The organism is Nonomuraea sp. NPDC005983, assembly GCF_040614375.1.
Taxonomy (GTDB): Bacteria; Actinomycetota; Actinomycetes; order Streptosporangiales; family Streptosporangiaceae; genus Nonomuraea.
In genome coordinates, this window is sequence record NZ_JBEXUP010000027.1 from 1 (window position 1) to 55,171 (window position 55,171).

Sequence of the window (55,171 nt, forward strand, 5' to 3'; positions counted from 1 at the left end):
GTCCGGGCGGGCGTGCGGCCTCTCCGGGCCGGTCCCGCCCGGCCACCCCGCCGCACCATCGAACGGATGCAACAGAAAGTTGCCCTGAGGGCTCCCGGGACGCAGGCGACATCATCCCGGGCGTGGTCAGCTGTCTGGATCAGGATTCGCTTCTAGGACCACCAAATTTCCGGAGGTGTTCTGCTCAATAAGGCGGTCGAAGAGAGTCGCGTTGGACGCATCGAGTTGTTCGTTGAATCCTTCAGAAGTCGCAACTTCATAGTTAATCAGCGGCTCAACCGTTATCCATGTACCGTCCCACTTGTTCGACTCCAAGCGTGTACGCCACTGGTCCGCTGGGTCTTTGGCCTCCCACCCGTGCGTTCGTAGGAGGCCCAGGGCCTTGTCAAGGGCATCACGGAAGCCTGAGCCGCCGACGTCGACCACCATGACGTCTGCGATCTCGGTGTGGCCGTCCCAATACCATTCAGTCGTGGTTGCCGCCAGCACCCTTCCTGTACTCCGCAGGTCACCGACGACTTCGGGAGCAACCCGCGATTCGCTGGGAAAGAACTCGGAACGGCATCCGGTGACAAGTGGGGTGACGAGCGCGAATGCCAGCGCCACGTAGACGAGGCTAGTTCTCATCGGGAACATGTCCTTCTACTCCAACCAGTAGCGGAGCGACTCACCTCGTGCCTCGGAGATTATCGACGACTCTAGCTTGTATGGCGTTGTTATGGCCCAGAGGCAGCAGCAAGGCTAAAGCAGGCCTCCGGCGGGAGCGCTCCGGAATCGAGGTGATCGCCACAAGTGACTTGCCGTTGACTGGCTCTGACGCTTATGGCTCCGCGGAGTTCTTCAGAGCATGGGCCGCGCAGCCTGGCTTTCGGCTCGTGAAGTAACCGGCGGCTACCCAGTTGGCCCACACAAACGAGGCCGTGACGACGCTGACTTCGATGCTCCCCAGAGGTGGCCGCGGCGGTCGGCTGCCGCACCGACCACAAACGCTTCGACCGGGGTTGCCGCGCCGCCGCACAGATGCAGCCCTCCCGATCGCCATTGCATGGCCGGTCACCGCACGTGGTTGGGGGCGATCGAAGGGCCAGGGCTTCGTTCCTCAGCCCTGGCCCACCGGGCAACGTGGTTGCGGACTGCTCCAAGCCAGGGCATGTCCCTGAGCTGCGGGCGAGTCGCTAGATGCAAGTGTTAGTGCTCTTCCCCGCGCATGAGGAGTCCGTAGAGATCCCAGCCCTGTGGGGTGGGTGATCCAGGTGGGCAGTCCGCGATATGGAGGGTGGCTCTGTCATACAGGCTGTGGGTCTGGAAAGAGCAATTGTCAAATCCTGTGTATCGATGAGTGTGGTCGGACTTCCCAGGTCGGCCGTTGGAGCTGATCGTTGTACACGATGATGTCGGCGTGGTCGGTTGGGCGGGCTGTGGCGAAGTAGAGCTGTTGGGAGGGGATATAGCGGTTGCGCCAGGACCGTTCGATTTCGGCGGTGTCGGCGGTGGATCCGGCCAGCGCTGTGCTTCGGTCCCGGGCGCGATCTACCGTCTGCTCGAATGGGACGGAAACGAAGATACGCAGGTCCCACCGGTCGATGAGTTCTGGGCGCAGGAGGAAGACGCCGTCGAAGAGCAGTACCGCGTCTGCGGGGGCGGTCGTGGCCGGCGGGGACGATGGGGTGTCGGTGTCTCTGTCGTAGACCGCGTGTTGGAACCTTCGGTCTCCGCCTGGGCCCAGCGGATCGAGCAGGACCCGGCACAGCGCGGCGTGGTCGTGGGCGTCGAAGTAGCAGCCTTCGGCCGAGTACTGACCGCGTCGGAGCGCTGTGCACGGGGGAAGAGGAAGTCGTCGATGGTCGCGCGGATGACGTCGCGGTCCTGCGCGCGCAGGACGACGGCGAGTTCGTCGGCCAGCGTGGTCTTGCCGGCGGCGGGCGGCCCGTCGATGGCGACCCGCAGCGGGTGCGCGGCCGTGACGGACCTGATCGCCTCGGCCAGCCGACTGATGAGCTCGCCGCGGGTGCCTTGGTCCATTGCCGCCTCTCTCACGTTACCTCTGTTTAGCACCGCACGTCAGGCTGCGGTCGCCGGCTCGCGTTCGACGAGGACGCCTCGTTCGAAGCGGGCTCTACGAAGTCGGGGACGGAACCGCCTGGGGGAGTCGGCCATCCAGCTTGTAACCATGCTTGATCGAACCCTCCCGCGTCCCATGGCGCACGGGCAAGGGACGTCATCGTGTCGATGAGAGCAGGCGTCAGGGGGTGCCACGCGAGTGCCATGGGCCTACAGTCTCGTCCTTCGAGCCGTAGCCCGCCACAGTCGGCCACTGACGTGCCCGTTGCGTGCCCGATGGGGCGGGGAACAGGGGGACAACGGGCAGTAGCGGGACGCGCCATCGGTCCGTTGAGCTGGGATTTCGCAGGCCATGCAAGATCCGAGTGCGTCTTTGCGAGCAGATGATCCATTGGCTGCGAAAGCGTGACGGCCGGCGCACTCCCATAGGGCTCACCGGTAGAGGGCAGACTGGGCGTCCTCTCGCAAATTCTGCGCCACACGTTTGGCGGCCTTGTCGAGTTCTGCCTCGATCTGCTCCATGTTCGGAGTGGGCACCCGGGGCTCCGGGTGCTGCAGTGCCAGTACGCGTTGCATGCGTAGGTGTGTCGGCGGGTGGGTCGTGTCCACTCGTGCCTTCTCGACGCGGGCGGCATCGCGGCGTTGTTCCAGTTCGGCATCGGAGACGGCATTCGCGCGGGACCGGATAGTCGTCCACAGGTTCTCAGTTCCGACGGCCACAGCGCTGGATTTGAGGACGCTGCTGACGGAGGGGGCTCGGGTGGTCAAGACGTCCAGGAGTGAGGCTGCGGCTGCGGAGCCGGCTACCTGGGCTTGCATCTCGTCGGCACGGTATTCGGCGTGCTGGGAGGAGTGATTCAGCAGGAGTTCCAGCAGGAAGGTCAAAGCACGGACAGGGACACCCAGGACGGCAAGGAGGCATTCGCCGATAAAGGCGGACACGCCATCACCGGGCCGCCACCCGAAACTGGTGAGCATGCGGAGTTGGTAGAGCGAGTGCAGGGCACTGCCGACGACGAGACCGTGTCTTGCGTCGCCGTTGCTGGAGTGGGCCATCTCGTGTGCCAGGAGGGCGACGCGTTCCTGTGGGCTGAGGATCAGCCAGAGCGGGTAGCCGATCTCCACCAGATGGCTGCGTCGCCAGCCGTAGGTACGGAAAGAGGCGTTGACTTCGCCGCTGATGGCGATCAGATCTGCCCGTGGCGCCCCTAACTCCACGGCGATGCGGTCGATGAGAGCGTACAGATGGGGAGCGTCGGAGCGGGTGAGGGGCATGGCGGAGGCAGGGAAGGGGACGGGTCGGGGACGGAGCAGCCAGGCAACATGTAGGGCCACAAGGCCGTACAGGATGCCGACTACGGTCAGTCGCGTAACCAGGTATATGCCGATGATGAGGAAAGCTGGCGCCAGAAGGTGAATCACGAAAGCGAGGACGTAGCCGATGGTGCGCGTCACGCGGCTGGTTGCTCGGAGCGGCTGGGCGGGGGCCGATTGAGGGGGCAAGCAAAAACCCGAAGCCTGCGGAGGCTCCGGAGACACAGTCGGTAATTCGTCGGGTAGATCGACGGGCATGGCGAACAAGGTGCCAGAACCCCAGAATGGCGGCAAGACACTACAACGAGGGCCGGTACGTCCCACGGGGTTCGAATTGAAGGAGTCGGGTTCTGAGGGACGGAGCGCCAGCAGACAGCGCGTCGCGGGGACCCGCGGACAGGGCCGCACGCCTCTGACCAGAGGCGGAGCACGTCAGTGGATTATGAGCCGAAATCTTCCAAACTGGTGGTGTGCGTTCCGGCTAAGCAGACACTGCACCGTCGAGAATCAACACTCTGGTGGATCTTCGCCGACTGCGTGGAGCGCATCGATGTACCCGCCACCGACGTCGAACCGCGTGATGTCCGTCGTCTTGTTCGCTGAGCACATGAGTGCCCAGTCCGCTGCCGGTCCGATCTCCTGGAGACGTAGTCGCTTCTTGCGAGTGATCCCGCGAGCACGACCGATGTAGCAGATATGTGGGTCGATCCTCTCGATGTAGACAGCCATGAGAGGAAACGCCTTGGTCAACGTTGTGATCAGGCCCGTGGTGGAATCCAGGTCGATCCCTGCCAGAGGCTGGGAGTGCTCCCCGCGCAAGATAAGGGCGCGATGGGTCATGGTCGAGCCCTTCCAGCTTGAGCGCGTGGCGTGCTCGATGTCGCGGAGGCGTATAGCCGAGTAGCCGTCGAGATGAAGTTGGTCAGAGATGGTGTGCAGCAGTGCCCACTTGCGGCCAATGCCCACCACGTAGGCATCAAGTCGATCCGCACAGTCGATCTCACGGCGGACCCTCACGGGTTCACCGGAACGCCTTGCCCTCTTCAGGTCCGTGAGAATCGTCCCCTTAGACCGTGACTCATTTGGTCATGCGGCGGTAGCAAATAAGGGCAGCGGCGATGGCAACGAAGGACGCGAAGTGGTCAGCGCGGCGTTCGTAGCGCCGGTGAAGGCGTCGGCAGCCGGCCAGCCAGGAGACGGTCCGCTCGACCACCCAGCGGTGGCGGCCGACGCCATCGTGACCGCCACCGACGATGACGGCAGCTGGCGGCTGCTCATGGTCGAACGGTCGGACGGCCACGGGTGGGCCGTCCCCGGCGGCTATGTGGAGCCCGGTGAGGACCCCGCACACGCCGCGGTCCGCGAACTGGAAGAGGAGACCGGCCTGACTCTGGGCGGCGTGTCCTGGCGGGTGCTGCCCGCACGGTATGTGCCCGACCCCCGCGCCTCGGATGAGGCGTGGATGGTTACCGTGCCCTCGACCGTCCACCTCGACCCGCTCCCACACGGCGGCCTGCCTGCCGTGGCAGGGGCCGATGACGCCAAACGGGCCGCGTGGGTCCGGGCGGACACCTACACCGACCTGGCCGCCCACCTCGCGGCGGTCTACCGCGGGCGGGTGTTCGCCGCGCACCGGGCCGTGCTCACCGAGCTACTCGGCTGATCGTTGCAGGTCCCGCCCGACCCGTGCGGGCGGGGTGCCCGGAGCAGCCAGGAGCTTCACCATTTCCCCGGCACCGCCACGCCTCACGAACTCCAGTAACTGAGGAGGTTGGAAAACCCTCAATAGCCGACGCGGATTCGGCGCTGGAGCGACCCGGGTAAGCACACTTGCGGGACTAGTCGCCGGGTTCGCTCTGCGCGGCGGCGGGCGGAAGGACGACGCAGCGGCTTCGTCCGCGGCGACGTCGCGGAGTTCCTCGCGGGCGCCCGGCGCCGCGCACAACGCAGCGGCGCACAAAGAACCGCGGGGACCGGCCGTGACGGCCGAATCCCCGCGGGCGGGACGAAAGGGCGGTTACCGGCTCACTCGGGTTTCGGTGCCCGCCAGCACGTTGCCCGGGTCGGTGGCGACCAGGACGAACGACGCCCCGGAGGGGTCGGCGTACACGTTGAAGTTCGCCGAGCTGTCGCCCAGGTGGAACGACGCCTTCCCGCTGCAGTCGCTCTTGATGTTGTAGGAGAGCGTGATCGGGGTGTGGTCGTTCACCAGGGCGTCCTTCACCACGAAGGTGGCGATGCCGGTGCCGCCGCCCTTGCCGTCGAAGTAGTCGAGGCCGCCGGTGGAGATCGGGATGCTCTCGCCGCTCGGGGGCACCGACGTGCCGTTGGCGCCGAAGATGTAGTGCCCCTTCAGCGTGGCGTTGCTGCACTGGATCGTCGACTCGCTGGGCGCGGCGGCATCGGCGTTGGTGGGGCCGACGAACGTGAGGATACCCGCGGTGGCCAGGGCGCTGGCCGAGGCAAGGACGGCGATGCTCTTGCGCGGGCCGATCCTGGAGATGAGTGATCGGGACATGGGGCGCTCCACTTCTGGATGTTCGGGGGCGTGAAAGGCTCAGGCGCGCTGGAAATACTGACATCGTTCGCAAACCGATGCTTCTCCTTCTTTGCGGTCATGGTGGTTTGTTTCCGGCCGTAATAGCCGCCACCCGGGGAAGGCGGCAGGAAGCCCGCTGAGGAGAAGGAGGGGACATATGCTTTGTGACGCTGGCGCCGGGCGGAAGAGCAAGACCAGCACGGACAACGGCAAGGACAGCGACGGTACGCCTACGGGCACGACCGTGACGAACATCGTCACGGTTAAGGCCAAGGTCGGCTGCCAGGCCGACGTCATCAACGGCGACCTGACCATCCGGATGTGACATGGACATCACCTACACACACCCGGACGTGCTGACCAAAGGCATTGAGGATGGCTGGGCTGACCCCATCGCCGACCCGGCCCTGATCGACTAAGACCGTGACTCGTTTGGTGGTCACTCGTTGGACATGGCGTGGATGCATTCCTTCAGCGGCTGGTTCCTGACGAGTTGTGGGAGCTGTTTCAGCGCGTGGTTCCGTTGGCGCCCACCCGACCGCAAGGCGGTGGACGGCGGCGCGCAGATGACCGGATGATCCTGGCCGCGATTGTGTACGTGGCCACCACCGGGTGCGCCTGGCGACAACTCCCGCCGGTCTTCGGCGCCTCCTGGCAGACGGTGAACCGTCGTTTCGCCGAGTGGAGCGCCACCCGGGTATGGGCCAAGCTGTATCGGATCATTTTGGACGAGCTGGGCGCGCGCGGAGAATTGGACTGGTCGCGATGCGCGATTGACTCGGTCAGCGTGCGTGCCATGAAAGGGGGGAGCTGACAGGTCCGAATCCTGTCGATCGCGGCAAGGCCGGGTCGAAAATCCACCTCATCACCGAGCGGACCGGTCTGCCGATATCTGTCGCAATCAGCGCGGCCAACACCCATGACAGTCAGGGATTGGAGCCGCTGGTGCGCGGTATCCCGCCGATCCGCTCTCGCCGCGGACCGAGACGTCGCCGACCGGCGAAGCTTCATGGTGACAAGGGCTACGACTACCCGCACTTGCGAATCTTCCTGCGCGGCCGTGGAATCATCCCTCGCATTGCCCGCCGGGGGGTTGAGTCCAGCCGGCGTCTGGGACGCCACCGCTGGGTGGTCGAGCGGACCGTCTCCTGGCTGGCCGGCTGCCGACGCCTTCACCGGCGCTACGAACGCCGCGCTGACCACTTCGCGTCCTTCGTTGCCATCGCCGCTGCCCTTATTTGCTACCGCCGCATGACCAAATGAGTCACGGTCTTAGAGCGTGTTTGAGAAGATCGTTTATGGCGGGTTTCAGTCGCAGATATAGCGCGGTTGGCGTTGGGCGGGTCCTCCTCGGGTGAGGCGGCGAGCCATGCCGGCGATGGCGGCCCAGCGGATGATGGCCTCGGAGACGGCGGGGTCGCGTTCGTAGTCGCGGGCCAGGCGGCGGCAGGCGGTCAGCCAGGCCAGCGTCCGCTCCACCACCCACCTTCGCGAGATGACGTTGAAGCCGCGCTGGTCAGCGGGCTTGCGCACGATCTCCAGCGTGGTGCGCAGGGTGTCTCGTGCCCAGTCCACCAGCCGTCCGGCGAAGCCTTGGTCGGCGAAGACGTGCCGGATCGGAGTGGTCAGGTACGCCGACAGCAGGGCGGTCTTGGCGCCGTCGCGGTCCTGCCAGCTCGCCGCCAGTACCGCGACCGTGACGAGGAGGCCGGTCGTGTCGGTGATGATGAACCTCTTACGACCGTTGACCTTCTTACCTGCGTCGTAGCCGCGGCTGTCGCGGGCCACGGTGTCGGCGCCCTTGACGCTTTGGGAGTCGATGATGCCTGCCGACGGCTCATCGTCGCGTCCGGCCTGGCGGCGGGCTTTGACGCGCAGCTCGCTCAGCAGCGCCTCGGTAACACCGGCTTGTTCCCACTGCTGGAAGTACCAGTACACCGTCTGCCAGGGCGGCAGGTCGGTGGGCAGATAGCGCCAGGGGCAGCCGGAGCGCACCACGTACAGGATCGCGTTGACGATCTCCCGGCGCGGGTGCTTCTCCGGGCGTCCGCCGGTGTTCGGCTCGGGGAGTAAGGGCTCGATCAGCTCCCACTGTGTGTCGGTCAGGTCCGAGGGGTAGCGATCTGGGGGCATCCGGCCACCCTGATGGCATCTGTTCCAGCCGTCACGCCGCCACGCCGAACATGAACGATCTTCTCAAACACGCACTTAGCCATGCTTCTGGATCGTCCCACTTCGTGCGTCTGACGCTCATCTGATTTTCGAGTGATCCTGGATGATCACGCGGTCACCGAACTCCCCGCAGCTGGAGGCGGCTCACAGCGGATGAGCCTGATTCGCCCCAATATTCGGTGTTGTGCGTCACGGTAGGACGCTAGGTTCGTGCCGTGACCAAGCTCAACCAGATCCTCGCCGTTGAGAAGGGCGTAAAGGCCGACGTTCAGCGCAAGGTGACCGACGTCTACCACACGGTGCAGAAGACGCCTCTGCTGTCGGGCATCTCGCGCACCTACCAGCCGATCGACGACGAGGGCGAGCAGCTGCCGCCGGAGTCGACCAGGGTGCAGGTGAAGGTCGAGGACGCCGTGAAGGACGCGGCGGACGCCCTGACGCGACTGTTCGACGTGACCGCCACCAAGGACGTCGCGAACTGCTCGGCCAAGGCCGACGTCGTCGTAGAAGGGCGGGTTCTCCTGGAAGACGTCCCGGTCACGTACCTGCTGTTCCTGGAAAAGCAACTCGTCGACCTGCGCACGTTGATCTCGAAGCTGCCCACGCTGGACCCGTCCGAGACGTGGACGCTGGACGAGAACACCGACACGTGGCGCACCGAGCCGGTCAAGACCACCCGCACCAAGAAGGTGCCACGCAACCACGTGCTCGCGGAGGCAACCGAGCATCACCCGGCGCAGGTGCAGGTGTTCACCGAAGACGTGGTGGTGGGCTACTGGACGAAGGTCGCCTTCTCCGGCGCTGTCCCGCAGCGGCGCGTCAACGAGCTACTGGATCGGCTGACCAAGCTTCAGGATGCGGTGAAGTACGCCCGCGAGGAGGCCAACAGCGTCGAGGTCGCTGACCGGCGGATCGGCGACGCCCTGTTCGGCTACCTGCTCGGGTAGCCTGCGAAGACCCCCGCCCCATGCGGGCGGGTGCGCAAGGAGCGCAAGCTGAAGATGAAGCTCAGCCTGAACAACGGTGACAGCGGAGGTTCGATCCCTTCCCCCGGCACTGCGGGCCGGGGTAGCCCAGATGGTAGAGGCAGCCGATCAGTCTCAGATTCTCGCTCCAGATTCAGCATTGCCGTTGGATACCAGATCGATCGGGTGAAGGCAGTGATTGTCGAGATGCGGGTTCGACTCCCGCTGGGTGCTCCACGTGCGCCCATGGCTTAATGGCAGAGCGCGACATCGTAACGCCTGACCTTCGCTCTTAAACGCCGCTGGTGCCACGACATGACGGCTCACAGACCCCCGGGATTTAGGGCATTTCCCGGGGGTCGCTCCATGCGCGGCCGCCACGACCGCCTGGCGCTGGCCGAGCATGGTGACAGTTCGCGGTGACGCGCGCCGGTACGGTCACTCTGGGGCGGTGTATTCACCGCGGGCGACGCAGACGACTCGTCTCTGCTTGACGAAGATCCAGGGTTGCGCATCCGCACCCGCAATGACGGACGATGACTGCCGAGGACACCTGAGTCCAAGCTCCTCCGCAAGTTGTCCGTAGCGACAAGCTCTTACCGGGCGCCGCCGAGGAGTAGGAGCTGCCACCAGTGACGTGACTTCGCGCGGCGCCAAGGGCCGGCGAAGGTGTGCTCTGGCGTGTCCAGCTGCACGACCTTGTGGATCAGGTAGAGCCCGCCATGCTCGATCAGTTCGTAGTACACCGCCGTGCACGCGCAGGTGTGCTCGTGGACACGGTGCCGCTCAGGCGCGAGCGAGGTCCAGGTGAGGGCCTTGTGGTCGGGGCGAACGCGAGCCGGATGTGGTGACAGTCCCGGGCACTCCCATTCGATCGGAGCGGTGAGGTCCAGGCCAGGCTGAACGGCTCGGAGTTCATGCATCGAATATAGACCTCTCTATACCTCTGCAGATGTATCTAGGTGTTTTTGCAGGTCAGAGGGCATCTATGTTGTGCAGCGTGCCGGAGGAGAGCGACTACCCAGAGATCGACAGCGAGGGACCCGAACTCGTCTATATGGTCGTGGCGAACCACATCGCGGCCAGGATCGAACGTGGCGAGCTCAAGCCTGGGCAGCGGATCCCATCCGAGTTGGATCTCGCGGAGCAGTACGGCGTGGCGAGGATGACGGTTCGTCGTGCGCTGAAAGAGCTACGCGAGCGCGGCCTGATCCGCAGCGTCCATGGGAAGGGCACCTACGTTCAGCAGCCCAACCCTCCCGCTGGTAGCACCGAGGGATGAGCTGTGCTGTACAGCAACCAGTACAGCAACGCCGACTCACCCAACCACACGGGGACCGTCTGAGACTGCTGCTCAAGCAGGCGTGGACCTGATCGACCAGGCGTCTGCCCCGTTCTCGTAATGAAGTGGTCTGAGATTCAAGCGGGAAGGTGTGTTGGGCTCCTCGTTCTACTTCGCGCGCACCGTCACCTCTGCTCGCGGTGCACGGAAGGTCAGACGCATCGTGAAGGTATCCAATGTGAACAGGTCGCTGCCGTCCCAGTCGAAGCAGCTGACCTGGCCGGGCGGAGCATCGGGCTGGGTGGACACGCAGTCGTGTCCCTCCCGGTCCTCGCACCACTCGACGAGGCGGACATCCTCGAACCGGAAGACCACGACCGGCGTGCCGGCCAGCTCGGGTGGAGTCCACTGCGGGTCGTAGACGAACTCCAGCTCCAGCACCGGCGGCCGGCTGGGCTGATAGGTCAGGTGCCTAAAGTCGGTGTCGTGGAGGTAGACGTGGGCGCCCTCCGCGGTCAAGAACTCGTACAGCCCTGTCCTGAGGGTGACACCACGATCTTCGTCCTCGGCCACGCCGGCGAACCTGGTCACTGACATGAGGACATGGTCCTACAGACTGGAACGTCCTCGGCAGGCTACGGCGGAGCGGTGACAGCAGCGTCCCCGCACTCGGGCTCACCTTGACTACCGTCCACCCCCCTCTGACCACGGCGTCCGGCATCCGACGAGGACGATCGCTCCGCTTGAAAAGCGGAAGGTCGGCAGTCGTCCCGACATCAGTATCGACCAGTGAGAACGCCCCGAAGGGATTATGGCTTCGGGGCGTGTTCGTTGTGTTCGGCAACCCTGGATTGGGCTTAGGAGTTCATTTCATAGCGGTACCAATGGCGTGGGTCTCCGTCCTCGTGTAGCCACAGTGTCTCGTCTCTGCCGATCTTCCCTCGGGCCCAGCCGGTCGGATGTCGGTCGTGTGGCAGCAGCAGGTTCAGCCGGTCTGACTCGGTGACGGCCCCGCTCTGTCGGCGGCCCCTGCGGATCTCCCAGCGGAACCCGCCGCCCGCTCGGTGTTGATCGAGGAAGGCAATCTCAGCACCTGAGATGGCCAGACCGTGGCAGCGTGTGATGGGGTTCGGGGTGATGCTGCGGACGCCGTGACTATCGATCTCGATCAGCGGAAAGTCGGTGTAGGGGCAGGCGTGGACCACGTCGCGTCCGACGTTCAACGCGTAGCAGTCGCACCAGAAGACGTCTGGAGTGTGGAACGGCGCCATCCAAGGTTGACCACCGTCGCTGCCCCAGCGCGCCAGGCCGATCGCGAAGCCGTAGGAGCGGGTGCCGTCCGGGTTGGGGAACCAATAGTTCGACTCGTCGAAGTAACTGATCCAGATGGCGCCCCGGGCGTCCGTCATGAGTTGCTCGATGCCGTCACCGGCGTAGAAGGCAGACTGGATCTGGCCGCCTCCATCGATCACCCGGACGTTATGGGTGAGGTGTAGTTCGTCCTCTGGAACCGGCTCCTGGTAGCGCTCGATTTCGATGCCTACAGGCTCACAGCGGGCAGCGGCCAGCACGATGCCGTCGCCTAAGGTATCGATGTCGGTGAACCATTGGTCGAGATCTGTCAGCCGGATCTCGCGGGTCTCCGCGCCGTCGCAGACGACGGCGGTTGCGTCGTAGCGCGGGGGCGGCCGTAGCCAGAAGCGGTCAGGGGTGGGGACGAAGCCCTGGGCTGGGTCGGCGACCAGGGCGGCGAGCCGGCCGCGGTGGTCGATGGTCGAGGCCAGAACCTCATGTCGGGCGTAGCTGTCGGGGAGCGTCGCGTGGAGCGCGAGCCGGTGGTCAGCGACCATGGACCTTTCTCGTTGTCATTCCTTGATGATCGCATACAAGGCGGTGTTGAGTCGTCGTACGGTCGCCGGACTCTGCTCTCACAACTCCTGCTGACAGTAAGCTTCCTCCGCTGGGTCGCTTCTGATCGCTCCGAAGCGCGTCTCCGCTGGTCCTAGCCCGTACCTGATCTTGCTAACGCGAATGCTAACAACGTCCGTGTACGCGGGTGGACATCCTTGGAAGTCGATCAAGCTAGGGGAGTCGTCGAGCAGGCGTCCGTGACGGCGGTGGACACCCGTGGATAGTCTCGAAGTCCCTTGTAAACAGAAGGTCAGGGGTTCGATTCCCCTCGTCGGCTCGCAGCTCAAAGGCCCCTTCCGGTACTTGGAAGGGGCCTTTTTGATCTCTATACAGCAGTGCGGTACAGCAACCGCCGTTGATTGTGTCGGTGGTCTCCCAGCGCTGGCGATCTCTCGTCAAGGTGATCATCACCTACCGCGATGGACGGAACGCACCCGGCGTCACGCTTGAGCCTGAAGACGCCCAAGCACTCGCCGCCATGCTGGCGTTTCTGGCGCCCTCTCAGCAGACGGCTGGCCTCGGTATGGCCCTGCAGAGCGCGGCCGCAATCCTGTTCCAGCAGCGGGGGCGGGCGTCTGTGGGTCCGTTGGTTGGTGGCTTCAGCCCCTGGGCTCCTGAGCGCTGACCGACTTTAGACGGCCAGAACAGTGGAAGGCCCGGAAACACCATCAAGTGTTTCCGGGCTGGCACCTTACGGGTTGCGAGCTACTCGCCGGGCGGGCTGGATCGGGCGCTTGCGGAAATTTGCGCGGTCATGACGGTGGTGTGCGGTGCGTCTTTTATGCCTTACCAGAAATAACGTCTGATCAGGTTGAGGTGTGCTGAAGAATGATTTCTGCGACCCGGCGCGGTAACCCGGGTGACAGGAACGCATGTCCCATGCCCGCGATCGGCTCCAGTTGCGCGCCCGGGATCTGCGCGGCCACCGCCTCGCCGTGCTTCAGCGGGCGCAGCGGGTCCTCCGTACCGTGGACGACCAGCGTCGGGGCCTTGACCGAGGAGAGCGGGGCCAGCCGGTCGGGCTTCATCACGCGCCCGGCCAGGTCGTGGTTGGCCGCGGCCGCGAGGTTGCGCGAGGCGTCGTGTGACCCCTCGACCAGCCGCCGCGCCGCCTCCTCGTCGAAGGGCAGGACCTCACCGTTCAGTACCCGCCAGGTCTCCAGGCCGGCGGCGATGTTCTCCTCGCGGGTGGTGCGCGGCATGGTCGCCGAGCGCATGAGGTGCTCCAGGAAGCGGGGCGCGGGCGGGGGCAGGTCGTCAGGGTCCGGCTCCTGGCCTGCCAGGGCTCGCGCCCAGGCGGGGCCGGCGTCGGCGCCCATGGGTCCCGTCATGATCAGGGTGAGCGTCGCCACCCGTTCTGGCCGGTGCACGGCCAGCCACTGCGCCACCGCGCCGCCCAGGGAGGCGCCTGCCACGTGGGCGGTGGTGATGCCGTACGCGTCGAGCACGGCGATGGCGTCGCTGGCCAGGTCGGCCAGTGCGTACGGATGCGCGGTGAAATCGACGCAGTCCGAGCGGCCGGTGTCGCGGTGGTCGAAGCGGATCACCGTGCATCCACCGGACACGAGCGTTTCCACGAGGTCGTCCGGCCAGCCGAGGCCCGGGGTGGAGGTGCCCATGACGAGGAGCACCGCGGGATCGCCGGCATCACCGAATCGTTCGGTCCACAACCGCAAATTCCCAGAGGTTATGAATTTCGCTTCACTGGCAGCCATGGTCACCAATATAGCGAAACCTGGCATTTATGCGTCGAAATGTGAAATTTCACTTTTCATAGTATAATAGCTTTATCGCGAGCGAGCGAGTGGGCGTGGCGGATTCAGCGGTCGATTCCGAAATATCACGATTCGTAATGACCGCCAGCCGCTCCGCCAGGTCCGCCAGCGCCCGAGAGGCCGCCAGCTCATCCCCGATCCCCGATCCCCGATCTGGGACCGGCCGCCCGCGCGGCTGCTGGCGATGAAGATCCCCGACTGGGACGCCGAGGTGAAGGCGGCCTGGGTACGCGCCTCGGCTGGCCATGCCAGTGCGAGAGTCACGGCGGATGGCCGCGTACAGCTCGATCTTCGACATGCGAGGCACGACGGCTCCCTTACGGGCTTTAGCGCCTGGACACTCTCACCGCAACCAATCAAGCGCTGTCATTTCTCATCAACACACCCCAGCGCTCAGGGCCCCCGCTGTCACGGCTGACCTACAAACGCTGTCGCAACTCGCCTACAGAACCACCACCGCGACCGGCCGGCCCGGGGTGTGCATGGCGACCTCCGGGCCCGGTGCGACGAACCTGGTGGCGCCGCTGTGCGATGCCGCGATGGATTCGGTGCCCGTGGTGGCGGTGACCGGCCAGGTCATTCGCCCCCTGCTGGGCACCGACGCCTTCCAGGAGGCCGACATCTGCGGCATCACCAAGCACAACTGGCTGGTGCGCGCGGCCGTGGACATCCCGCGTGCGATCGCGGAAGCCTTCCACGTCGCCACCACCGGCCGCCCCGGCCCGGTCCTGATCGACATTCCCAAGGATGTCCTGCAGGAACATGCGCCGTACGTGCGCCCGGAGCGGATCGACCTGCCAGGAGTGCCCCAGACGCCGCGCCCGCGTCAGGCAGGCACCGGCTAATGTTCTCGCGGCGGACTGGCGTGGTGGTGAACCGGCCCTCGGTGTGGCCTGACCGATGATTTTTCCGCGCCGTGCTGGTCTGTACGCCGAGTGCCGACTCACAGGAGGCTGACGCCATGCGGAAACTGACCTTCGGCATGAACCTGAGCCTGGACGGCTACATCGCCGCACCCGGCGACGACCTCGGCTGGAGCGTGCCGAGCGACGAGCTGTTCCAGTGGTGGTCCGACCGGGTGGGGGTGACCGGCCTGGCGCTGTACGGGCGCAAATTGTGGGAGACGATGAGCTCCTACTGGCCGACCGCCGACCAGCAGCCTGGCGCCACACCGGCGGAGATCGAGTACGCCCGCCGCTGGCGGGACATGCCGAAGGTGGTGTTCTCCTCGACGACCAGCACGGTCGATTGGAACACCCGCCTGGTCACCGGCGACGCGGTCACCGAGATCACCCGGCTCAAGGCCGAGGACGGTGGCCCCATGGACATCGGCGGCGCCACACTTGCCGCAGCGGCCATGCGGGCCGGGCTGATCGACGAGTACGTGCTGGTCACCGCACCGGTCTTGCTGGGCAGCGGCACGCCGTTCTTTACGGCCCTGGACAACTGGGTGAACCTGACCCTGATGGAGACCCGGACGTTCCCCGGCGGCGTACTCCTGACCAGGTACGAGACCAGGCGCTGAGTACCCAACCTCGGATCGGCCCGTGCTTCGGGCCACCCAAGGATCTCGTGGCACTGTGTTCCGAGGCGATCGTGATGGCAGTTGATGCCGGCGAAGGCCATCAGGGCGGCCTGCCCCAGGTCGGCGGGTCCGGCGCCGGCGCGGTTGGCGACGTCTTCGGCGCGGCCGGCGTGGCCTTCGGCGGCGCCGACCAGGGCGTGGGCCAGGCTGGCGACCAGCAGCTCGCGCGAGTCGGCGTCGGCTTCGTTGATCTGGACCATCATGCCGAAGCGGGCCAGGGCGTGGTTAAACCCGGCGCTGCGACGGGACACCGCCAGCTCGTAGCCGCGTGCCTCCGCCTTAACTCGACGGGAAGGCCGGCATCCTTGTCACGGCCGTCTGCGGGCTCAGCTCCGCACTTCACGAGAACTCGCGCCAGGAGGCGATCCCGCGGGCCGCGGGATCGCCTCCTGGCGTCTGAGCGGGTGCGGGCGCTATACCTCTTCGGCCACCCCCAGGTACATCACATTCGGGTGGGCGGGGTTGAAGGCGATGGAGGTGACCCGGTCGTAGGAGTTGTGGTTGATGGTGACGCGGTTCTTACGGGATTCGTACTTGTAGATGTCCGTGCCGATCGACGACCATCCGGTCCCGAAGTCGAAGTAGAGGACGTCCGCGTCCTTCGGGTGCGGGGCGAGCAGCGGTCCGTTGGGAATCGTGACCGCCCGGTTCTGGTCCACGACGGGGGTGAAGTTCCTGCCTCCGTCGTCCGAGCGGTAGATGTGTCGGCCGCCGGACGGCACGCCGGCATTCAGCTCCGCCAGGTTGAGCCCCATCGCCCAGACGACGTTCCCAGCGGCCGGGGAGATCGCGGCGCTGAACACGTTGACCTTGTCGCCGGGCTTGGTCATCCCTTCGGCCGAGGCCCAGGTGCGGCCGCCGTCGAAGGTGACGCGGGCACCGGTGTCCGAGGCGCCCAGCACCACGTGGTCCAGGTCGTGCGGGTCGAACACCGCGGTGTAGGACATGCGGGTGTTGCTCGGTGACCAGGCCGGCACCCCGACGGGCTGCCACGTGCGCCCGCCGTCCTGCGACTCGTACAGCTGGCCTTCGAGGTCGGACGTCCGCAGGCGGTCGCCGTTACTCCGGTCCACGCCGAGCCCGATCAGGTCGCCGGCCGGCGCGGTGAGGGGCGTGATGCCCTCGGGTGTGGTGAGCGCGAGGTTGCCGTCGCGGTCCCAGGCGTAGGCCCGGCTGCCCCGGGCCGCGACCAGCTCGATGTGCGAGCCGCTCACCTCGCCGGTCACGGTCCAGGTGCAGCCCGCGTCGTTCGAGGCCAACAGCTGCTTGTTGGACATGGCCAGCAACTGGTTCGGACTGTCGAGCGCGACGAGACCCGTGGTGTAGACGATCGGCCGCGCCGGCTTGGTGGTGGGCGCGATCTGCTTGCCGTCGTTCCACGCGTACGTCACAGAACCATCGCCGGCGACCGTCTGGCAGGTCGGCTGGCTCCATCCGAATCCGTCGAAGCCGTCGCCGGAGGGTTGGTCCCTCGCTATGGCGGGCGTGGCGGCCGACAGGACCGTCAGCGCGGTCGCGAGTCCGATGGTGAATGCCTTCTTCAACACTGCCTCCCCGACAGGTATGTCTTACGAGTCCGTTCCTATCGGTGAGTTCGATGCTCAGGCTAGGTCTTGATGGTGGCTGATTTACGCCATTGCAGGCATCTGACACACTGATCGATCATGAACGCGGACGACAACGCGCTCGCGGCGGTCGGGGTGGATGCCGAGGACGAGCAGATCTACCGCGAGCTGCTGCGCCGGCCGCGCGCCACGCTGCCCGAGCTGGCCGCGCACACCGGCCGCACCACGGTGGCCCTGCGCCGGGCGTGCTCGCGGCTCGAGTCGCTCGGCCTGGTCAGCCGCATGGCGGGGCGCCCGGTCCGGTACGTGCCGACCAGGCCCGACGTGGCGGTGGCCGCACTCATCTCCCGCCGCGAGGAGGGGCTGGCCCAGGCCAGGCTGGCCGCGCTCGCGCTGCTGGCTGAGACGCCGCGAACGGAGAACCTGGCCCCGGAGGAACTGGTCGAGGTCGTGCAGGGGCAGGCGGCCGTGGTGCAGCGGTTCACGCAGTTGCAGCAGACCGCGACCGAGGAGCTCCTGGTGCTCGACCGGCCACCGTACGCGCAGGACCCCTCCCAGCAGAACGCCCCCGAGATGGAGCGTCTCGCGCACGGCCTTCTGGTGCGCGGTATCTACGACGCCTCGGCCCTGGAGATCCCCGGCAAGCTGCGCCTCGCCCAGGAGTCGGCAGCGGCCGGAGAGCAGGCCAGGGTCAGCCCCGAGGTGCCCATGAAGCTGGCCATCGCCGACCGGAGGACCGCCATCCTGCCGCTGAGCGCCGACGCGTCCGCCCACTCGGACAGCGCGGTCATCGTGCACTCTTCGTCGCTGCTCGACGCGCTGGTCACCCTGTTTGAGGTCCTGTGGCGGTCGGCGCTGCCGCTGCCGATCTTCGACGCGCCCTCCCGCCCGGCGGACATGCCGGATCCCGAGCTGTTCGCGCTGCTCGCGGCCGGGCTCAAGGACGAGGCGGTCGCGCGCCAGCTGGGAGTGAGCCTGCGCACCGTGCACCGGCGGGTCAGCGAGCTGATGGACCGGCTCGGCGCCCGCACCCGCTTCCAGGCCGGCCTGCTTGCGGCGCGCCGCGGCTGGTGGGACGCGGATTCCTGACCGCCGTGGCGTGACCGGGCCGCCCGGCGTGCGCCGTGCTCCGTGGCGGAGAGAGAGCCGTTCGGGTGAGGGCCGGATACGTCGGATGCGCGTGAGTTCGATCGCTCCACAGAGGCTTTAAGCATTGATCGTTCCCCATGCGTTCCCGTTGGGGTGTGTTGACAATAGAAACCACTGGTCAGCGCGTTTTCGCGGCGGGTCTGTAAAACTGTCGGCTCAGCCTACGCAAGTTCGAACCTTGCACCTGCCACCAGCAGAAAGAGGCCCGTTACCAGCGGAAACGCGGTGACGGGCCTCTCGCGTTGATCGCCCGTGAGTTCCCGTGATTCCTCCTGGTTTCCCGTGGCATCTGGCATGGATCTGGCACGCGATCATTGGCAGTAACCTGCCTGAAGCCGAAGCGGCCCATAAGATGATCAGCCCCTGCAGACCTTCACACTTACGAGAAGGGCCTTGATGACTGGTTCGATCAAGCGTGTGCCGTTCGACGTGGAAAGCTACAGCCGTCGTTCCCGGACGGGACCGTGCTTCATCTGCGCGATCGTCAGCAGAGCTCCCGACCAGCCGGAGGAGATCGTCTACGACGACGGCGAGCACATCGCGTTTCTTGCACGCTTTGCCTCACTGCCGGGTTATGTCCTCGTGGCACCCAAAGCCCACATTGAACATGTCGTCCGAGACCTTACTGAGGACCAGTTCGTTGCGGTGATGCGGGTTGTGCGCCGAGTCGCTCTGGCATTGGAGGCAAGTGTGCCCTGCGAGCGAACGTATCTGTTGTCCCTGGGCAGCCAGCAGGGAAACGCCCACCTGCACTGGCACATCGCGGCCCTGCCACCTGGTGTGCCGTACGAACAGCAGCAATACCACGCCCTCATGGCAGAAAATGGGATCATCGAGCACACGTCTGAGGAGGCCGCAGCCCTGGCCGCCAAAATGCGGAATGCCTTGGACACATAGCTTGAGCGGCCTTCGTGGTCCGAAAGAGGCGTCCACTCGAGTGGTCTTTCAGGCCGCCTTAAGTAGATCATCCTGTCCATGCACAATGCGCCACGCGTTCCCCTGCTCCCGCTAGCTGCCGAGTCCGGGATTGTCAGGCGGGTTCTGTCAATGTCGGCGGGCGCAGGTCATGTCGTGCTCGCGGCCCGGCCGCACATCCGACACCCATAACGGCCAGCCGTCCGGGGCAGAGATGACCTGGACATTCCCGCCATGATGCTTATGCTTGCCCGACCACCAGCGATCGGCGCCATGGGGACCGGGAGTGCTGACCCGGTCAGTGGCGATCATGATGCCGTCGAGATTGACGTGCGTACGGCCTGCATTCTTGGCGCTTTCTAGGACTTGGCACAGGTCAGGTGCCATGGAAGCGAGAACGTCGATGCCCTCGTGCAGGTAGCGGTAGGCGGTCGTGCCGCTGATGCCGTGATCGATCGCGAGCTGCTTGATCCGGGTGTTGTCCAGAAACCAGCGCAGGATGAGCACGGCCTGGGTGAAGCAAGTGATCGCCCGACGGCCTCGCCGGGTACCGCGACGGTGGCGCTCCTCGCGCAGGAGAGCGGCCAGGAACAGCACGGTCTCCCGCTGGATGCTCAAGGTCGCGGTGTATGTGACACTTGTGGGCACGTGAAGCCTCTGGCTCGGAAGTTGATCTCTAGACAAGACCACTTCTACCAGGGGCTTTACGCTTTCTGATCACTTGGAGCGCCAGTCGACTTCGCCCGCTACCGAGAGCAACAGGTCGTTACCGGCAATGGCTCAGTGGCCCTTGGCGGACGTCTTATCGGAAGGGACTATGGGTGCCCCACGTCCGAGGCCGAGGTACCAACACCCATCGATCTGCGAGAGACGAATGGTCTCGCTATAGGTCCCTGCGTCGCTTACACCCCGCAAATGCGCTAAGGGTTCCTCGGGTCCATAGTCTGGTTCGAGGACAACATCTTGCAGGCGAATATTGATCCCTCCAAACTTTGCCATACGTCGCTCGATTTCCTTCGAGGCATCATTACGAGGTGGGATCAGCTTTGCAAAGGCCAATTTGTCGCGCTTGTTCATGGCGTCAATATAAAGATTGACGACTATTTGCGAAGACTCGGCACCGTCCGAAGAGGTGGCCCGGCTTGCGCAGGCGCAGACAACGAGCAGGCCAAGCGCGAGCACGATCGCCCATCGTGCTTGGCCTGGACTCAACATGTGACTTCCCTCACGTTCTATGGTCATGCCAAATGGTGTCTGGACGCTCGGCCTTGATCCTGCTCAGACTCTTATTTCTCTGATTGCTTGAGTGTGGACTCTGTGAACACTTTCCACGGGATGAAAGCTCGCATCTGCTGCTGCGCGGGTGCGTGGCACTTCGACTAGGAAATGCCCGCGGCGTGAAGGGCGAGAGGCAACTCCGGCCTGGAGTCGGTGCCACGTCGCTCGGCGGTGGAGTTTGGGGAGGTGGCTTGCAGGATGATCTGCGCGACCAGCTGGGGCGCGTCGTTCATCGGCACATGGCCGCATCCAGGCAGCCACACCATCCGCGCCATGGGGATCATGGCAGCCGCACGTGCCGCCTGGCGCGCCGGCAGGACGCGGTCGGCTGTGCCCCAGGCAAACGTCACCGGGAGGCCGGGGATGTCCCCGACGAACAGGTCCCGTGTGCGCCCGGCGCGCATGGTGGCCTGGAACCCGACCGCCTGGCGTAGAGCACGCAGCGACGCCACCACTGCCTCCGGCGTGGCCAGGTCAGCGCGCATGTACAGGGTGCCGGTCAAGGCCGCATGCCCCAGGATCGTCTGCGAGAGCCACGCCGTGATCGACTCCGGCAGGCGCGCGATCTGACGGGCCGCGTTCAGTACGGTAAAGGCGTACCACCGCTCGGTATGGCTCCAGAATCCGGCCGGGGCCACCGCAGTCACGGTGCGGGCGAGACCGGCCTGACCCAGCCGCAACGCGATCAGCCCGCCCAAAGAATGCCCGACCACGTGCGGCCGCTCCAGCCCGAGCGCGCTGAACACCGCACCCAGCCCCGCCACGACGGTGGGCAGGTCGTGGGGCAGACCGTCGGGCAGATCGGGGGATTCACCAAAGCCCGGCAGATCTACTGTGATCACCTCGTGCTCGGCTGTCAGCAAGGGCATCACCGCGTCCCACGCCTGCCGGTTCGCCCCGATGCCGTGCAGCAAGACCACCGGCTCGCCGGTTCCGCGCCGTTCGTACGCCACGGCCATCGGGGCCAGACCCGGCGGGCGTACCTTCACAAAAGGCCCCATGGCGGAGGGAGCCGCAGGCGGAATGGTCCTGCCACTGGTGACCAGCGGTGCGGGCATCGCCAGCACCGCAGCCGACAGTTCGCCGGCCCAGCCGCAGACCTTCCCGACGGCCTGCGTCCCTGCCCGGAGTAGGTCGCCCCCAAGGTGGGTGATGGGGGTGAAAGCGGATGTCACTGAGGACAACAACGGAACGTTCCACATCGCGGCGGGCCTTCGCCCATCCCTCCCTACTTCGGTCATGGGGACACCAAAGTCCGGCAACCTTAACTCCCCATCAACGGCAAACACGAGTCATGTCATGGCAACAGGCGAAATTTTTACCTTTGAGTCGGGGTGACCGGGAAAATTTCGGCCTCCCTGGAGGTCCGCCCGCGTCACCTCAGACGCGGGGGCACCGGATCGAGGGTGACGTTTCGCATGCCGTAAAGCAGCAGCCTGCACGTATGGGTGCTGCGGATTGGGTAGCGGCACTACGCAGCGTCGGCTCGTGGCGCACGCACCGGTCGGCAGCGCAGCAAACGATCACAAACGGGCCTCAACGGCCCGATTCCTAGAAGAGATTGCCGGGGAGCACCTATGACGCTCACCGATCAGATCAAGAAGATCACCGAGTCCAAGCCGTTCTACGCAGTCGCGGGCGCGGGAGGCTACGCCGTCGACAACCTGCGCACGCTGCGTAATCGGCTGAGGAAGCAGCTTGGAGCCCGCCGGGGCAAGGTCCGCGAGACTGCCAAGGAACTGCCGGGCAAGGCACGCGAAACCGTTGCCAAGAGCCTGCCCGGGAGGGTCCGCAAGTACGCAGACACCACAGCGACCAAGGCGAGCAGGCTCTACGACGATCTCGCCGTCCGCGGTCGCGAGATGATCACCAGCGTGAGCCACGAGGCCGCGCAGGGGCTTAGAGAAGTTTCCGCGACGGCCAAGCCTGAGCCCGCCTCGAAGGAGCGCAAGGCGCCAGCCACAAAAGCCACACCAAGCGCCAAGAAACCCACAAGGGCGTGAACCCGGGCCATTCGGCCCCGTACCCGATTCTGGCCGCTGGCCGAAAGACACCCGGTCAGGCTGCCCAGAATCACAAGGATGGCGAAGACGCGGAGCGGTGGCCGCAGGTGTGTGAACGTCATGGGACGACGTGATCGGATACGGCATCGTTTATGGAGAGAAGCGCGGTGTCACGTTCGGGTCACAGGTGCGGCGGAGACGACTCGAGGGTCCCAGGTCGAGAGGTTTCGTGCGGAGCGTCTTGATCCTGCTGGCCCTGGTCGCCGCTGCCGTGAGGCTTCTACTTCTCGGGCCTGGCGGACCTGCGGTGCGGATCCTCTTGCCACCGAACCCGGTAGATGCTCGCCCGCGAGGGCAGCGGCTGGTCACGTCCGTGGACGTGACCCCGCATTCCTGAAGACGCCTCTTCCTTACCGCTCAGGCAAGAACCGACCGCTCCAGCGTGTTCAGGCGTATGCCGACACCAGTGTGGACAGCCTGGACGATGTCGGCTGCTTTGATCTCCGCGAGGCCGATGGGAACGTCGGCATGCTCATCGCACCAATCCACGACCGCTTCCGGATCGGTCACCGGCGCGGCGAAGTGCACCAAACTCACGTACCAACGGTCACGTACCCACGACTCGAAGTCCCCCACGCCGCGGAAACGCAGCGATTGAGCGAACCGCCTTTGCAGGGTCACAAGGTTGTCGTCAACGGGGTAACCGACGGCGAGCACCCCGCCTACATGCGGGCTCACTCCACGCAACTCAATCCGAACCGGAGGCAACCCCGCGACAGCCTCACCCAATGAGGCCGCGTACGCAAGACGGCATGGATCATCATCCGGAACAACCTGACGGTAGCGTTCCAGCGACCGCAGAGTGAAGTGGAGAGTCTCACACCCGTGTATCCAGTGGCCGGGTCCGGCAGCTTCGCCCACGGACTTGGCCAGGTCCGTTAACTGTTCAAGAACAAGACCGACGGGCCGCAGGACCGCAGCGGCCCCCCATCGTGCCCCGCCTTCGACCGGAGGCCGTTCGTAGTCGGCTTTACCCTCAAGGAGCGCGACACGCCCCCTGGCGAAGAAATCGGCGTAGTCATGCATCGAAGAAAGTATGCAATGGATCAAGCCCCCGGCGGGGGCGCTCCGGCTCCGGGATGACCGCCTGCCATCGCCGAAGGCCGCACGTGGCTGACGTAGGAAGCCTGATCATCCCCCCGCCATCGACCCGGGACAAGCCGAGCAGACCAGGGCCACGGAGCCAAGGTCGTTCCTCCAGTTTGGGGGCTCCACCTTGTCCCCGTGACCCTGGCCCGCTTCCCCCGGGCCGGACGACGGCAGTGGGTGGGGAGCCGCTGGACGCGCAGGCCAAGACCTACTCCTCCTCTTCGTAGTGCCACTCCTCAATCACCCATGGCTGCTCTCGGCGCGGCGTATCCACACGGGAGAGACGCGGTTTCGGCCACGCTCGAATCGAGATCTACGACGTGCGTCACATCGAGTGTCGGCCTGGACGGACTGTGCCGTTGCGGTGAACAGGCCGGTGGCGGCGACAATCACCGGCCCGGCGGTCATCCAGCGGGTCCATCGAACGTCAAGTTCTGCTCCTCGGATCAAGGGTTGGTCCGCGCGGCGAACTGGGCAAGATGAATGCTGGCATCTCGGTTCTTTCGCCTCGCGTCCTGGAATTTCTGAACTACATTTCGCATCACTTGCCGGAATGCTGGGCAGGGCGATGAGTTTTGTCGGTGGTGCCGGTCAGTCTTTGCATGACCACAACTTCTTGTGAGACTCACGGCTGGGACGCCAGCCATGACCATGTCATGTCCGACGACCCCGATAGAGGTGCCGTGTCCAGCCCACAGCTCGACTCACCTGCCATATCCGCGACCGCCGTTTCAGGTCGCACCCCGGCCGTGATCCGGCTGCTGGTGCTCGCCACGTTCGTGGTCATCCTCAACGAGACGATCATGATCAATGCGATCCCGCGACTGATGGGCGCGCTGCACATCACCGAGCAGACCGCGCAGTGGCTCTCGACCGCCTTCATGCTGACCATGGCCGCTGTCATCCCGATCACCGGATGGTTCCTGCAGCGGGTGTCCACCCGCCGCGCGTACGCCACCGCGATGGGTTTGTTCCTGCTCGGCACGGCGCTGGCCACCGTCGCGCCGTCGTTCGAGGTGCTGCTGGGCGCCCGCATCATCCAGGCGTCCGGGACGGCCGTGATGATGCCGCTGCTGATGACCACACTGATGCAGGTGGTGCCCGAGTCAGACCGGGGCCGGGTGATGGGCAATGTCACCATGGCCATCTCGGTAGCGCCCGCCATGGGCCCAACGGTCTCGGGGGTGATCCTGCAATTCGGGTCCTGGCGGCTGCTGTTCGCCGTGGTGCTCCCCATCGCCGCCGTGATCACATGGCGTGGCCTGAAGCAGCTCAAGAACGTCGGAGAGCCCCAGTTCAGCACCGTCGACTGGCTGAGTGTGGTGACCGCGGCTGCCGGCTTCGGCGGCCTGGTCTACGGGCTCAGCCGGTTCGAGGGCGGCGACGTCCGTGTTGCCGTCGCGTTCGTGGCGGCCGGCCTGGTCGCCATCGCCGTCTTCGTCGTCCGCCAGCTGTCGTTGCAGAAGCGCGGCGTGCCGCTGCTGGACCTGCGTACCCTGCGCCACCGCACCTACACGGTCGCGCTGGTCCTGATGTCGGTGGCCTTCATGGCGATGCTCGGCTCGATGATCTTGCTGCCGCTGTACCTGCAGAACGTCCGCGAGCTCAGCGCCCTGCAGACCGGACTCCTCGTGATGCCGGGCGGCCTCGCGATGGGGCTGCTCGGCCCGGCCGTCGGCCGCCTGTTCGACCAGTTCGGCGGCCGGGTTCTGGTCATCCCCGGCGCGATCGGAATCACGCTCGCGCTCGCTGGTTTCACCCAGGTCACGATGACCATGCCGTTCTGGCAGCTCCTCGGTCTGCACGCGCTGCTGATGGTGAGTCTGGCCGCGACCTTCACCCCGGTGTTCACCGTCGGGCTCGGAGCAGTTCCACCGTCGCTCTACTCCCACGCCAGCTCGATCCTGAGCACGCTGCAACAGGTCTCCGCGGCCATCGGCACCGCGCTCGTGATCACCGTGATGAGCGCGCGAGCCGATGTCCTGAGATCCGCTGGGGCCCCGGAGGCGCTCGCCAACCTCGACGGCATGCGGCTGGCTTTCATCATCGGCGCGGTGCTGTCCGTGGTTGTGGTCGTCACCGCCTTGCTCCTGCCGGCCCGAGCGGACAGCGCCGGCGAGCACGAGGGGCTCGGCCGATGAAGCCGGCGTGACGGCGGTGGAGTGGGACGCTTCAATCTCTCTTGTCGGGTGGGCTGTGCCTGCCCGACAAGCAGCAGATCAACTTCGCCGCCGCAGATGCCGGACGGACCGTGACCATCTGGGCCGACGCTCGCAGCATCCACGTACTACCCGAAGGCCACCTCGCCCCTCCCGGTGAGGTTTCGTCTCGGTCGACCAGTGACCCCTTTTCATCCCCTGGCGGTGGTCTGCTGGTCACAGCCATATGTATCCATGGGGTTAAGTCAATCGACCTGGCGGGGTTGGCCGGAAGCGCGTGATCGTATTCCCTGGAAAGATCCCCGACGTGAGGATCGAAGGATGTCCCGATCAAGAACCGTCCTGGCCGCGCTCGCCGTCGCCGCGTCCGCGCTGATCGGTGGACCCGCCGAAGCGGCAGCGGATCCACCGTTACCCTCGGCGATCTTCCGCGCCACGCACAACAGCTACTCGGGCAACGTCGACGGCGCCAAGAACTCGATCGCCTACCAACTCGACCACGGCATTCGCTTCATCGAACTCGACATACACGACAACGGCTACGCCACCTCGCACGATTACTCCATCGGCCACGACTCTCCTGGCAACCTGGTCGACCACACGGGAAACCCCGCGTCGAACCTTCTGCGTGACTGGCTCAACGTGATCAACACCTGGTCGGCGCAGCATCCCACCGCCGCACCGATCGTGGTCGCGCTCGACATCAAAGACGACCTGACCGACAACGCCTCCTACGCCGCGGGCAACCTGGCCGCGCTCAACCAGGAGCTCACTTCTGTCTTCGGCTCACGGCTGTTCTGGGCCAAGGACTACCCTGCGAGCCCACCGACGGTGGACACGCTGCGCGGCCGGGTGCTCCCTCTGATCTCCGGCGACGGCAAGACCCGCACCCAGTACAAACGCGACGTCGGCTACAACCCGGCCGTCGCGATCAACGGCCGCGGCCAGGTTGTCGAGGTGCATGAGTCGGGCGCGGGCGCGCTCTGGTACTGGACCGGCGCCTACGGTGCCGACGGCCGCGTGACCTGGCTACGCCACGGCAAGTACGACACCGGCGTGACGCCGGCCGTCGCGCTGAACGACAACGGCGACCTGGTCGAGGTCCACCAGTCCGAGAACGCGACCACGCTGTGGTACCACGTCGGTCACCTCGACGCCGACGGCGAGATCACCTGGTCGCCCGCCCGCCAGTACGACAACGGCGTCCTGCCGACGGTCAGGTTCACCGACGCGGCAGGCACCCGGCTGCGCGAGATACACCGCAGCCAGAGCAACAGCCAGAACTGGAACTGGGACGGCGTGCTCAACGCCGGCACGATGACGGTTTCGTGGAGCGGCAACGCCAAGACCTCCGACGCCCGCTATGACAAGAGCACCTCGACCAGCGGCACGTCGCGCGTGCGTGTGTGGAACGGCGCCGACGGCCCGACCCCGTCCCAGACTCTGCGGATCGACACCGACAGGTACACCGGCGACCGCATCCGCTACCAGCAGACCGCCTTCGACGAGTTCCAGCAGGGCGACAGCGCGGAGCTCCAGCAGGGCGCGCTGTTCTACGCGGCGCCCGCCACCGAGTCCTCGTTCATCACCGCGGCGCGGCAGGCGGGACGGCTCGTGCGCGGCTGGGACTTCGACTCAGCGAGCAACGCGACGACGCCGCCGGCCAACTATCCGGCGACCAACCACCCGTACGACACCTGGTACCAGGACCTCCTCACAACCTCCGGCGCCATCCAGTGATCCGGTAGGCGCGGATCACGACGGTGGTGCCCGAGTCCTCCGTCGACCTGCCTCGCTTTCAGCCGGCACACGCCTTCCGGTGAGTTCCAACCGGCGGCAGGGCGGGCCTGGCGGCGTAGAGGCCGCAGTGGATCTTCCGCTTGCGAACGGAAGGTCCGCGGTTCGATTCCCCTCGTCGGCTCCGCAGCAGAAGGCCCCTGAGCAGGCACTATGCCCTCAGGGGCGTTCTCTTTGCGGGGACAATGTCGCGATCTTGCTAACACGGTGGCTCTCGGCCGGCTCGCCGCTATCCGCCTGGGCCTGGGCGAAGTTGTCGGCAGCCGTGGCCGCCTGTTCGTGGATGACGTGGACGTAGACGCGGAGCAAGATCGCCGGGTCGGCGCGCATGCAGGCGCTCCATTCGGCGTTGGCGGCCGAGACGCGGTCCGCGTGGCCCGGAGCCGTTCGATGGTCGCGCTCACGCGGTCGTCGGGGCCGACGGGCTGCACTCGACGACCCGCCGGCTGGCCTTCGGGCCCGTGGGGCAGTTCGTGCGCCGCATGGGCCTGTACGTCGCGACGATGGACGGCAGCGGAACTGGATCACCCCGCGCCGCGGGCCGGCACAGGTGACCGTCTGACCGTCGGCTTCGCCGGCACCGGGTGCAGTCTTTGGCGGCAGCCACCGGGCTCTGATCTGCTAAGCGGGTGGTCGCGGGCGGAGCCCGTCCATGAGCACGGTGATGAAAGCGTCGGTGAGCTGCCGGGACGCGGGCCGTGACCGCGCGACCGCGTAGGCGAGCTCGCCGATCAGAACGGTGGTGGTGGCGGGATCGATGTCGGTACGGATCGCGCTGTCCTGCCGAGCTCCGGTGACCATCTCCTCCACAACCCGTACGAGTTCGGCTCGCAGCGCCGTGGTGGCAGGCAGGTTCAGGCCGCCGAACTGATCGCTGATGGCGTGATGTGCGGACTGAAAGGCGATCAACTCGGCGAGGAAGGTACGCAGGGCCTGCTCCGGGCTGGTCTCGTTCAGCAGATCCCGGCCGCGTCGCGCCACCGGTTCGAGCAGGCCTGAGACGGCGGCGTCAAGGAGTGCGTCCTTGCCGCCGAAGGCGCGCACGACGGTTCCCGCTCCCAAGCCGGCCTTGTTGGCGATGGCCTCGACCGTGAGGGCGGCCCCCGGCTCGGCCAGCAGCGCCGTGGCCGCCTCCAGCGCGAGCCGCCTGTTGCGTACGGCGTCGGCTCTGCGTCCGCGCCCTTCTGATGCCGACATCTGGAACGCCCCTTCCGCATACTCAACTGGAGCAGGCATTCCAGTTAATGTATCGCAGGGAGTCACAGATGAACGAGCGAATCCTGGTCTCGGGTGCCGGCATCGCAGGGCTGACCTTGGCGAACTGGCTGGCCCGGTACGGCTTCCAGCCCACCGTGATCGAACGCGCACCGGCCGGGGTCACTGCTTCGGTACGAGGCCGATGTCGAACCGCACCTCGACCTCGTCGCTCACTTTGAGTGCGCCGAAGAACGCCGAGTAGGGACGAATCCCCCATCGGGACTGCACGATGGCCGCCGAGCCGTGTACGCGGCCCTCGGTCAGCACTCCCTGCACCGTGACGGGCCGGGTGACACCGACGATGGTGAGGTCGCCCTCGACGTGGAACGACTCCGCGGTCCCATCAACCCGTGTCGACCGGAACGTGATCGTTGGATCACGGTCGGTGTGCAGAATCTTCGTTCGAAGGGTTCTCCCGATCTCCTCACGATCGGAGTCCGTAAGCGGCTTGACGCCTCCGGTTCCTTCCCGGACTTCGAACGACTCGGCGTCGACCTCGACGGTCACCGACGAGTGGGCCGCGTTGACGGCGTCGACCGTGGCATCGCCGCGCCAGCGGGTGACCTCGATGGTGAGATCATGGCCGGCCTTCGCGCCGAGCCCGGTACGCGTCGTATTGACCAGGAGCCGGCCGGACTCGGGTCCCAACGTGTAACTACCAGCGGTAATGCTCACCTTTCCAGGCTAACCCCGCGTTCGACGGGGCTGCGGTCGCGCCTGGAAGCCGTCTCCTCGGTGCCCGGATGGGCCGCTCGCGTGGGCTTCCGCGAGATCCGCACCATGGGTCTGATATTCATCGTGTGGCACTTATGCGCCTGCCCGAGCCGCGAGCCTCTGCTTGAAGAGGGGGCGCCTGAGGCCCTCACGCCAGCCGTAGGAGACGACGATGAGCCACGAGAGCGCCCCATCGCACGGTGCCGAGGCCCGGCCGTTCCCGTTGGAGCCGACGCCGATCCACGTCCCAGACGGCGTGCTCGCCGACCTCCAGCAGCGCCTGGAACTGACTCGCTGGCCGGACGACGCGGGCAACGAGGACTGGTACTACGGCGTGAACCGTGCCTACCTGCAGGAACTCGTCGACTACTGGCGTACCGGCTACGACTGGCGCAAGGCCGAGGCGGCGATCAACGCGTACGAGCACTACCGCGTCGAGGTCGAGGGCGTACCGGTGCACTTCATGCGCAAGCCCGGAGTCGGCCCGGCGCCGACACCGTTGATCCTCACGCACGGCTGGCCCTGGACGTTCTGGCACTGGTCCAAGGTCGTCGACCCGCTGGCCGACCCGGGCGCGCACGGCGGCGACCCCGTCGAGGCGTTCGACGTGATCGTCCCCTCGTTTCCCGGTTTCGGGTTCTCCGCCCCGCTGCCGAGCACCCCGGACATGAACTTCTGGAAGGTCGCCGACCTCTGGCACACCCTCATGACCGGCACCCTCGGCTACGACAGGTACGCCGCCGCCGGCTGCGACGTCGGAGCCCTGGTCACCGGCCAGCTCGGGCACAAGTACGCCGACGAGCTGTACGCGATCCACATCGGCTCCGGCCAGAAGCTCACCCTGTTCAACGGTGACCGGGCCTGGGATCTCAGCGGTGGCCGGCCTATCCCGGACGGCCTGCCCGCCGACGTCCACGCCCGGATCGTCGCGTTGGAGAAGCGGTTCGCCGTCCATCTCGCCGCGCACGTGCTCGACTCGAGCACGCTCGCCTACGGGCTGTCCGACTCACCCGCCGGGATGCTCGCCTGGATTCTCGGACGCTGGGTGAGCTGGAGCGACAACGGCGGCGACATCGAGACCGTCTTCACCAAGGACGACCTGCTCACCCACGCCATGATCTTCTGGGCCACCAACTCGATCGGCACCTCGATTCGCACCTACGCCAACAACAACCGGTACCCGTGGACCCCGTCCCACGACCGGCTTCCTGCTGTCGAGGCGCCCACCGGCATCACCTTCGTCGGCTACGAGAACCCGCCCGGCGTCAGTACCGACCAGCGCGTCCAGAGCTTCCTCGACAGCGACCGCGCCGCTTGGTACAACCACGTCAACCTCAACGCCCACGACCACGGCGGACACTTCATCCCCTGGGAGATCCCCGACCTATGGGTTGACGACCTCCGGCGAACCTTCCGCGGTCGCCGATAGGGAGGGCCGCATCGATCCGGCCCGTCAAGATCGAGGTCACCCGCTCCGTCTCGACAGAGCGCCGATAATGCGCGGATCGGGCGTTGCGGGGGTGCAGTCCGTCGGCCGATGACATCGTGGGCCACAGGGAGGGATCTCCGTCGTCCCGGTTGTAGACCTGCGGACACCTGAGGTCGACCCAGGTCGCTACAGCGTCGTCCCGCCACTGTCTAGGCTGTGGGCCGTGGACGACCGTACGGAGAACTCGCAGCGCCTGGACAAGGGCGGCATCGCGCTGCGCTACCTGTTCGCCGTGCTGCCGATGCTGTTCTACGGGGTCATCTGGGGCGGGATCGTCTTCCGGAACCATGACCGGCTGGTGCAGGCGCTGGCCAGTGTGGCCCTCGGCGTGATCGGGTTGGTCCTGATGCACTGGCGACGCCGCTGGCCGCGGTCGATCGCGCTGGCGACCGCGCTGCTGACCGTGTTCTCCGACACGGCGACCGGCCCCGCGGCGGTCGCGTTCGTGTCCTTGGGGAAGCATCGCCCGTTGCGGCAGTTCGTCCCGGTTGTGGTGGCGTCCTGGCTGTGCCTGCTCGCACGTTGCTTCTCGTACGGCATCAGCCAGCAGGCCTTCATCAGCGCGACGATGGGGACCGCGATCCTCGGCGGGCTGACCGCCTTCGGCCTCTACCTGCACAGGGACCGTGAACTGGCCGCCTCACGGCGAGAGGCGGCACTGGCCTGGGAGCGCGCACAGGTGCAGCGGATCGAGCAGGCCCAGCTGGAGGAGCGGGCCAAGATCGCCCACGAGATGCACGACGTCCTGGCCCACCGGATCTCGCTGCTGTCGATGCTCGCCGGCGGCCTGGCATACCGGACCGACCTGACAGCCGAGGAGACGCGCGAGGCGGCGCTGGCGATCCAGGAGAACGCGCACCAGTCGCTGAACGAACTGCGCGCCGTGCTCGGCGCGCTGCGGCGCGACGGCGGCCTGGAGGCCCCGCAGCCGACCCTGGCGCACGTGGACGTGCTGTTCGACGAGGTGCGCGCCGCAGGCCAGCGGGTCGAGGTGGACGACGCCATCGACGAGCGGGAGCTGCTGCCCGCGCAGACCGGCCGGCACGCGTACCGGATCGTGCAGGAGGCCCTGACCAACGCGCGCAAGCACGCGCCGGGCAGCCAGGTGACGGCCGAGCTCGGCGGGCGTCCGGGCGACGGCCTGCGGATCCGGGTGAGCAACCCGGTTCAGCCCGGGACGTCTCCGGGCCCCGGCGGGCGGCTGGGCCTGGTCGGCCTGGCCGAACGGACCCGGATGGCCGGCGGCACCATCAGCCACGCCATCCAGCACGGACGCTTCGTCCTCGACGCCCGGCTGCCATGGGAGGCTTGACCACGTGACGCGAGTGGTGATCGTCGACGACGACCCGATGGTGCGTACCGGCCTGCGCCTCATCCTCGGCGGCGAGCCCGACCTGGACCTCGCCGGCGAGGCCGCGGACGGCCGGCAGGCCATGGACGTGGTCCGCGACCTCAGGCCCGACGTCGTGCTGATGGACATCCGGATGCCCGTCCAGGACGGGCTGACCACCACCGAGCTGCTGCTGGCCCAGCCGGACCCTCCCCGGATCCTCGTCCTCACCACCTTCGACGCCGACGACATGGTGCTCCGGGCGTTGCAGCTCGGCGCCGCCGGCTTCCTGCTGAAGGACACGCCGCCACCGAAGATGATCGAGGCGGTCCGCGCGGTCGCGAACGGCGAGCCGGTGCTGTCGCCGAGCGTCGCCAGCCAGGTGATCGCCGCGGCCACCGGCAGGCACGATCCGCGGCGCCCGGAGGCGCAGCGGGAGCTGGCGAGGCTCACCGAACGCGAGCGCGAGGTCGCGATCGAGGTGGCCAGGGGCAGTTCGAACGCCGAGATCGCCGAACGGCTCTACATGAGTGTCGCCACCGTGAAGGCGAACGTCACCCGCATCTTCGCCAAGCTGGGCACCGACAACCGCGTCCACGTCGCCATGAAGGTCCGCGACGCCGGCCTCCTCTGAACACGCTCGAAGGCGAGATTCTGCGCCGTCGTACTGGGACGATCATGTGCATGCAGACTCTGACGATGGCCCTCTATCTCGGCGGGCACCTCAGCGTGGCCAGCCCGGCGCGGGTCGTCCAGCGCACTCCGGAAGGGACGCTTCTGTGGCTGGTGGCCGGTGCGCCCATCTGGGAGGCGGTTCTCCCGGACGGCGGGCACCTTCGCGACGTCCTTCCCGAGAAGCGCCCCGCGGAGGGGTATCCGCTGAGGGTGGGCGAATGGCGGCCACCCAGCAACCTCGTCTACCAGCCGGCCGGAGCCGCTCACGCCGTGTGGTGGCTCTTCTCCACGGAGCTGGACTTCGAGGGCTGGTACGTGAACCTGGAGCGGCGCCGTTCGCGAGGGGACGACATCGACGTCGTCGACCACGAACTCGACATCGTCGTCGAGCCGAACGGGGAGTGGCGCTGGAAGGACGAGGAGTCCTTCGCCGCCAAGGTCGGCCATCCCGCCTACTGGACCTCGGAGGAGGCGTCGGAGATCCGGGCCGAAGGGGAGCGGGTGGGGCGCAGGATCGAGGCCGGCCGCTTTCCGTTTGACGGCAGCTGGTGCGATTTCACGCCTCCCGCGACGTGGGAGACGCCTGGACTGCCCGCCGCACCGCCGAGATTCCTCGGCGGGTAAGTCTGGCCGGGGTCAGGCGGGGGGCTGAGGGCCGCGGTAGGGGAGCGGGTGGCTGTAGACGAGGTTGGTGGTGGTGCTGCCGAACTGGGCGAGTTCGTCCACGAGCTGCTCCAGGTGGGCCATGGAGGTCGCGGCCACCTTCAGCGTGTAGCAGTCGTCGCCGGTCGTCCGCAGGCACTCCAGGATCTCCTGGCGTTCGCCGAGCAGGCGGTGCAGGGGCTGGTGCTGGTTTCCCGGGTACTTGAGGCGTACCACCGCCAGCACCGCGTAGCCCACCTTCGTCAGGTCGACGTCGGCCCGGTAGCCGGTGATGACGCCCGTGCTCTCCAGCCGTTTGACCCGCTCGGTCGTCGCTGACGCGCTGAGGTTCACACGCCGTCCGAGCTCGGTGAGGGGGACACGGCCGTCCCGCTGGAGTTCGGCGAGGATCGACCAGTCGGTGGCGTCAAGACTCTCGGTCACCGGGCCAAGATACCGGTAGATTAACGGCCAATCCGGACATAGGCCAGGAATAGTCTCTTCCAGTCCCAGGCGGCGGCTCGATAGCCTTATCCGGTGCGTATAGGGGTTAATGTCCCGAATTTCGGACCCGGTACCGGCCCGGACGTGCTGCGCCGATGGGCGCGCACGGTCGAGGCTCTCGGCTACGACATGCTGATGGTCTCCGACCACGTCGTGATCACGCCGGACGTCGCCGCGCAGTACCCGGCGCCGTTCTATGATCCGTTCACCACGCTGTCCTGGCTGGCCGGGATCACCGAACGGGTCCAGCTCGGGACGACGGTGCTCATCATGCCGTACCGGCATCCGCTGCTCGTCGCCCGCATGGCCGCCAACCTGCAGCAGCTCAGCGGGGGACGGCTGGTCCTGGGCGTGGGCGTGGGCTGGGCGCGGCAGGAGTTCGACGCGCTCGGCGTCCCGTTCCAGCGGCGCGGGAAGCTGACGGACGACTACCTGCGCGACGTCCGCACCGCCTGGGAGAACGACGACGACTACCGGTGCGGACGCATCCCGATCTGGATCGGCGGCAACAGCGACGCCGGGCTGCGCCGGGCCGTCCGGCTCGGCGACGCGTGGCATCCGCTGCGGGCCACCATGCCCTGGCTGCGCGAGAAGGCGGAACGGCTGAAGGTCGTCGCCGACGAGCTGGGGCGTCCGGTGCCCGGGTTCACCCCGCGCATCATGCTGCGCCTGACGGACGCGCCGATCGACGACCCGGGGCGGCGCGCCGGTGTCGGCTCGATCGATCAGGTCCTGGACGACCTCGAACAGCTCCGCCTGCTCGGCTCCGACACCGTCCTCCTCGACCCCTTCGGCGACGACCCGCGCGAGACGCACCATCCGGAGGTGGCGTGGCAGGCGCTCGCCACCCTGGCCGCCCGCTGGGACCTTTCCGCCCATCAGCCATGAACGGAGCAGTCATGACACCGGACGACGAGACCTTCCTCCGACGAGCCGTCGAGCTCGCCGCCACGGCGCGGGAGGGCGGGAATCCGCCGTTCGGCTCGCTGCTGGTCGGCCCCGGCGGCGACGTCCTCGCGGAAGACCACAACACCACCCTCTCGGACGCCGACATCACCGCCCATCCGGAGCTGAAACTGGCCAGGTGGGCGGCCAAGGAGCTCGACCCCGCCACCGCCGCCGCCACCACCATGTACACGAGCTGCCAGCCCTGCGGCATGTGCACGGGCGCCATCGAACGGTCCGGCCTGGGACGGGTCGTGTTCGCGCTCTCCACGGAGCAGCTCGGCACGCTCAAGCCGCCCGCCGCCCACGGCGCGGTCCGCCAGGAGGGCCCGGCGCTGTTCGACGAGGCCCGCGTCCCGGTGGAGGGCTACTACACCTGACCGGGATCGGCGGGTCCCGCCGCAGGCTGCTAACGGACGGCGCAGAGCAGGCGGTTGTTGCCGTGCTGCCAGAGGGTGCCGACCTCGCTGAAGCCGGCCTCGCGCAGCGCGTTGACGTGCATGGACAGTAGGTTCGACTCCGAGCCGTGGTGGTCGGCGCCCGCCGTGGTGCGGGCGGCGTCGAGCTCGGCGAAGTCGGGGTCGGCGGTGATGGCGTCCCACCACTGCCGCCAGTCCTCCGGTGGGCTTCCGGCGAACACCCGCTCGGTCTCGCGCGCGTGCAGGGCGCGTTCGAGGCGGGCGAGGACCGGCGTGGTCTGGTCGCTGTCGAGGTGGTCGCCGTTGAGCAGCAGCCCGCCGGGGCGCAGCACCGTGGCCACCTCCGCGTACACGACCTTGAGGTCCGGCTCGGAGATCCAGTGCAGCGCGGTGGTGCTCACCGCGGCGTCAGCGGGACGCTCCAGGCCCAGCGCCTTCGTCCAGCCGGGCGTGCGCAGGTCGGCGGAGACGAAGTCGAGCCGCGGGTAGGCGGCCTGGCCGAGCCCGATGAGCAGCGGGTCGGCGTCGACCGGGATCACGGTGGCCTCGGGCAGCCGCTCCAGGAGCCGGGCGGAGAGCGATCCGGGCCCGCAGCCGAGGTCGATGACCAGCGGGTCGGGACGGTCCAGCGCCTCGACGGCGTCGATCAGCGCGGTGAAGCGCTCCTCCCGGTCGGGTAGGTAGCCCTCCTGCTGCCGGTCCCATCGCGCGATCCACTCCTGTGCGGCATCGTGGGTGAGCACAACCATCTCCTTGTGACCGTCGTCTATGCTTTCGTCAGTCACAAGCTAGAGCACAAGGGCGTAACTGGTCAATTGGATTTCAACAGTCACACGGACGGCGTCGTCAGGGTGGCGGTGGGCCTGGTCAACGAGCTCACCCCCGGCGAGCGGCGAGGCCGCGCCTTCCCACGGCCGCAGGACCTCGTCACCGCCGCCGCGCAGGGCCTTCGCGCCGGCTATCCAGAGCACCGCGAGGTCACCGGGGCGGAGGCCGCCGAGCTGGCCGACCTCGCCGCGCACCTGCGCGTCGTCTTCGAGGCCGTCGCCTCGGCGGACCTCGACGCGGCGGCCCACCAGGTCAACCGCCTCCTGGACGAGTCGCGCGCCCGTCCGATGCTCTCGCGGCACGGTGGCGAGCCGTGGCACCTGCACTTCCACGGCACGGGCGGCACGATGTCCGGCGACTGGGCGGCGAGCTGCGCCACCGGCCTGGCGATCGTCCTGGGCGGCGAGTTCGCCGACCGGCTCGGCGTCTGCACGGCGCCGCACTGCGACCGCGTCTACGTGGACGTCTCCCGCAACGGCGCCCGCCGCTTCTGCTCGACCGCCTGCCAGAACCGCGTCAAGACGGCCGCCTTCCGCGCGCGGGCGAAGGGCGGGTGAGAGGGGTCAGGTGAGGGCGCGGATGGGCGTCCCGGCGAGGAAGGCCTGGATGTCCTCGACCGCTTCCTGGTAGTACGTCCGGTAGTTCGCGTGGGTGACGTAGCCGAGGTGCGGTGTCGCCAGGACGTTGGGCAGCGTCCGCAGCGGATGGTCCGGCGGCAGGGGCTCCGAGTCGAAGACGTCCAGCCCGGCGCCCGCGATGACGCCCGTCCGGAGCGCCTCGATCAGCGCGGCCTGGTCGACGATCGCCGCCCTGGACGTGTTGATCAGGTGCGCGGTGTGGCGCATGAGCGACAGCTCCCGCTCGCCGATCAAGCCGCGGCTGCGCTCGCCCAGCACCAGGTGGACCGAGACGATGTCCGACTCGGCGAGCAGCGCCTCCAAGGTGGGCGCGTGCCGGATGCCCAGCAGGTCGGTGCGGTCCTTCGTCAGGTTCCGGCTCCAGGCGACGACGTCCATGCCGAAGGCGCGGCCGATCTCGGCCATCTGGGAGCCGATCTTGCCCAGGCCGAGCAGGCCGAGGGTGTTGCCGCACAGGTCCAGGCCGATGGTCTGCTGCCAGGGGCCGTTCTGGCGCATCGCGGTGGACTCCGTCACCAGGTGGCGGGCCAGGCCGAGGATCAGGGCCCAGGCCAGCTCGGTCGGCGGGGTGGAGCTGCTGGCCGTGCCGCAGACCGTGACGCCGTGCTCGCGCGCCGCGCCCAGGTCGATGGCGGCGTTGCGCATGCCCGACGTGACGAGCAGCCGGAGGTTGGGGAGCCTGGCGAACAGGTCAGCGGGGAACGGGGTCCGCTCACGCATGACGGCGACGATCTCGTGGTCGTGGATCGCCTGGACGAGGTCGTCCTGGGTGGTGAAGTGCTCGGTGAAGCTAGTCGCCCGAACCGCCGACCAGTCGGCCAGGTCCAGGGCGACGCCTTGGTAGTCGTCCAGTACGGCGCAGCGCAGCATGAACGGATGCTATCGAGGCCGCTCCAGCCCCCCGAGCGGCAGCCGGGGAGCCGGACCCCGTTCATCGGCTGCGGGCGGTCAGTTGACGGGGTGCTCCTTGAAACGTTCCCAGGCCGACTGCCTGGTCATGCCGAGCGAGGCGCCGATGCGCTCCCAGCTCACGTTCCTGGTGCGCAGGTGCCGCACCCAGTCGTGCAGGTTGTCGTCGATCTGCGCCTGCACGGCGGCGATCTTGGGCAGGTGCTCCAGGATCTGCTCGTCCGTCATGGTCTCCCACATGGGCAGGCGGGGTTCGGTGGACGAGGCGAGCTTCTCCTGCTCCAGGATCTCGCGGCACAGGCCGACGCATTCGTCGCAGATGTGCACACCCGGTCCGGCGATCAGCTTCTGCACCTCCGAGCTCTTCTTGTGGCAGAACGAGCAGCGGAGTTTGTCTTCCCAGTCAGGCATGACCTGACAATAGCTCGTCAGGCCGCTCCTGACAAGCCTGTCCGCCGACCCTGCTCCGTCTGGGTCCGGAGGATGGCCTGCCGCTCCTCGTTGATGCGGCGGCAGATCGTCAGGTAGGCGTTGAACACCTTGTAGTACGCCTGCCGCGCCTCCCCGAGTTGCGCGTCGAGCGCGACGATCCGCTCGGGGTCGCCCTGGCGCTCGGCCTCGGCGAGCATCGCCCGCGCCTCGTCCACGATCTCCCCCGCCCGCAACCGCGTGCGGCGCAGCAGGGCCGAACACTCGTGGAGCTCTCTCAGCCGCGCTGAGGAGACGATGAGCTCGGCGACGTGGACGGCCGACTCCGGCACGTCCCGCCCGCGAACCTCTGCACCGCGAATTCCAGCGCTCATCCCCGCCACCTCTCCCGGTCAAGGTTGCCTGAGTGTAGACGCGCGGCCCTCACGTCCGGATCACCTGCGGGGCACGGGGGGAGTCCACTGATCCCGCGGGGCGGGTTATCTCCACCGCGGCGGAAAAGAGCCTTACCGAATGCGATTCGACGGTGACAAATTGTAGATGGTGGCTGGATTTACCAGCACTTTCGAAGAATGCCGGAGTTTGTGTGGGGACGGGAAATGGGCCGGTGCGAAGACGACGGATCGGCCGCGCAGGGCGCGCCCGAGGTCACATACTGAAATCGAATGGCAGCGGAACGTGACGGTTGAGGGGCGCGGCTGTGGTGACGACGACAACGGGCGGCGACGACGATGCGGTTGACGTCAGCGTCGTGATCCCGGTTCACAACTGCCGGCCGTACCTCGACAGATGCCTGACCGCCGCGCTCGTCCAACGGGTGAAGAAGGAGATCGTCGTCGTCGACGACGGTTCGACCGACGGCAGCGCCGAACTGCTCGACCTCTACGCCAGCTACCATCGCAACCGGATCAAGGTCATCCACCAGGAGCCCTCGGGCGGCGCCGGACGTCCGCGCAACGTCGGCATCGAGCACGCCACCGGGCGGTACGTGTTCTTCTGCGACGCCGACGACTACCTCGGCCCCGAGGCGCTGGAGCGGATGGTGGCCGCGGCCGACAGGAACGGCTCCGACATCGTCCTCGGCAAGGTCGTCGGGCACGGCAGGCGCGCCCCCGCCTCGATGTTCCAGCGCAACCTGGAACGCGCCGGGCTCACCGACAGCCCCGTCTACAACAGCTTGAGCTGCTTCAAGCTGTTCCGCAGGGAGATGCTCGAACGGCACGACATCAGGTTCGGCGAAGGCATGCTCGTCGGCGAGGACATCCTGTTCACCGTCCACGCCTACTGCCACGCGCAGGGCATCTCGGTCGTCGCCGACCACGACTGCTACCACCTGGTCTCCAGGCCCGACGGCAGCAGCATCATGCAGCGGCCGGAAAGCCGCGACCCGATCGGCTGGATGACGATGATCAGAGGGCCGATCCGGCTCATGGCCGAGCACATCCCGCCGGGGCCGCTCCGCGACCACCTGCTGAGCAGGCACTTCAAGCTCGATGTGTTCGCCCATCTCGGCGAGTCGTTCCTGGCAGCCGACGATGTCCGGCGCAAGGAGATCGCGCAGGAGGTGGCCGCGCTGTGCGACGAGTGGCTGACGCCCGGCGTCCGCGAGCGGCTGAGCAGCATGGACGCGCAGCGGCTCGCCTCGCTCGACGACGTCGACCGCCTGGTGCGGCTCGCCCGGATCGCGGGCGCCGCCGTCCAGCGCCGGATCACCGGGCTGCGCTGGGAGGGTGACCGGCTGGTGGTGTCCGGCACGGCCGGGCTGGCGGGGATGAGCGGGCGCGACCGGGTGTCCGTCGTGGTCGGGGCCCGGCACGGCGTGGGGGAGCCGCTCGTCGTCCCCGCCGAGCGCGACGGGGCCCGCTTCACCGCCAAGGTGCCCGCCGGCGCGCTGCCCTCCGGGGTCTGGGACCTGCGGGTCGCCGTCGAGATGGAGGGCGTCGTCAGGCACGGCAGGCTCGGGGCCGACCGCGACGCCGACGCCTCGCTGCCCGCGCCCCGGCTGATCCGCGGCGTGGCGATCCTGCCGTACTTCACCAGGGAGAACGGCAACCTCAGCGTGGACGTCGGCGGGCACGTGCTCGCGGTGCCCGGCACCGCCCGGCTCACCAGGACCAGGTGGACGCTCGGCCGCAAGCTGGTCATCGACGGCGAGATCACCGTCATCGGGACGTTCCCGCCGGCGTCGGCCACGCGCAGGCTGGTCTGGCGCGAGCGGCACACCGGCCGCGAGCGGGCCGAGCGGGTCCTCGCGCTGCCCGGTGGCGGCTTCGTCGCCAGGCCCGCGCTCGGGCGGCTCTCGCCCGGCACCTGGGACGCCTACCTGGAACTGCACCTGGGCGGCCCGCCCGCACGGTTCAGGATCGAGACCGATGCCAGGGCCGTCGCGCCGCCGCGCAGCTGGTGGCGCAGGTGGTGGATGGTGCGGACCGTGCGTCCGTACGCGACGTCCGGCAAGGGGCGGCTGAGCACGGTCGTCCGTACGCTGACCCCGCGCGGCCTGCTCAGCAGAGTGCTCCGCTAGCCGCGGCCTGCTCGTCGCCGCGGTCGGCGGGCCGCCTTGTTGCCTGGCGCGATCCTTCGTTAATTGCCACCTATGTGCAGGTGCAAGTCCATGTCCTAAAATGGGCGCGTTGCCGTGCCTAGTGGAGGATTGGTCGTGCACGTACCTGATGGCTTCTTCAATGTAGCCGTGTCCGTTTCCGCTGGGGTCGTCGCGGCTGCCGGGGTCGCGGTCTGCCTCCGCGGCGCGCGGCGGGAACTCGACGACAGAACCGCGCCCATGGCCGGGCTCGTCGCCGCGTTCATCTTCGCCGTCCAGATGCTGAACTTCCCCGTCGCCGCGGGCACCAGCGGACACCTGCTCGGGGGCGCGCTGGCCGCGATACTCGTCGGGCCCTATACAGGGGTGCTGTGCATGGCGGTGGTCCTCCTCGTCCAAGGCGTCTTCTTCGCCGACGGCGGGCTGACCGCGCTCGGCATCAACGTCACGATCATGGGCATCGTCACCGTCCTGGTCGGCTGGGGTGTGTTCCGGCTGGTCAGCAGGGTCGCGCGGGGCAAGGGCGCAGTCACCGCGGCCGCGTTCCTGGCGGCGCTGATCTCCGTGCCGGCCGCGGCGCTGGTGTTCACGCTGCTGTTCTGGATCGGCGGCACCTCGCCGATCGCGGTGGGCACCGTGGCCGCCGCGATGGGCGGCGTGCACGTCCTGATCGGCGTCGGCGAGGGCGTGATCACGGCGCTGACCGTGGGTGCGGTGCTGGCCGTCAGGCCCGACCTCGTCTACGGCGCCCGCGGCCTGGCCAAGCCGCTGGAACTGCGCGAAGCCGGGGGCACCACGGTCACCGTGGGCGCCGAGGAGCGGCCGGCTCCCGCCTCGGGCGGGCTCAGGCCGTTCCTGCTCGGCGGCGTCGGGCTGACGCTGGTGCTGGCCGGGGTCGTGTCGTTCTTCGCCTCTTCCAGCCCCGACGGGCTGGAGGCCGTCGCCGAGAGCAAGGGCTTCCTGCACAAGGCGACCGACCACGCGCTCGGATCGTGGGCGCTCGGCGACTACGGCGCCGCGGGCGGGATCCCCGTGGGCATCGCCGGCGTCATCGGCGTCGGGCTGACCCTGCTCCTCGCCGGGGTCGTGGCCTACGCGGCGCGCAACCGCAGGAAGGTCAGGGCCTAGCCCGATGGGAGCGGGGCACCACCACCAGCTCTACCGGCCCGGCGACTCGGTCGTGCACCGGCTGCCGCCGCAGTGCAAGCTGCTGGCCGTCATCACCTTCGCGATCGTGGTGGTGGCCACGCCGCGCGAGAACTTCTGGGCGTTCGGGCTGTACGCGGTCATGCTGGCGGTCGTCGCGGGGGCGGCCCGGGTGCCGCCCGCGTTCGTCCTGCGGCGGATGGTGATCGAGCTGCCGTTCGTGTTGTTCGCCTTCCTCATCCCGGTCATCGGGCTGGGGGAGCGCACCAGCGTCCTCGGCCTCTCGCTGAGCGTGCCCGGCCTGTGGGCCGGGTGGAACATCCTGGCCAAGGCCACGCTCGGGGTGGTGGCGTCCATCCTGCTCGCGGCCACGACCGAGCCCCGGGTGATCCTGGTGGGCGCGCAGCGGCTGCGGGTGCCCACGCTGCTGGTGCAGATCGCCACGTTCATGCTGCGCTACCTGGACGTGATCGTGGACGAGATGCGGCGGATGCGGATCGCCAGGGAGTCCCGGGGGTTCGAGGCGCGGAACTTCCGCCACATCCCGGTGATCGCACGCTCTGCCGGGGCCCTGTTCATCCGCTCGTACGAGCGGGGTGAGAGAGTGCATCTGGCGATGCTCAGCCGAGGCTATGCGGGGCGGATGCCGATAATGCAGGAAATTTCGGCATCGGTGGGGCAATGGGCTATCGCGCTCGCCCTGCCGGCCGTGGCTCTCGCCGTACTAGGACTGTCGTTGTGAACTCTCTCGAAGTCAGCCGGCTCGCCTACGCCTACCCCGACGGGACCCAGGCCCTGTTCGGCGTGGACCTCACGATCACCAGGGGCGAGCGCGTCGCGCTGCTCGGGCCGAACGGCGCGGGCAAGACCACGCTGGTCATGCACCTCAACGGCATCCTCAGCGCCGGGCACGGCACCGTGACCGTCGCGGGCACGCCGGTGCGCAAGGACACCCTCAAGGAGATCAGGCAGCGCGTCGGGCTGGTCTTCCAGGACCCCGACGACCAGCTCTTCATGCCCACCGTCCGCGACGACGTGGCCTTCGGGCCCGCCAACGCCGGCGTCACGGGCGAGGAGCTGGACCGGGTCGTCAAGGACGCGCTGGAGCGCGTCGGCATGCTGCACGCCGCCGACCGGCCCCCGCACCACCTGTCGTTCGGCCAGCGCCGCCGGGTGGCCGTGGCGACCGTGCTCGCCATGCAGCCGGAGATCCTGGTGCTGGACGAGCCATCGTCCAACCTCGACCCGGCCGCACGCAGGGAGCTGGCCGAGATCCTGCGCTCGCTGGACGTGACCGTGCTCATGGTCACCCACGACCTGCCGTACGCGCTGGAGCTCTGCGAGCGCTCGCTGATCCTGTCCGACGGCGTGATCGCGGCCGACGGGCACACCGGCGAGTTGCTCGCCGACTCCGCCCTGCTCGCCGCCCACCGCCTGGAGCTCCCGTACGGCTTCGCCATTCCCGCGCGCTAGGTGTGCCCGACCTCGCGCAGCCCGGCCTCCGCCGCTGGACCGGGGCGCCGAGGCCCGCTGACGGCCGGCCCACCGGCGCCGCCATAGCCTCTCCTCGGACCTGCATGGCGGCGCTTTCCCGCAATCTGGTCTCCAGCGTTGTATCCGCGTGCCTCGCGGGTAGGTCTGGTGAGCACCTCCAGCGTGGTGCCCCCCGGGACGACGAGGAAGACGATGCCCAGCCGCGTGACAGCGATGTTGTTGACCACCCATCACCCACCCCCACCAGGGCGGACAGCGCGGCTGGCGGTGCCGGTGCGATCGCCGTCCGGCGGGCGGCGGCCTTCTGCGGGCTGACCGCGACGGACGGCCGGCGCACGCCGGGTTCCGTACCGTCCTTCCGCATACGACTGATCATGGTCTCCGCATGCTCGGTATCAGAGGATGTCGAAGTACAGTGGCTCATCGAGGAGGGGCCGAATGAAGCTGCGGCTTGCGCGACACGCGATGGGTGATGCCGTGGTGGTGGCCGTGGAGGGCGAACTTGACCTGTTCACCGCACCATTCCTGCGCGACGAGGTGCGCGACGCGATCAAGCAGGACGGCGCCAGGCTCGTCCTCGACCTCCAGCAGCTCTCGTTCATGGACTCCAGCGGGTTGTCCGTGCTGATCGAGGCGTGGCGGCTGGCCACCGGCGAGGGCGGCGGGGTGTCGCTGGCGGGCCCCCAGGCCCCGGTGGCGCGGATCCTGCGCACCACCGGGCTCGACCGGCGGATCAAGGTGTACAGCGACGTCGACAGCGCCGTGGGTGAGATTTAACCGGCCCCGAGTAGAACTTCATTCGGTAGGCGGGTTAGGGTCCGGGATATGGACGTGAACGGATCCGCAGCAATCATTTCAGGTGGCGCCAGCGGCCTCGGCGAGGCCACCGCCCGCGAGCTCGCCCGGCAGGGCGCCACCGTCGTCATCGCCGACCTCAACGAGGAACGCGGCAAGGCCGTCGCCGACGAGCTGGGCGGCGTCTTCGCCAAGACGGACGTGTCCGACGACGAGCAGGTGCAGGCCGCCGTCGACGCGGCCGTGGCCACCGGCAAGCCGCTGCGCGTCGTGGTGAACAGCGCGGGCATCGGCTGGGCCGAGCGCACGGTCAACCGTGAGGGCGAGCCCCACAACCTCGCCAGCTACCGCAAGGTCATCGAGGTCAACCTGGTCGGCACGTTCAACCTCATGCGTATCGGCGCGGCGGCCATCGCCAAGACCGAGCCGGTCGACGCCGACGGGCAGCGCGGCGTGGTGGTCAACACCGCGTCCGTCGCGGCGCTGGAAGGGCAGACCGGGCAGCTCGCCTACTCCGCGTCCAAGGGCGGCATCGTGGGCATGACCGTCCCCGCGGCGCGTGACCTGGCGGCGATCGGCGTGCGGGTGAACACGATCTGCCCCGGGATCATCGATACGCCGATCTACGGCTTCGCGCCCAACGCCGAGGAGTTCAAGGCCAAGCTGGTGGCGCCGGTGGTGTTCCCGAAGCGGATGGGGCGCGCTGACGAGTTCGCGCACCTGGTGCGGTCGCTGATCGAGAACGACTACATGAACGCCGAGGTCGTCCGGTTCGACGGTGGTATCCGCTTCCAGCCCAAGTGAGGTCCCGTGTCTGACGAAGTGCTCGTCGAGGAGTCCAGCGGCGTCGCCGTGATCACGATCAACCGTCCCGCCGCGCGCAACGCGGTGAACGGGGCGGTGGCCCGGGGGATCGCGGAGGCCCTCGACACGCTGGACGCCCGTCCGGAAATTTCCGCGTACGTCCTGACCGGCGCGGGCGGCACCTTCTGCGCGGGGATGGACCTCAAAGGGTTCCTGTCCGGCGACCTCCCGGTGGTCGAGGGGCGCGGCTTCGGCGGCCTCGCCGAGGCGCCGCCCAAGAAGCCGCTCGTGGCGGCCGTCGAAGGGTACGCGCTCGCGGGCGGCTTCGAACTGGCGCTGTCATGCGACCTCGTCGTGGCGTCCACGGAGGCGAAGTTCGGCCTGCCTGAGCCCAGGCGCGGGCTGGTGGCGGGGGCGGGCGGCATCATGCGGCTGCCGCGCCGGATCCCGTACCACGTCGCCATGGAGATCGCCCTGACCGGCGACCACTACCCGGCGTCGCGCCTGTACGAACTGGGGCTGGTCAACCGGATCACCGAACCGGGGCAGGCGCTGGAGGGCGCGCTGGAACTCGCCCGCAAGATCAGCGCCAACGCCCCGCTGGCGCTGGCCGCCACCAAGAAGGTCATCATCGAGTCGCAGGACTGGCCGCTGGACGAGATGTTCAAGCGGCAGGGGCCGATCATCCACCCGGTCTTCGGCTCGAAGGACGCGATGGAGGGCGCGGCGGCCTTCGCCGAGAAGCGCGCCCCTCAGTGGAAGGGCGAGTAACCCCGCCCGGACGGTCACAGGAGCGCCCCCGCCCGCGTGGGGCGCTCCTCACCGTTCGCGGGAGGATGCCCGTTCGCCGGCCGTTGCGGAGGGCTCTGAAGTCCGCTCAGGCCGCCTCTCGCGGCACCGGCTGCGCGGGTGAACATTCTTAGCGCACGCATAACCCTTCCTACGTACGGTAAAGGGGAAGACTTCTAGCAGGAGGGGCGCATGAGCGACTATTCGAGGTCCGCGTTCGAGTCGGCCAAGCGCAACGCCGGCACCCTCCTGTCGGGGGCGTTGAGCGCCCTGCTCATCATGGTCGCGGTCGTGGCCACCATGTGGATCGTCGAGATCTTCGACTACGTGCTCAACGGCTCCCTCGATAGGGAGTTCGGCATCGTGGGCCTCGACCCCGACGGCCTGCCGGGCATCCTCTTCGCGCCGTTCCTGCACGTCGGTTTCGGCCATCTGATGGCCAACTCGCTGCCGCTGTTCATCCTCGGCTTCCTGGCGGCCCTGCGCGGCATCGGCAGGTTCCTCTCGGCCAGCCTCCTGATCATCCTGATCGGCGGCCTGGGCACCTGGCTCACCAGCCCCGGCGTCATCACGGTCGGAGCCAGCGGCCTGGTCTTCGGCTACTTCGGCTACGTCCTGGCCCGCGGCCTGTTCGACCGCCGCCCCCTGGACATCGTCATCGGCATCGGTGTCGCGATCGCGTACTACTCGATCCTGTGGGGCCTGCTGCCCAACCAGCAGGGCATCTCCTGGCAGGGCCACCTGTTCGGCCTGATCGGCGGCGTCATCTCCGCCTGGGTCCTGCGCCGCAAGCCCGTCGCGACGCTCTGACGTCCCGCCCTCGGCGCGCGTCTCACCCGACCGCAGGCGGACGCCTCGCCCTCCCCGCACGCCCGGAGACGGTCAGTTCGCTGTGGTGCGCTGGGCGGCGTGGTGGTCGGGCGGCGGGGCCTGGTCGGCGTGGACGCGTTCGGCGGGGGAGGCGGACAGCAGGCGGTCGATGTGGGCGAGGCCGATGGCGGAGACGACGAAGGCCAGGTGGATCACGGTCTGCCACATGATCTTGTCGTTGGGGATGTCCTTGGCCTTGATGAAGGTCTGCAGCAGGTGGACCGAGGAGATGCCGATGATGGCCGTCGCCAGTTTGACCTTGAGGACGTTCGCGTTGACGTGTGAGAGCCACTCCGGCTCGTCGGGGTGGTTGTTGAGGTTGATGCGGGAGACGAACGTCTCGTAGCCGCCGATGATCACCATGATGAGCAGGTTGGAGATCATCACGACGTCGATCAGCGCCAGCACCGTGAGCATGACGACGACCTCCGGCGAGGAGCCGGTCGCCTGCGCGGTCTCCGGATGGAGGAACACGGCGGAGATCAGGTGCCAGAGTTCCACCATGAACTGCCACACGTACACCGCCTGCGCCACGATCAGGCCCAGGTAGAGCGGGACCTGGAGCCAGCGGCTGGCGAACATCAGGTAGCCGAGGCCCTTGGGGCGGGGGGAATCCGTTCCGGAGATGGCGGACAAAAGCGGGCTACTCCTTATCGTGTACGTTTTCCCGGCAAGTCTACGGAAACGGATCAACCCCGGCGGCGCGTCCGGCTTCCCGGCTTGCTCGGCCTGGCGGCGGCTCCCGGCTTGCTCGGCCCGGCCGCGGGGTCTCCTGGCTCACTCAACCCGGCCGCGGCGACGTCCTGGTGAACGGAGCCTGGCCGCCCTGCCTCGGACTCACGGCCGGCTGACCGCCCCCGGGTGATCGGCACACGGCCGGCCGATGGTGGCGGAGAAATCCCCTGGCCGGGCGGCGGCCTTTCGGGCAAGAATACTTACTACTCGTCGAGCCGAGAGGTCGGTCCGTTGGCGAACCTGGGTTCCCTGGAAAGCGCGATCATGGGCGTGCTGTGGGACGCGGGCGAGCCGCTGCGCGTCAGAGAACTCCTGGCCAAGCTCAACGAGGACCGCGACCTCGCCTACACCACCGTGCAGACGGTCGCCGAGCGGCTGGTGAAGAAGGGCCTGCTCGCCCGCACCCCGTACCGTAACGCCTTCCGCTACTCCACGGTCAGGTCGAGAGACGAGCACGTCGCCCAGCTCATGCTGGAGGCGCTGGCCGCCAGCGCCGACAGGCTGCCGGTGCTGGCGCGCTTCGCCCACGCCGTCGAGGAGGCCGACGCGCTGGCACTCCTCGACGAGCTGTCACGAAGGACGGGTCAGAGGCGCTCGACCACGTAGTCGACGCAGACCGTCAGCGCCTCGACGTCGGACGGCTCGATCGCCGGGAACATCGCGATGCGCAGCTGGTTGCGGCCCAGCTTGCGGTACGGCTCGGTGTCGACGATGCCGTTGGCGCGCAGGACCTTCGCCACCGCGGCCGCGTCGACGTCGTCGGAGAAGTCGATCGTGCCGACCACCTGCGAGCGGTACTCGGGCGCGGCGAACGGCGTGGCGTAGGAGGACTTCTCCGCCCAGGTGTAGAGGCGCTGGGACGAGTCGGTGGTGCGGGACGTGGTCCAGGCCAGGCCGCCGTTGCCGTTCATCCAGTCGAGCTGGTCGGCCAGCAGGAAGAGCGTGGCCACGGCGGGCGTGTTGTAGGTCTGGTCCTTGGCGGAGTTGTCGATGGCGACCGGCAGGCTGAAGAACTCCGGTACGAACCGGTCGGTGGCGGCGATCTCCTCGACCCTGGCCAGGGCCCGCGGCGACATGATCGCGATCCACAGCCCGCCGTCGGAGGCGAAGCTCTTCTGCGGGGCGAAGTAGTAGACGTCCGTCTCCTCGATGGAGACAGGCAGCCCGCCCGCGCCGGACGTGGCGTCGACCAGCACCAGCGAGTCGCCGGAGCCGACCCGCTTGATCGGCATGGCGACGCCGGTGGAGGTCTCGTTGTGGGTGAGCGCGTAGACGTCGACGCCCTCCTCGGCCACGGCCTCGGGGTACGTGCCGACCTCGGACTTGATCACCGAGGGGTCGGCCAGCCACGGCGCCTTCTTGGCGACCGTGGCGAACTTGGAGGAGAACTCGCCGAACGACAGGTGCTGCGACTTCTCACGGATGAGCCCGAAGGAGGCGATGTCCCAGAACGCGGTGGTGCCGCCGTTGCCCAGCACGACCTGGTAGCCCTCAGGCAGCGAGAAGAGGTCGGCGAGCCCGGCGCGGACGCGGCCGACCAGGTTCTTGACCGGCTTCTGGCGGTGGGAGGTGCCCATCACGTCGGCGCCGGAGGCGGCGAGCGCGGCCAGTTGCTCGGTACGAACCTTCGAGGGCCCGCAGCCGAATCGGCCGTCGGCGGGCTTGATGTCAGCGGGAATCACGATGTCAGCCACACGACCAGGGTACTGAGCCCCGAAAGCTGACTCGGCCCGGGTCCGTCATTGAGACCCGGGCCGTCATGCGCGAGGGGTCAGATGGTGCCGACGACCTCGGAGGCACCGGGCACGTCGCTGAGTGGGCGCGAGGCCGGGCCGGTGTAGGTGGCGCTGGGGCGGACGAGCCTGCCCGTGCGCTTCTGCTCCAGGATGTGCGCGGCCCAGCCGGCCGTCCTGGCGCAGGTGAACATGGAGGTGAACATGTGCGAGGGAACCTCGGCGAAGTCGAGGACGACGGCCGCCCAGTACTCCACGTTGGTCGCGAGCACGCGGTCGGGCTTGCGCGCGTGCAGCTCCTCCAGCGCCGCCTGCTCCAGCGCGGCGGCGACCTCGTAACGAGGCGCGTCGAGCTCCTTGGCCGTGCGGCGCAGGACGCGCGCACGCGGGTCCTCGGCGCGGTAGACGCGGTGGCCGAAGCCCATCAGCCTGTTGCCCTTGTCCAGTTCACCCTGGACGTACTTCTTGGCGTCGCCGAGCTGCTCGACGCCCTCGATCATGTGCAGCACGCGGGCCGGAGCGCCGCCGTGGAGCGGGCCCGACATGGCGCCGACGGCTCCCGAGAGCGCGGCGGCCACGTCGGCGCCGGTGGAGGCGATGACGCGGGCGGTGAACGTCGAGGCGTTCATGCCGTGCTCGGCGGCGGAGGTCCAGTAGGCGTCGATGGCCTTGACGTGCTTGGGGTCGGGCTCGCCGCGCCAGCGGATCATGAAACGTTCGACGATGGTCTTGGCCTCGTCCACGCGGCTCTGCGGCACCATCGGCAGGCCGAGCCCGCGCGCCGACTGCGCCACGAAGGACAGGGCCATCACGGAGGCGCGGGCGAGCTGGTCGCGTGCCTCCTCGTCGGAGATGTCGAGCAGAGCCTTGAAGCCGTAGGCCGGAGCCAGCATGGCCAGCGCGCTCTGCACATCTACCCGGATGTCACCGGAGTGGACGGGGATGGGGTACGGCTCCGCCGGGGGGAGACCCGGCTGGAACTTGTTGTCAACCAGCAGCCCCCAAACGTGTCCGAAGGGGACACGGCCGACCAGCTCCTCAATGTCGACGCCCCGGTATCGAAGGGCGCCCCCTTCTTTGTCCGGTTCCGCGATCTCGGTCTCGAAGGCCACTACGCCCTCGAGGCCGGGTTTGAAGTCGGACATGCTCGGCCGCCTCCCTTTCTTGCCATGTTCCGGCAATGCCTTGATGTCGAGATACCGGCGGGTCAATTTAACCCCCTGCTAGCTTGTGCTCGGTCTTCGGACCCGCCGGAAGGCGAAAAGCTGCTGGTAGGGAGTGTTGTGTGGGATCTGCCACCAAGCGCGACACAATACCGTCTCGTGGATGCCACCTCGCGCCCGCCCTCGCTGGCGGGGCTACGCCGTACATATGAGGGCGAGCCGCTGCTCGAATCCGATCTGGCCGCCGATCCCATCACCCAGTTCACCCGTTGGTTCCAGGACGCGCTCGAATCGGGCCTGTCGGAGCCGAACGCCATGGTGCTGGCCACCGCCTCCGCCGGAGGCCGTCCGAGCGCCAGAACCGTCCTGCTGAAGGGCTACGACGAGCGCGGGTTCGTCTTTTACACCAACTACGAGTCGCGCAAGGGCCGCGACCTGGCCGAGAACGGCCGCGCCTCGCTGCTGTTCCCCTGGCACCCGATCCGCCGTCAGGTGCGCGTCGAGGGGCTGGTGACGCGGCTGCCGCACGAGGAGTCGGCCGCGTACTTCGCCTCCCGGCCGTACGGGTCGCGCATCGGGGCCTGGGCGTCGCGCCAGTCGGCGATCGTCCGCTCCAGAGAGGAGCTGGACGCCCGCTACGCCGAGCTGGCCGAGCGCTGGCCGGAGGATCCGCCGGTGCCCGACTTCTGGGGCGGGTACCGGGTCGTCCCCTCGGAGGTGGAGTTCTGGCAGGGACAGCTCGACCGGATGCACGACCGCCTCCGCTACCGTCGCGCCCACCCCGGTTGGATCGTTGAGAGACTTGCCCCTTAATGTGCTTAAAGTGGCAATCGGGGAGCTGGTCAAGAGACATCTGGTAGACATCCGGCCCCTCGCGACCCCCGCCTACCGCCGGCTCTGGATCGGCCAGGCCGTCTCCCACGTCGGCCTCGCGGTGACCGTCATCTCCGTCAGCCAGCAGGTCTGGGAGCTGACGCACTCCTCGCTCTGGGTCGGCCTGCTCGGGATGGCCAACTTCGTCCCGCTCGTGCTGTTCGGCCTGTGGGGAGGTGCGGTCGCCGACGCGGTGGACCGGCGCAAGCTCCTCCTCGCGGGCTCGGCCGTCTCCTGGGCGAGCACCCTGTTCATCCTGCTGCAGGCGCTGCTCGGACTGCGCAACGTGTACGTCCTGCTCGGCACGGTCGCGCTGGGCGCCGCCGGGTTCGCGGTCACCTCCCCGACCAGGGGCGCGATCATCCCCAGAATCCTCGACCCGGAGGTCGTGCCGGCGGCCAACGCGCTCAACTCCCTGGTCTTCAGCATGGGAGCGGTCGTCGGCCCGATGATCGGCGGCGTCGTGCTGGCCTACGGCGGGTACGCCTCCGCCTACGCCGTCGACGCGCTGCTGTTCACCGCCGGCCTGTACGCGGCCCTGCGGCTGCCGCCGCTCCCGCCCCTCGGAGAGGTGACCCGTCCTGGGGCGCGCGCCGTGTTCGAGGGGCTCAGGTTCATCGCCGGCAGCCCCGTGCTGCTGATGTCGTTCGTGGTGGACATCATCGCGATGGTCTTCGCCCTGCCGAGGGCGCTCTTCCCCGAGCTGGCCGCCGAGCGGTTCGGCGGCTCGATGGTCGTGCTCGGCCCGCTCAACGCCGCCATGGCGATCGGGTCCGTCGCCGGTGCGCTGTTCTCCGGCTGGGTCGGCCGGGTCAGCAGACAGGGGCTCGCCCTGGTCGTCATCATCGCCGTGTGGGGGCTCACGGTGGCCGCGGCCGGGCTCGCGCGCGACCTCTGGCTGATCGTGGCGTTCATGGCGGTCGGCGGCGCGGCCGACGTGATCTCGTCCGTGTGGCGGCAGTCGATCCTGCAGCTGTACGCGCCCGACGAGATGCGCGGGCGGCTGCAGGGCGCGTTCATGGTGGTCGTGGCGGGCGGGCCGCGCCTCGGCGACCTGCGGGCCGGGGCCACCGCCGCGGCGTTCGGGCTGACGGCGGCCTGGGTGGGCGGCGGGCTGGCGTGCGCCATCGTCGTGATCTTCGTCGGGCTGTCGGTGGCGGCCTTCAGGAACTACCGGGCACGCTAGCCGGGCGGTTCGCGCCGGGAGCCGTCGGGCAGGGCGGCCGCCACCCTCATGTCGGCCAGGAAACCGGCGTAGGCCGCGTCCCTGTCGGGTGCGCGCAGGACGGCCGACGGGTGGATGGTCGCCACCGCCAGCGCGACACCGGCGCTCGGGGAGTCGAGCGTGTCGAGCGGCACCGGCTCGCCGCGCTGCCTCGTCACCCGGAAGGACGGCCCGAGCAGCGCCCGCGCGGCCGTCGCGCCGAGCACCACCACGACCTCCGGCTCGACCAGCGCGAGCTCGGCGTTGAGCCACGGCTGGCAGGCGTCGATCTCGGCGGCCGTCGGAGTCTGGTGGATGCGCCGTCTGCCCCTGAGCGTGAAGGAGAAGTGCTTGACCGCGTTCGTCACGTAGACGCCGCCCCGGTCGATGCCCGCCTCCTCCAGAGCCTGGTCCAGGACGCGCCCGGCGGGCCCGACGAACGGCCGGCCCCTGCGGTCCTCCTGGTCGCCGGGTTGCTCGCCGACCAGCATGAACCGCGCTTCCGGCGGGCCGTCGCCGAACACGGTCTGCGTGGCGTCGCGGTACAGGCCGCAGCCCTGACAGCCGGCCGCCGCCTCGCGCAGCGAGCGGAGGTCGAGGCGGTCGGGAAGGAACCTGGCGGCTCCGTTGTTGCCGTCCGTTGCCATCGTTCGTCGTTCTCCCCATAGGGTTCCCTGTGACTTCTGTGCCCGCCGCGGACGGGCTCAGTCCCCGCGACGACCGGCGTAGCATGCAGATGGGAGGAGCCTTGACCGCACACGGCCTGATCGACACCACGGAGATGTACCTCCGCACGATCTACGAACTCGAGGAGGAGGGCATCGTCCCTCTGCGCGCCCGCATCGCGGAGCGGCTTCAGCAGAGTGGCCCGACCGTGAGCCAGACCGTGGCCCGCATGGAGCGCGACGGGCTGGTCCGGGTCGAGGGCGACCGGCACCTGTCGATGACCGACCTCGGCCGCACGCTCGCCACCCGCGTGATGCGCAAGCACCGGCTCGCGGAGTGCCTGCTGACCCAGATCATCGGGCTGCCGTGGGAGGAGCTGCACATCGAGGCGTGCCGCTGGGAGCACGTGATGTCCGAGTCCGTCGAGGCCCGCCTGGTCGCGCTGCTCGACAACCCGACCTCCTGCCCGCACGGCAACCCCATTCCCGGCCTGGCCGAGCTGGGGGCCCGCGAGGCCGCAGAAGGGGTCGACGAAGCGCTGATCTCGATGGCCGACCTCGCTGGGGCGAGAGAAGTACCCGTGGTCGTGCGACGAATTAGCGAACAAGTGCAAAGCGATCCCGCTGTGATGCTTAAACTCAAGCAAGTTGGGATACAACCCGGACGCGAGGTCACGCTCGCGGCGAGCGACGACGGTGTGCGGGTGACAGGTGACAGTGACGGTGACAACATTCCCGCGGAGCTTCCGCGCGATGTCGCCGCGCACGTCTTTGTCTCCAAGGACTGACGCGGCCGCTGCTGCTTGGTTGAATCCCATCAGGGAGATCCCTCACTCCCCTCCGGTCAAGACTGTTGCAGGAGCGCCCGTGGTTCGCTTGACGCGCATTCCTCCCCAAGGAGTGGTCTCCGGATGAAGCGTTGGGGGGATCTGTCACAGGAATCGGCTGAGCATCTGGCCGCCGCGTCCGTGCTTGACCACGCTGAGATGGCCGTCGTCGTGACGGACCGCTTCAGCAACCTCCTCTACTGGAACCCGTTCGCGGAGAAGCTGTTCGGCCGTCCGGGCAAGTCGGCGACGCGCGATTCGCAGGTGCTGTCGCTCGGCATCATGGAGAAGGACCACCCGCTCGCCGTCGAGCTGGCCAAGCATGTGCTCAAGGGCGGCGTGTGGGAGGGCACCTTCGACGTCCGGCGCGGTGACGGCACGATCGTGTACGTGCGCGCCCAGGCCGTCCCGCTGCGTCATACATCCGGCTCGGTGACCGGCATCGTCATCACGGCGCGCGAGGCGCTGCGCAGCAACGAGCGCGAGAAGGACCGCTTCGGGCTGCTCGAGCGTATCGGCGAGCGGCTGGCCGGCTCCCTGTACGTGGAGGAGACGCTCAAGCGCGTCGCCGAGATGCTGGTGCCGCAGTTCGCCGACCACTGCTTCATCGAGCTGATGGAGGGCGACCGGCTGGTCCGCCGGGTCTCCCAGCACGTGCAGGGCTGGACTCCGCCGCCGGGCACCTGGAAGCCGGTGGGCGCGGAGATCCGCTACCCGGCCGGCCACTACGCCCACACCTCGCTGCGCAGGCAGGAGACGATCCTCGTCGAGGACTTCGCGGCCAACAGCTTCCCCAGCCCCCACGAGGGCAGCGCCCAGCTGTGCGGCGAGATCGGCATGACGTCCGCCATCGTCGCGCCGCTGTGCGTGCGCGGCGAGACCCTCGGGCTGATGTACCTGGGGCTGTCCAACCTCACCGACCGGCGCAGCCCGCACTACGACGCGTTCGACCGCGACTTCGTCGGCGCGATCGCCACCAGGGTCGCGCTGGCCATCGACAACGCGCTGCTGTTCGAGGAGGAGCGGCACACCGCCGAGTCGTTCCAGAAGCACCTGCTGCCGCGGGCGCTGCCCCAGCTCGACGGGCTCGACATCGCCGTGCGCTACTACCCGGCGGCGCCGCTCGCCTCCCA

Annotated in this window: 57 protein-coding genes and 5 pseudogenes (1 of these 62 cut by a window edge); 34 read left to right on the top strand and 28 right to left on the bottom strand. The window is 67.9% G+C overall.

Annotation, left to right across the window (positions count from 1 at the left end):
- Positions 1-126 precede the first annotated feature (126 nt).
- The 4 genes and pseudogenes from ABZ297_RS15035 to ABZ297_RS15050 form a co-directional block, all read right to left on the bottom strand.
- The gene (locus tag ABZ297_RS15035) at positions 127-606 is read right to left on the bottom strand and encodes a hypothetical protein (protein ID WP_355345153.1); all 480 of its coding nucleotides are present in this window, start codon (positions 604-606) and stop codon (positions 127-129) included.
- A gap of 1,887 nt (positions 607-2,493) precedes the next feature.
- Positions 2,494-3,516, bottom strand: a complete 1,023-nt coding sequence (locus tag ABZ297_RS15040; protein ID WP_355345156.1) for a M48 family metallopeptidase — start codon at positions 3,514-3,516, stop codon at positions 2,494-2,496.
- Positions 3,517-3,882: 366 nt separating this feature from the next.
- Positions 3,883-4,392 (bottom strand): hypothetical protein, encoded by a 510-nt coding sequence (locus ABZ297_RS15045; protein WP_355345158.1) that lies wholly within the window; start codon positions 4,390-4,392, stop codon positions 3,883-3,885.
- A gap of 61 nt (positions 4,393-4,453) precedes the next feature.
- Positions 4,454-4,606, bottom strand: a pseudogene (locus tag ABZ297_RS15050) (transposase); the annotation flags it as partial.
- 45 nt (positions 4,607-4,651) lie between these two features.
- Here ABZ297_RS15050 and ABZ297_RS15055 point away from each other — a divergent pair.
- On the top strand, positions 4,652-5,038 hold the full coding sequence (locus ABZ297_RS15055) for an NUDIX domain-containing protein (RefSeq protein ID WP_355345161.1): 387 nt from the start codon (positions 4,652-4,654) through the stop codon (positions 5,036-5,038).
- Positions 5,039-5,392: 354 nt separating this feature from the next.
- On the opposite strand, the gene ABZ297_RS15060 is transcribed toward ABZ297_RS15055, so the two are convergent.
- On the bottom strand, positions 5,393-5,893 hold the full coding sequence (locus ABZ297_RS15060) for a hypothetical protein (RefSeq protein ID WP_350808170.1): 501 nt from the start codon (positions 5,891-5,893) through the stop codon (positions 5,393-5,395).
- A gap of 178 nt (positions 5,894-6,071) precedes the next feature.
- Between ABZ297_RS15060 and ABZ297_RS15065 the strand changes: the two genes are divergently transcribed.
- Both ABZ297_RS15065 and ABZ297_RS15070 read left to right on the top strand, forming a co-directional pair.
- Positions 6,072-6,239, top strand: coding sequence for a hypothetical protein (locus tag ABZ297_RS15065; RefSeq protein WP_350808172.1), 168 nt, complete (start codon positions 6,072-6,074; stop codon positions 6,237-6,239).
- Between the two features lie 132 nt (positions 6,240-6,371).
- A protein-coding gene (locus tag ABZ297_RS15070) for an IS5 family transposase (RefSeq protein ID WP_355345165.1) occupies positions 6,372-7,177 on the top strand; the annotation gives its coding sequence in 2 pieces (ribosomal slippage) (positions 6,372-6,723 and positions 6,723-7,177; 807 coding nt in all).
- A 45-nt stretch (positions 7,178-7,222) separates the two neighbouring features.
- On the opposite strand, the gene ABZ297_RS15075 is transcribed toward ABZ297_RS15070, so the two are convergent.
- Entirely contained in the window at positions 7,223-8,047 is an 825-nt protein-coding gene (locus ABZ297_RS15075) for an IS5 family transposase (protein WP_355345168.1), read from the bottom strand.
- 254 nt (positions 8,048-8,301) lie between these two features.
- Between ABZ297_RS15075 and ABZ297_RS15080 the strand changes: the two genes are divergently transcribed.
- A complete protein-coding gene (locus tag ABZ297_RS15080) occupies positions 8,302-9,033 on the top strand; it encodes a hypothetical protein (protein WP_355345171.1) in 732 nt (243 codons plus the stop codon).
- 614 nt (positions 9,034-9,647) lie between these two features.
- Here ABZ297_RS15080 and ABZ297_RS15085 read toward each other — a convergent pair.
- Positions 9,648-9,974 (bottom strand): hypothetical protein, encoded by a 327-nt coding sequence (locus ABZ297_RS15085; protein WP_355345174.1) that lies wholly within the window; start codon positions 9,972-9,974, stop codon positions 9,648-9,650.
- Between the two features lie 77 nt (positions 9,975-10,051).
- Here ABZ297_RS15085 and ABZ297_RS15090 point away from each other — a divergent pair, with 77 nt between their 5' ends.
- The gene (locus ABZ297_RS15090) at positions 10,052-10,333 is read left to right on the top strand and encodes a GntR family transcriptional regulator (protein WP_355345177.1); all 282 of its coding nucleotides are present in this window, start codon (positions 10,052-10,054) and stop codon (positions 10,331-10,333) included.
- A gap of 168 nt (positions 10,334-10,501) precedes the next feature.
- Here the strand turns inward: ABZ297_RS15090 and ABZ297_RS15095 are convergent, their stop codons facing one another.
- Positions 10,502-10,930, bottom strand: coding sequence for a hypothetical protein (locus ABZ297_RS15095; protein ID WP_355345180.1), 429 nt, complete (start codon positions 10,928-10,930; stop codon positions 10,502-10,504).
- 260 nt (positions 10,931-11,190) lie between these two features.
- The gene (locus ABZ297_RS15100; protein ID WP_355345183.1) at positions 11,191-12,183 is read right to left on the bottom strand and encodes a hypothetical protein; all 993 of its coding nucleotides are present in this window, start codon (positions 12,181-12,183) and stop codon (positions 11,191-11,193) included.
- A 416-nt stretch (positions 12,184-12,599) separates the two neighbouring features.
- Between ABZ297_RS15100 and ABZ297_RS15105 the strand changes: the two genes are divergently transcribed.
- Positions 12,600-12,869 (top strand): hypothetical protein, encoded by a 270-nt coding sequence (locus tag ABZ297_RS15105; RefSeq protein WP_355345186.1) that lies wholly within the window; start codon positions 12,600-12,602, stop codon positions 12,867-12,869.
- 181 nt (positions 12,870-13,050) lie between these two features.
- Here the strand turns inward: ABZ297_RS15105 and ABZ297_RS15110 are convergent, their stop codons facing one another.
- A complete protein-coding gene (locus tag ABZ297_RS15110) occupies positions 13,051-13,914 on the bottom strand; it encodes an alpha/beta fold hydrolase (RefSeq protein WP_355345189.1) in 864 nt (287 codons plus the stop codon).
- Positions 13,915-14,008: 94 nt separating this feature from the next.
- Positions 14,009-14,317, bottom strand: a complete 309-nt coding sequence (locus ABZ297_RS15115; protein WP_355345192.1) for a dsRBD fold-containing protein — start codon at positions 14,315-14,317, stop codon at positions 14,009-14,011.
- 160 nt (positions 14,318-14,477) lie between these two features.
- On the opposite strand from ABZ297_RS15115, the pseudogene ABZ297_RS15120 reads away from it, so the two are divergent.
- Positions 14,478-14,822: pseudogene (locus ABZ297_RS15120) on the top strand (thiamine pyrophosphate-binding protein); the annotation flags it as partial.
- Positions 14,823-14,980: 158 nt separating this feature from the next.
- Complete coding sequence (locus ABZ297_RS15125) at positions 14,981-15,544, top strand: dihydrofolate reductase family protein (protein WP_355345195.1); 564 nt, start codon at positions 14,981-14,983, stop codon at positions 15,542-15,544.
- A 473-nt stretch (positions 15,545-16,017) separates the two neighbouring features.
- Here the strand turns inward: ABZ297_RS15125 and ABZ297_RS15130 are convergent, their stop codons facing one another.
- Positions 16,018-17,148, bottom strand: coding sequence for a hypothetical protein (locus ABZ297_RS15130; protein WP_355345198.1), 1,131 nt, complete (start codon positions 17,146-17,148; stop codon positions 16,018-16,020).
- 120 nt (positions 17,149-17,268) lie between these two features.
- Here ABZ297_RS15130 and ABZ297_RS15135 point away from each other — a divergent pair, with 120 nt between their 5' ends.
- Both ABZ297_RS15135 and ABZ297_RS15140 read left to right on the top strand, forming a co-directional pair.
- On the top strand, positions 17,269-18,258 hold the full coding sequence (locus ABZ297_RS15135) for a helix-turn-helix transcriptional regulator (RefSeq protein ID WP_355345201.1): 990 nt from the start codon (positions 17,269-17,271) through the stop codon (positions 18,256-18,258).
- Positions 18,259-18,714: 456 nt separating this feature from the next.
- Positions 18,715-19,215, top strand: a complete 501-nt coding sequence (locus ABZ297_RS15140; protein WP_355345204.1) for an HIT domain-containing protein — start codon at positions 18,715-18,717, stop codon at positions 19,213-19,215.
- 165 nt (positions 19,216-19,380) lie between these two features.
- Here the strand turns inward: ABZ297_RS15140 and ABZ297_RS15145 are convergent.
- The 3 genes and pseudogenes from ABZ297_RS15145 to ABZ297_RS15155 all read right to left on the bottom strand — a co-directional run.
- Positions 19,381-19,881: pseudogene (locus ABZ297_RS15145) on the bottom strand (transposase family protein); the annotation flags it as partial.
- 132 nt (positions 19,882-20,013) lie between these two features.
- Positions 20,014-20,310 (bottom strand): hypothetical protein, encoded by a 297-nt coding sequence (locus ABZ297_RS15150; RefSeq protein ID WP_355345207.1) that lies wholly within the window; start codon positions 20,308-20,310, stop codon positions 20,014-20,016.
- Positions 20,311-20,612: 302 nt separating this feature from the next.
- Positions 20,613-21,752, bottom strand: a complete 1,140-nt coding sequence (locus ABZ297_RS15155; protein ID WP_355345210.1) for an alpha/beta fold hydrolase — start codon at positions 21,750-21,752, stop codon at positions 20,613-20,615.
- Between the two features lie 336 nt (positions 21,753-22,088).
- On the opposite strand from ABZ297_RS15155, the gene ABZ297_RS15160 reads away from it, so the two are divergent.
- On the top strand, positions 22,089-22,514 hold the full coding sequence (locus ABZ297_RS15160) for a hypothetical protein (RefSeq protein WP_355345213.1): 426 nt from the start codon (positions 22,089-22,091) through the stop codon (positions 22,512-22,514).
- A 417-nt stretch (positions 22,515-22,931) separates the two neighbouring features.
- Here ABZ297_RS15160 and ABZ297_RS15165 read toward each other — a convergent pair whose 3' ends face one another.
- Positions 22,932-23,600: a hypothetical protein gene (locus tag ABZ297_RS15165; protein ID WP_355345216.1), complete on the bottom strand. Its 669-nt coding sequence runs from the start codon at positions 23,598-23,600 to the stop codon at positions 22,932-22,934.
- A 746-nt stretch (positions 23,601-24,346) separates the two neighbouring features.
- Between ABZ297_RS15165 and ABZ297_RS15170 the strand changes: the two genes are divergently transcribed.
- On the top strand, positions 24,347-25,804 hold the full coding sequence (locus tag ABZ297_RS15170; RefSeq protein ID WP_355345219.1) for an MDR family MFS transporter: 1,458 nt from the start codon (positions 24,347-24,349) through the stop codon (positions 25,802-25,804).
- A 339-nt stretch (positions 25,805-26,143) separates the two neighbouring features.
- Positions 26,144-27,562 (top strand): hypothetical protein, encoded by a 1,419-nt coding sequence (locus tag ABZ297_RS15175; protein WP_355345222.1) that lies wholly within the window; start codon positions 26,144-26,146, stop codon positions 27,560-27,562.
- A gap of 216 nt (positions 27,563-27,778) precedes the next feature.
- Here ABZ297_RS15175 and ABZ297_RS15180 read toward each other — a convergent pair whose 3' ends face one another.
- Positions 27,779-27,949: a hypothetical protein gene (locus tag ABZ297_RS15180; protein WP_355345225.1), complete on the bottom strand. Its 171-nt coding sequence runs from the start codon at positions 27,947-27,949 to the stop codon at positions 27,779-27,781.
- A gap of 291 nt (positions 27,950-28,240) precedes the next feature.
- Entirely contained in the window at positions 28,241-28,816 is a 576-nt protein-coding gene (locus tag ABZ297_RS15185; RefSeq protein ID WP_355345228.1) for a TetR/AcrR family transcriptional regulator, read from the bottom strand.
- Between the two features lie 68 nt (positions 28,817-28,884).
- Here ABZ297_RS15185 and ABZ297_RS15190 point away from each other — a divergent pair.
- A pseudogene (locus tag ABZ297_RS15190) lies at positions 28,885-28,992 on the top strand (NAD(P)-binding protein); the annotation flags it as partial.
- A gap of 4 nt (positions 28,993-28,996) precedes the next feature.
- Here ABZ297_RS15190 and ABZ297_RS15195 read toward each other — a convergent pair.
- The gene (locus ABZ297_RS15195) at positions 28,997-29,551 is read right to left on the bottom strand and encodes a YceI family protein (RefSeq protein WP_355345231.1); all 555 of its coding nucleotides are present in this window, start codon (positions 29,549-29,551) and stop codon (positions 28,997-28,999) included.
- Positions 29,552-29,762: 211 nt separating this feature from the next.
- Between ABZ297_RS15195 and ABZ297_RS15200 the strand changes: the two genes are divergently transcribed.
- The 4 genes from ABZ297_RS15200 (at position 29,763) to ABZ297_RS15215 (ending at position 33,708) form a co-directional block, all read left to right on the top strand.
- Positions 29,763-31,019: an epoxide hydrolase gene (locus ABZ297_RS15200; RefSeq protein WP_355345234.1), complete on the top strand. Its 1,257-nt coding sequence runs from the start codon at positions 29,763-29,765 to the stop codon at positions 31,017-31,019.
- A gap of 223 nt (positions 31,020-31,242) precedes the next feature.
- Entirely contained in the window at positions 31,243-32,391 is a 1,149-nt protein-coding gene (locus tag ABZ297_RS15205) for a histidine kinase (protein WP_355345237.1), read from the top strand.
- A gap of 4 nt (positions 32,392-32,395) precedes the next feature.
- Complete coding sequence (locus ABZ297_RS15210; RefSeq protein ID WP_355345240.1) at positions 32,396-33,043, top strand: response regulator transcription factor; 648 nt, start codon at positions 32,396-32,398, stop codon at positions 33,041-33,043.
- Between the two features lie 50 nt (positions 33,044-33,093).
- Positions 33,094-33,708, top strand: coding sequence for a DUF402 domain-containing protein (locus ABZ297_RS15215; protein WP_355345243.1), 615 nt, complete (start codon positions 33,094-33,096; stop codon positions 33,706-33,708).
- A 12-nt stretch (positions 33,709-33,720) separates the two neighbouring features.
- On the opposite strand, the gene ABZ297_RS15220 is transcribed toward ABZ297_RS15215, so the two are convergent.
- On the bottom strand, positions 33,721-34,170 hold the full coding sequence (locus ABZ297_RS15220; protein WP_355345246.1) for an Lrp/AsnC family transcriptional regulator: 450 nt from the start codon (positions 34,168-34,170) through the stop codon (positions 33,721-33,723).
- A 93-nt stretch (positions 34,171-34,263) separates the two neighbouring features.
- On the opposite strand from ABZ297_RS15220, the gene ABZ297_RS15225 reads away from it, so the two are divergent.
- Entirely contained in the window at positions 34,264-35,118 is an 855-nt protein-coding gene (locus ABZ297_RS15225; protein ID WP_355345249.1) for an LLM class flavin-dependent oxidoreductase, read from the top strand.
- A gap of 11 nt (positions 35,119-35,129) precedes the next feature.
- Positions 35,130-35,555: a nucleoside deaminase gene (locus ABZ297_RS15230; RefSeq protein WP_355345252.1), complete on the top strand. Its 426-nt coding sequence runs from the start codon at positions 35,130-35,132 to the stop codon at positions 35,553-35,555.
- Between the two features lie 29 nt (positions 35,556-35,584).
- Here ABZ297_RS15230 and ABZ297_RS15235 read toward each other — a convergent pair whose 3' ends face one another.
- Positions 35,585-36,343 (bottom strand): class I SAM-dependent methyltransferase, encoded by a 759-nt coding sequence (locus tag ABZ297_RS15235; protein WP_355345255.1) that lies wholly within the window; start codon positions 36,341-36,343, stop codon positions 35,585-35,587.
- Positions 36,344-36,409: 66 nt separating this feature from the next.
- Between ABZ297_RS15235 and ABZ297_RS15240 the strand changes: the two genes are divergently transcribed.
- The gene (locus ABZ297_RS15240; RefSeq protein WP_355345258.1) at positions 36,410-36,979 is read left to right on the top strand and encodes a CGNR zinc finger domain-containing protein; all 570 of its coding nucleotides are present in this window, start codon (positions 36,410-36,412) and stop codon (positions 36,977-36,979) included.
- 6 nt (positions 36,980-36,985) lie between these two features.
- On the opposite strand, the gene ABZ297_RS15245 is transcribed toward ABZ297_RS15240, so the two are convergent.
- From ABZ297_RS15245 to ABZ297_RS15255, 3 genes and pseudogenes are all read right to left on the bottom strand, one after another.
- Entirely contained in the window at positions 36,986-37,930 is a 945-nt protein-coding gene (locus ABZ297_RS15245) for a D-2-hydroxyacid dehydrogenase family protein (protein ID WP_355345261.1), read from the bottom strand.
- A gap of 312 nt (positions 37,931-38,242) precedes the next feature.
- Positions 38,243-38,380 (bottom strand): annotated as a pseudogene (locus tag ABZ297_RS15250) (ClpX C4-type zinc finger protein); the annotation flags it as partial.
- Between the two features lie 17 nt (positions 38,381-38,397).
- Positions 38,398-38,772, bottom strand: a complete 375-nt coding sequence (locus tag ABZ297_RS15255) for a hypothetical protein (RefSeq protein ID WP_355345264.1) — start codon at positions 38,770-38,772, stop codon at positions 38,398-38,400.
- A 326-nt stretch (positions 38,773-39,098) separates the two neighbouring features.
- Between ABZ297_RS15255 and ABZ297_RS15260 the strand changes: the two genes are divergently transcribed.
- From ABZ297_RS15260 to ABZ297_RS15295, 8 genes are all read left to right on the top strand, one after another.
- Complete coding sequence (locus tag ABZ297_RS15260; RefSeq protein ID WP_355345267.1) at positions 39,099-40,922, top strand: glycosyltransferase family 2 protein; 1,824 nt, start codon at positions 39,099-39,101, stop codon at positions 40,920-40,922.
- Between the two features lie 135 nt (positions 40,923-41,057).
- Complete coding sequence (locus ABZ297_RS15265; protein WP_355345270.1) at positions 41,058-42,068, top strand: energy-coupling factor ABC transporter permease; 1,011 nt, start codon at positions 41,058-41,060, stop codon at positions 42,066-42,068.
- 4 nt (positions 42,069-42,072) lie between these two features.
- Positions 42,073-42,828, top strand: coding sequence for a cobalt ECF transporter T component CbiQ (gene cbiQ, locus ABZ297_RS15270; protein ID WP_355345273.1), 756 nt, complete (start codon positions 42,073-42,075; stop codon positions 42,826-42,828).
- Positions 42,825-43,559 carry an ABC transporter ATP-binding protein gene (locus ABZ297_RS15275; RefSeq protein WP_355345277.1) on the top strand — a complete coding sequence of 245 codons (735 nt, stop codon included), beginning with the start codon at positions 42,825-42,827 and terminating at the stop codon, positions 43,557-43,559. Before cbiQ ends, ABZ297_RS15275 begins: the two co-directional genes overlap by 4 nt.
- Before the next feature lie 459 nt (positions 43,560-44,018).
- On the top strand, positions 44,019-44,357 hold the full coding sequence (locus ABZ297_RS15280; RefSeq protein WP_350812883.1) for an STAS domain-containing protein: 339 nt from the start codon (positions 44,019-44,021) through the stop codon (positions 44,355-44,357).
- Positions 44,358-44,405: 48 nt separating this feature from the next.
- A complete protein-coding gene (locus ABZ297_RS15285; RefSeq protein WP_355345280.1) occupies positions 44,406-45,179 on the top strand; it encodes an SDR family NAD(P)-dependent oxidoreductase in 774 nt (257 codons plus the stop codon).
- A gap of 6 nt (positions 45,180-45,185) precedes the next feature.
- The gene (locus ABZ297_RS15290; protein ID WP_355345283.1) at positions 45,186-45,950 is read left to right on the top strand and encodes a crotonase/enoyl-CoA hydratase family protein; all 765 of its coding nucleotides are present in this window, start codon (positions 45,186-45,188) and stop codon (positions 45,948-45,950) included.
- Between the two features lie 210 nt (positions 45,951-46,160).
- A complete protein-coding gene (locus ABZ297_RS15295) occupies positions 46,161-46,778 on the top strand; it encodes a rhomboid family intramembrane serine protease (RefSeq protein WP_355345286.1) in 618 nt (205 codons plus the stop codon).
- A 72-nt stretch (positions 46,779-46,850) separates the two neighbouring features.
- Here the strand turns inward: ABZ297_RS15295 and ABZ297_RS15300 are convergent, their stop codons facing one another.
- Complete coding sequence (locus ABZ297_RS15300) at positions 46,851-47,474, bottom strand: TIGR00645 family protein (RefSeq protein WP_355345289.1); 624 nt, start codon at positions 47,472-47,474, stop codon at positions 46,851-46,853.
- Positions 47,475-47,804: 330 nt separating this feature from the next.
- Between ABZ297_RS15300 and ABZ297_RS15305 the strand changes: the two genes are divergently transcribed.
- On the top strand, positions 47,805-48,179 hold the full coding sequence (locus ABZ297_RS15305; protein WP_355345292.1) for a BlaI/MecI/CopY family transcriptional regulator: 375 nt from the start codon (positions 47,805-47,807) through the stop codon (positions 48,177-48,179).
- Here ABZ297_RS15305 and serC read toward each other — a convergent pair.
- The gene (gene serC / locus ABZ297_RS15310) at positions 48,158-49,267 is read right to left on the bottom strand and encodes a phosphoserine transaminase (protein ID WP_355345295.1); all 1,110 of its coding nucleotides are present in this window, start codon (positions 49,265-49,267) and stop codon (positions 48,158-48,160) included. The genes ABZ297_RS15305 and serC overlap by 22 nt on opposite strands.
- 77 nt (positions 49,268-49,344) lie before the next feature.
- Positions 49,345-50,451, bottom strand: coding sequence for a citrate synthase 2 (locus ABZ297_RS15315; RefSeq protein WP_350812875.1), 1,107 nt, complete (start codon positions 50,449-50,451; stop codon positions 49,345-49,347).
- A 177-nt stretch (positions 50,452-50,628) separates the two neighbouring features.
- Between ABZ297_RS15315 and pdxH the strand changes: the two genes are divergently transcribed.
- Entirely contained in the window at positions 50,629-51,282 is a 654-nt protein-coding gene (gene pdxH, locus ABZ297_RS15320) for a pyridoxamine 5'-phosphate oxidase (RefSeq protein WP_355345298.1), read from the top strand.
- A gap of 10 nt (positions 51,283-51,292) precedes the next feature.
- Entirely contained in the window at positions 51,293-52,528 is a 1,236-nt protein-coding gene (locus ABZ297_RS15325; protein WP_355345301.1) for an MFS transporter, read from the top strand.
- Here the strand turns inward: ABZ297_RS15325 and ABZ297_RS15330 are convergent.
- Positions 52,525-53,193 (bottom strand): UdgX family uracil-DNA binding protein, encoded by a 669-nt coding sequence (locus tag ABZ297_RS15330; RefSeq protein WP_355345304.1) that lies wholly within the window; start codon positions 53,191-53,193, stop codon positions 52,525-52,527. The genes ABZ297_RS15325 and ABZ297_RS15330 overlap by 4 nt on opposite strands.
- Positions 53,194-53,294: 101 nt before the next feature.
- Between ABZ297_RS15330 and ABZ297_RS15335 the strand changes: the two genes are divergently transcribed.
- Entirely contained in the window at positions 53,295-53,999 is a 705-nt protein-coding gene (locus tag ABZ297_RS15335; protein ID WP_355345307.1) for a metal-dependent transcriptional regulator, read from the top strand.
- A gap of 123 nt (positions 54,000-54,122) precedes the next feature.
- Positions 54,123-55,171, top strand: the 5' portion of a protein-coding gene (locus ABZ297_RS15340; protein ID WP_355345310.1) for a SpoIIE family protein phosphatase. 1,174 nt of this gene lie beyond the right edge of the window; 1,049 of the gene's 2,223 nt are visible here — the first part of the coding sequence; its start codon is at positions 54,123-54,125; its stop codon lies beyond the right edge, outside the window.

Excerpts from the sequence above, each read along its gene's own strand:
- ABZ297_RS15055 (WP_355345161.1), top strand. The coding sequence starts at position 4,652 with ATGGTCGAACGGTCGGACGGCCACGGGTGGGCCGTCCCCGGCGGCTAT.
- ABZ297_RS15060 (WP_350808170.1), bottom strand. The coding sequence starts at position 5,893 with ATGTCCCGATCACTCATCTCCAGGATCGGCCCGCGCAAGAGCATCGCC.
- ABZ297_RS15065 (WP_350808172.1), top strand. The coding sequence starts at position 6,072 with ATGCTTTGTGACGCTGGCGCCGGGCGGAAGAGCAAGACCAGCACGGAC.
- ABZ297_RS15075 (WP_355345168.1), bottom strand. The coding sequence starts at position 8,047 with ATGCCCCCAGATCGCTACCCCTCGGACCTGACCGACACACAGTGGGAG.
- ABZ297_RS15085 (WP_355345174.1), bottom strand. The coding sequence starts at position 9,974 with ATGCATGAACTCCGAGCCGTTCAGCCTGGCCTGGACCTCACCGCTCCG.
- ABZ297_RS15095 (WP_355345180.1), bottom strand. The coding sequence starts at position 10,930 with ATGTCAGTGACCAGGTTCGCCGGCGTGGCCGAGGACGAAGATCGTGGT.
- ABZ297_RS15100 (WP_355345183.1), bottom strand. The coding sequence starts at position 12,183 with ATGGTCGCTGACCACCGGCTCGCGCTCCACGCGACGCTCCCCGACAGC.
- ABZ297_RS15115 (WP_355345192.1), bottom strand. The coding sequence starts at position 14,317 with ATGTCGAAGATCGAGCTGTACGCGGCCATCCGCCGTGACTCTCGCACT.
- ABZ297_RS15125 (WP_355345195.1), top strand. The coding sequence starts at position 14,981 with ATGCGGAAACTGACCTTCGGCATGAACCTGAGCCTGGACGGCTACATC.
- ABZ297_RS15135 (WP_355345201.1), top strand. The coding sequence starts at position 17,269 with ATGAACGCGGACGACAACGCGCTCGCGGCGGTCGGGGTGGATGCCGAG.
- ABZ297_RS15140 (WP_355345204.1), top strand. The coding sequence starts at position 18,715 with ATGACTGGTTCGATCAAGCGTGTGCCGTTCGACGTGGAAAGCTACAGC.
- ABZ297_RS15150 (WP_355345207.1), bottom strand. The coding sequence starts at position 20,310 with ATGAACAAGCGCGACAAATTGGCCTTTGCAAAGCTGATCCCACCTCGT.
- ABZ297_RS15155 (WP_355345210.1), bottom strand. The coding sequence starts at position 21,752 with ATGACCGAAGTAGGGAGGGATGGGCGAAGGCCCGCCGCGATGTGGAAC.
- ABZ297_RS15160 (WP_355345213.1), top strand. The coding sequence starts at position 22,089 with ATGACGCTCACCGATCAGATCAAGAAGATCACCGAGTCCAAGCCGTTC.
- ABZ297_RS15165 (WP_355345216.1), bottom strand. The coding sequence starts at position 23,600 with ATGCATGACTACGCCGATTTCTTCGCCAGGGGGCGTGTCGCGCTCCTT.
- ABZ297_RS15175 (WP_355345222.1), top strand. The coding sequence starts at position 26,144 with ATGTCCCGATCAAGAACCGTCCTGGCCGCGCTCGCCGTCGCCGCGTCC.
- ABZ297_RS15180 (WP_355345225.1), bottom strand. The coding sequence starts at position 27,949 with ATGCGCGCCGACCCGGCGATCTTGCTCCGCGTCTACGTCCACGTCATC.
- ABZ297_RS15185 (WP_355345228.1), bottom strand. The coding sequence starts at position 28,816 with ATGTCGGCATCAGAAGGGCGCGGACGCAGAGCCGACGCCGTACGCAAC.
- ABZ297_RS15200 (WP_355345234.1), top strand. The coding sequence starts at position 29,763 with ATGAGCCACGAGAGCGCCCCATCGCACGGTGCCGAGGCCCGGCCGTTC.
- ABZ297_RS15215 (WP_355345243.1), top strand. The coding sequence starts at position 33,094 with ATGCAGACTCTGACGATGGCCCTCTATCTCGGCGGGCACCTCAGCGTG.
- ABZ297_RS15230 (WP_355345252.1), top strand. The coding sequence starts at position 35,130 with ATGACACCGGACGACGAGACCTTCCTCCGACGAGCCGTCGAGCTCGCC.
- ABZ297_RS15235 (WP_355345255.1), bottom strand. The coding sequence starts at position 36,343 with ATGGTTGTGCTCACCCACGATGCCGCACAGGAGTGGATCGCGCGATGG.
- ABZ297_RS15245 (WP_355345261.1), bottom strand. The coding sequence starts at position 37,930 with ATGCTGCGCTGCGCCGTACTGGACGACTACCAAGGCGTCGCCCTGGAC.
- ABZ297_RS15255 (WP_355345264.1), bottom strand. The coding sequence starts at position 38,772 with ATGAGCGCTGGAATTCGCGGTGCAGAGGTTCGCGGGCGGGACGTGCCG.
- cbiQ (WP_355345273.1), top strand. The coding sequence starts at position 42,073 with ATGGGAGCGGGGCACCACCACCAGCTCTACCGGCCCGGCGACTCGGTC.
- ABZ297_RS15280 (WP_350812883.1), top strand. The coding sequence starts at position 44,019 with ATGAAGCTGCGGCTTGCGCGACACGCGATGGGTGATGCCGTGGTGGTG.
- ABZ297_RS15285 (WP_355345280.1), top strand. The coding sequence starts at position 44,406 with ATGGACGTGAACGGATCCGCAGCAATCATTTCAGGTGGCGCCAGCGGC.
- ABZ297_RS15295 (WP_355345286.1), top strand. The coding sequence starts at position 46,161 with ATGAGCGACTATTCGAGGTCCGCGTTCGAGTCGGCCAAGCGCAACGCC.
- ABZ297_RS15315 (WP_350812875.1), bottom strand. The coding sequence starts at position 50,451 with ATGTCCGACTTCAAACCCGGCCTCGAGGGCGTAGTGGCCTTCGAGACC.
- ABZ297_RS15330 (WP_355345304.1), bottom strand. The coding sequence starts at position 53,193 with ATGGCAACGGACGGCAACAACGGAGCCGCCAGGTTCCTTCCCGACCGC.